Genomic DNA, 57,671 nt, shown 5'->3' on the forward strand with positions numbered 1-57,671 from the left:
GGCTTTTTTGGAGATATTAAGCTGATGTTTTCTTGCCTTTTTTAATGATTGTGCCGTCTTTCAACACTAATTTAGGTGCTTTGTTAGCCGCAATTGTTTCAGCTGTGATGATACATTTGTCGATATCGTCACGTGAAGGCAGGTCGAACATAACCTCCAGCATAATTCCTTCGATAATTGAGCGTAGACCACGGGCACCCGTTTTACGTTCAATTGCTTTTTTAGCAATCTCAGTAAGTGCACCATCTTCAAACTCTAGCTCAACATCATCAAGTTCAAGCAGTTTTTGATATTGTTTGACTAACGCATTTTTTGGTTTGATTAGGATTTCGATCAACGCAGCCTCGTCTAATTGCTCCAATGTAGCAATAACCGGGATACGGCCGATGAATTCTGGAATTAAACCAAAACGCAGTAAATCTTCTGGAAGTACTTTTGACAGTAATTCCTTTTCTTTTACATCCTCTTTTTTAACATCTGAACCAAAACCAATCACTTTTTGGCCTAAACGACGCTTGATAATCGGTTCGATTCCATCAAATGCACCACCGCAAATGAAGAGAATATTGGTTGTGTCAATTTGGATGAATTCTTGATGAGGGTGTTTACGTCCGCCTTGTGGTGGAACGCTCGCAACTGTACCTTCAAGAATTTTCAAGAGTGCTTGCTGAACACCTTCACCAGAAACATCACGAGTAATAGACGGATTTTCTGATTTACGAGCTACCTTATCGATTTCATCGATATAGATAATGCCTTTTTCAGCTTTTTCTACATCATAATCTGCTGCTTGGATTAGTTTCAGAAGGATGTTTTCAACATCTTCCCCAACATAACCAGCTTCTGTCAATGAAGTTGCATCGGCAATAGCAAATGGAACATTCAGCAGACGAGCAAGAGTTTGTGCAAGCAAGGTTTTCCCGCTTCCTGTTGGTCCAATTAGAGCAATATTTGACTTAGAAAGTTCAACTTCGTCAGATTTCGAACTGGAATTAATACGTTTATAATGATTATAAACCGCTACAGCCAAAGATTTCTTAGCTTGGTCTTGACCAATTACGTATTCATCAAGGATGGTCCGAATTTCACGTGGTTTCGGTACATCTTTAAATTCTACTTCTTCGTCAGTACCTAGTTCTTCCTCAACAATTTCTGTACAGAGTTCAATACATTCGTCACAAATATATACACCCGGTCCTGCTACAAGTTTACGTACTTGTTCTTGAGTTTTACCGCAAAAAGAACATTTTAATTGTCCTTTTTCATCATTAAATTTAAACATATTCACTCACCCCTTTAAATACTTTTGCAACATCTATACGTGGTAAAGTCCAGTCCTTAAAACCGGTACTCCCCTTGAACATTTAATAGGTCTTGTACATCTGTACATTCTTGCCTTTAATACCAAGCATATTTAGTGATATGCTTCAGCTTTTATTAAACATTGGGAGTAGTGCCGAAAACTCCAATGAATACTTGTATGCTTTGCATTTTATCATGTTCCTGACAGGAATGTAATTAAAATGCTTCATCCAAGTAGTTCATCTGGTATTAACCTAAAATAATTCTCTATGTATTTGCCCTTTACCATCATTCCCAAACCTTTAGCTTTTTATAAAAATGAGAATGTAATTATTTATGTATATGCGGCTTAGCATTTAATCTACACTTAAATGGAAAAAAAATCAATCTATACTTGTCAGAAAAATTAATTTTTATCTTCCCTGCTTAAATAATGCTTTTATGTATAAAACAAGGCACGATTGCTCGCGCCTTGTCTCTTTTCTATTGTATATGGAATTATTCAGCTGAAGCTTCAACGATCTTGCTGTTTTCAACAAGGAAGTCGATTGCTTTACCAATTTTCAAATCACCTTTAACGCCTTCAAGGCTTCCAAGTGCTTGTTTGATTGCTTCTGTTTCCATTTTGTACATTTCAGCCATTTTTGCAATTTCAGCATCAACATCAGCATCAGATGCTTCAATGTTTTCTGCAGTAGCAATTGCATCAAGAGTCAAGCTAGTTTTAACTTGTGTTTCAGCTTCTTCTTGCATTTGTGCTTTCAAAGCTTCTTCATCTTGACCTGAGAATTGGAAGTAAAGCTCTAGGTTTAATCCTTGAGATTGTAAACGTTGATCGAAATCTTTCATCATACGTTCTACTTCTTTTTCAACCATAACTGCAGGAATATCTACTTCTGCATTAGCTGTCGCTTTTTCAACAACTGTGTCACGGACTTGGTGTTCTGCTTGGTGCTTTTTATCATGCTCAAGCGTTTTTCTAGTTTTTTCTTTCAATTCTGCTAATGTTTCTACTTCTTCATCGACATCTTTTGCGAACTCATCATCAAGCTCAGGAAGCTGCTTTGATTTGATTTCGTGAATTTTCACTTTGAATACTGCAGGCTTACCAGCAAGTTCAGCTGCATGATATTCTTCAGGGAAGTTCACTTCGATATCTTTTTCTGCTCCTGTTTCAAGACCAACAACTTGTTCTTCGAAACCAGGAATGAAAGAGTTAGATCCAAGTTCTAGAGAATAGTTTTCAGACGCTCCGCCTTCAAAAAGTTCTCCGTCAACACTGCCTTCAAAATCAAGAACGACTGTATCGCCCATTGCTGCTTGTCCTTCTTCTTTAACAACAAGCTCTGCTTGACGCTCTTGCAATGTTTTGATTTCGTTATCGATATCTTCGTCAGTTACTTCAGTGTTAACTTTTTCTACTTCAAGACCTTTATATTCACCTAATTTAACCTCAGGCATAACAGTCACAGTAGCTTTGAAAATAAGGTTTTTGCCTTTTTCCATTTGGTCAACGTCGATTTCTGGACGATCAACAGGATTGATTCCTGCTTCTTCGATAGCAGTTGCATATGCGTCTGGAAGAATGATATCCAATGCATCTTGGTATAATGATTCTACGCCGAATTTTTTGTCGAACATTTGGCGAGGCATTTTACCTTTACGGAAGCCAGGTACGTTAATTTGTTTTACGACTTTTTTAAAGGCAGCGTCGATACCTTCGTTAACTTTAGCAGCGTCTACTTCTACAGTTAGAACGCCTTGATTACCTTCTAATTTTTCCCAATTTACAGACATTTGTTTCCCTCCAAAAAAATCTATGATATTTCATGAATAAGCAACGGATGAATCTGCCTTGCTATTCGTAACAAGTCATCCCCGGTATTCCCAATTTACAAGGAACCCGTCGTTTTTCCTAAAATCGTTACATTACAACCACTACATTATAACACAGGTCCCCTTAGTTTCAATAACAATAGGCTAAATAATCGGGGAAGAAAAATCTTCAATTTCCTTTAAAACCTTTAACTTTTCTGCTGCTTGATCCTGATCTACCTGGTATAGTTCAGCGATTCTCTCTATTGAAGATTCCCCATACAGGTACTCCTCTGCTAACAGATGATACCCTGCCGCATACCCGCTGTATTCTGCCTTCTCAGGTACAAAGGGGTACATCACGAGGTGCTGTCTCTCTATTAAACTGACCGCCATATCAAATAGAGTCGGATCACGGTCACCCAAGTGTTCTTCTAACAACTTAACAGAATGCTGATAAAAGTCTGTTTCATTTGGGGCAGAAAGAGTAGACGGGATGACCTTCATTTGTTGAGAAAATTTTGAGATGGTAAGCTCTTTATCGTATTCCTGTTCCTGCAAAATATTAAGCAGCAATGTTTTCACAAACGGACTGATTTGGCTATTCTCAAGAACCAGCTTGATTTGATTCATATGCGGCCTAATATTCACCTTCGATAACCGAGATACAACGGCAAGCAGCTCATTATCTGTCTTATTTTCAAAAAGTCCTTCGTCTTCAGCCAACTCTTCCTGGATTTTTTCTTCAATACGTACTTCCTGATCTTTTTGTTCATCAATTGCTCGTCTGCTGAAATGAAGCATATTCTCAAAGTGATCTTTCTTATCAGATGGAACATGTCCCTCTTCAAGCAACGCTTCTATCGTTGTGACCATCTCTTGATGCTCATTTAAATGCAGGAGGACCATTAAATAAATCGTCACTACTTGGAAGTAGTCACCAATCCCTTTAAAGAGCAGTTCCTTACATAAATCTCGAGCTTCCTCATAATCGTTCAGCTCTACAAGTGCTACAACCAACCCAATATTCAGATCTGGATTTTCTGGTTCTAACTCTCGTGCTTGGCTAAATAATTCAGCTGCCTTTTTAAAATCTCTAACCTCTAATCGCTCCAACCCTTTGTCGACAAGTCTTTTGCAGAGGTTTGGAAAAGCAATGATGTTTGAATTATCCTCGTTTCTTCCGCCCATTAGCAACTCCGTCCTGTCCTTTGTCTTTACTGACAAACAGTTTAGCATGGAAAACCTCCAAACACAAAATTTTACCAATATAAACTTTCCACATAAAAATACCTGCTCAATAAGCAGGTATTTCAGACTGTAGACAAACTCGGATGAGATTTAAAATCGAGATGTTGATTTCCATTCCAGGCGCTTCGCTTTCCGCGGGCGGTGAGCCGCATCAACGCTTACGCTCCTGCGGGGTCTCACCTGTCCCGCTGTTCCCGCAGGAGTCTTCACGCCAACACTCCCATCAACTGACTTTCTAAACTTAAAAGTAAAAGACCTATTTTTTGAGGTGATAAGGAGTATTTTCGAAAACTAACTTGAAATGGTAACACTAAACCTGCTTGTTCCCGCGTTCCTATTTGGTCCAAAAAATGCAAAAGAGGTACGGAATGAAATCATTCCGTACCTCTTTTGTCTACTAACTGATACCTGCTCAATAAGCAGGTATTTTTCTTCTATTATATAGAGAGTCTTTGTTTACTATTTTCGTATTCAGTGATTTTCTCATCGTATTGAAGTGTGATTGAGATTTCATCCCAGCCGTTGACAAGCATCTTCTTCCAATATGGATGGATGTCGAAATGCGTTTCAAACCCATCTTGTCCAGAAACCTTCTGATTCGGTAAATCGACGGACAGTTCATACTTACCACCTGCAGCCGCTGTCATTAAATAGTCTACTTCAGCTTCAGTCAAAGCGATTGGAAGCATCCCATTTTTCATACAATTACTTTTAAAAATGTCCGCAAAGGATGGTGCAATGACAATTGGAAAGCCAAAGTCGAGCAGCGACCACGGGGCGTGCTCTCTTGACGATCCACATCCGAAGTTTTCCCCAGCCAATAAAATACTTGTTCCTTTATTTTCCGGCTGATTTAATTCAAAGTCAGGCCGCTCATTTCCTTGTTCATCATAGCGCCAGTTGTAAAATAGATATTGACCGAATCCACTTCGTTCGATTCGTTTTAAAAATTGCTTCGGTATAATTTGATCTGTATCCACATTTTTTCTGTCCATGACAGCCATTCGTCCTGTATAGATAGTTATTGGTTCCATATGGCACCTCCTTCTTGATTTTCTAACTTAGCGCACTAGTTCCGCAATCCGTTCATTTTTTCTAATATCGACAAAACGACCGTATAAAGCAGCTGTTGCCGCCATTGCGGGACTGACTAAGTGTGTGCGTGCTCCTGCACCTTGCCGTCCTTCGAAGTTACGGTTTGAGGTAGATGCACAGTGCTCGCCTGCTGGAACGACATCTGGGTTCATACTTAAGCACATGCTGCAGCCCGATTCGCGCCATTCAAAGCCGGCTGCTTTGAATAGTACATCCAGACCTTCTTCCTCTGCTTGTTTCTTGACACTTTGTGATCCTGGAACAACCATTGCCCGGACTCCAGGATGAACGTGTTGACCGGATAGTACTGCCGCTGCTTTTCGAAGATCTTCAATTCGAGAATTCGTGCATGATCCGATGAAAACATGTTGTACTGGAATATCCGTAATGGCCATCCCTTCATTTAAGCCCATATATTCTAACGCACGGCCAAGCTCACGAGAATCCATCACACCATCCGTAATGGACGGAACAAACCCATCGACTCCAGTAGCCATACCAGGATTAGTACCCCAGCTAACCATTGGCGGAATCTCACTTCCATCAAGAACTATTTCACGATCATAAACTGCATCCACATCACTAGCAAGCTGACTCCACTCTTCTACACAGCGATCAAATTCGCTGCTTTCCGGAGCATACTTCCGTCCTTTCATGTATGAATATGTCGTATCATCTGGACTGACAAGCCCTGCTCTTGCTCCACCTTCAATCGACATATTACATACCGTCATCCGCTCTTCCATCGACATATTTCTGAACACTTCACCACAATATTCGATAATATGCCCGGTCCCGAAATCCACACCAAAACGCGAAATCACATAAAGAATGACGTCTTTTGATGTGACACCATAGCCGAGTTCACCGTTCACTTCAAGCTTTAATGTTTTTGGCTTAGTCTGCCAAATGGTTTGAGTAGCTAAGACGTGCTCGACCTCACTTGTACCTATACCGAATGCAATCGAACCAAAAGCACCATGTGTCGAAGTATGACTATCACCACAAACAATTGTCATTCCAGGCTGGGTAAGTCCAAGTTCAGGTCCAATTACATGAACAATTCCCTGCTCGCTGCTAGTTAAATCAGCTAGGTGGATGCCGAATTCCTGACAATTCGCAGCCAGTGCATCAAGCTGTTTCTTCGCAATCTCATCTTGAATGAAATAACGGTTCACCGTAGGAACATTGTGATCCATAGTGGCAAAAGTCCGTTCTGGTCTTCTTACCGAACGTCCTTTCATTCTAATTCCTTCAAATGCCTGTGGTGATGTTACCTCATGAATATAATGTAAATCTACATATAATAAATCTGGCTTATCTTGTTCTTCTGAAACAATATGACGATCCCATATTTTTTCAATGATTGATTTCCCCATCTTCCATCCTCCTACTCGCTCGTTCAGTTTAGAAAAAAAGCTGACGCGCAGTCAGCCTTTTCAGAAGTCTTATTTACGCATATGCTCCCATGATATTTAAAATGGCTTCCTGGTCCAGCAATGCCGCTTTGATTTCTGCTATCATTTGACTGGTCGATACTCCTCTGATTGGGCTATTTGCCAGATCACCGGTTCGCAGCCCAGCATCAAGGACTTTCTGAACGGCTTTTTCAACGGCGTCTGCTTCTTTTTCTAATCCAAACGATAATCGAAGCATGGAGGCAGCTGATAAAATCATCCCCATTGGATTCGCCACGTTTTTCCCTGCAATATCTGGAGCTGACCCATGAATTGGTTCGTAAAGGTTGCATCCATCCACCGAAACAGAGGCCGAAGGGAGCATACCAAGCGAGCCAGTCAATACAGAAGCCTCATCACTTAAAATATCGCCAAACATATTTTCCGTCACCATAACATCGAACTGTCTTGGATTACGAATTAGCTGCATAGCAGCGTTGTCCACCAACATATGTTCAAGCTCTACCTCAGGATAATTCTTAGCTACTTCTTCTGCCGTTTCCCGCCACATTCGACTGGATTCAAGGACATTTGCTTTATCAACAGATGTGACCTTATTCCTTCTTGTGGAAGCCAGTTTAAAAGCTAGTTCGATAATTCGTTTAATTTCTGACTTCTGGTAAAACAATGTGTCCACAACTGCTTCTTTGCCGTCTAACGTTGTACGTTCACTTGGCTTTCCAAAATATAAGCCACCGGTTAATTCCCGGACAATTAATAAATCTACGCCTTCAATTATTTCTTTTTTTAAGGGAGAAGATTCCGATAAACTCGAATAATAACTAATTGGTCGAAGATTGGCATAAAGGTGCAAGTCCTTGCGGATTTTAAGTAAGCCGCGTTCAGGCCTCAAATGCAACGGCTGTTGATCCCATTTCGGTCCTCCTACAGCACCTAATAGAACCGCATCGCTGCTCTTGCACATTTCGACTGTTTCATCTGGAAGCGGTGAACCAGTTCGGTCAATGGCACTCCCGCCTATTTCGCCAAAATGAAACTCAAAGTCATGACCAAATTGTTGTCCAACAGCTTCGAGGATTTCGACGGCACCTCGTGTTACTTCTCTACCTATTCCATCTCCCGGCAATACTGCTATTTTCCGTTTCATCGAAATCTCCCCTTCCCTTGCTTTTTTATTGTAAAATTGGTTCTTTCTCAGTTAAGTAAATTACACGGTTTACTGCATTCAAGTAAGCTTTAGCTGAAGCTTCCAATACATCTTGGTCTAATCCTCTGCCTCTTGTTTCAGTTCCTTGGTAACGAATCGTGACAAATACTTGAGCTAAAGCGTCTCTGCCTGCACCCACTGATTGGATTCGGTAATCGAGTAAGTTCACTTCGCTTCCAATACACCGTTCAAGCGTATTATAAAGCGCCTCAACACTCCCAGCGCCAGTAGCTGCTTCACTAATGGTATCCTCTTCGCCTTTTTTCAGCCGGACCGTCGCTGTCGGAACTTGGTTTGTGCCATAGCTGATTTGCATGGAATCAAGTTCGAAGAATCGATCATCCTTCGACGTTTTCTCTTCAAGTACTAGGGCAACCAAATCTTCGTCGGTCATTTCTTTTTTCTTATCAGCCAATTCTTTAAATTGAATGAATAAACGATTGCTTTCTTCATCTGAAACAGAAAGCTTCAACGTTTTCAAGCGATCTTTAAATGCATGACGCCCAGAGTGCTTACCAAGGACAAGTGCATTCGACGATACACCGACAAGTTCTGGAGAAATGATTTCATACGTTGTTTTTTCCTTTAAAACGCCGTCCTGATGGATACCTGATTCATGTGCATAGGCATTTCGGCCAATAATCGCTTTGTTTGGCGGAACTGCAAATCCGGTTAACTTACTAACTAAATCGCTGGTCCGTTTAATTTCATTTAGTGTTAAACCTGTTTTTGCTTGATAGAAATCAGAGCGAATTCGCAACGCTACGGCTAATTCTTCAAGAGCAGCATTTCCTGCACGTTCACCAATTCCGTTTATCGTGCCTTCAATTTGATTGGCTCCGCCTTCAATGGCTGCCAGTGAATTTGCAATTGCCATTCCTAAATCATCATGACAGTGCGCAGATAAATTTACTTTATCTATAGAAGGAACATGTTCACGAAGGTGCTTAAATATAGCTCCATATTCTTGTGGTGCCGCATAGCCGACTGTATCTGGAATGTTAATCACGCGTGCACCAGCTTGAATGACGGCTTCAACAATTTCAACCAAGTAATCAAGTTCTGTTCTGCTTGCGTCTTCAGCTGACCATTGGACAATTGGAAAACGCTCTGCCGCATACTTCACAGTCTGAACGGCCGTTTCAATCACTTGTTCTTTAGAAAGCTTCAATTTATAATCACGATGAATCGGTGAAGTAGCAATGAACACATGCAATCTTGGTTCTGCACCGCCCTTTAATGACTCCCAGGCTGCATCAATATCCCCTTGAACAGAACGCGCAAGTCCTGTTACGGATGCATGACGGATTTTATTCGCAATTTCTTGAACGGAACCAAAGTCACCTTTTGAAGCAGCTGGGAAGCCAGCTTCAATGATATCAACACCTAAGCGTTCTAACTGAAAGGCGATCTCTAATTTTTCCGAGTAATTTAGATTAATGCCAGCGGATTGCTCGCCATCTCTAAGTGTCGTATCGAAAATATTAATTTTTCGCAACAGTCACCACTTCTTTCTTAGTTTGTTGTTGTTTGACAAATGGCATCATTTTACGTAGTTCACGACCTACCACTTCGATTGGATGTTGATTTTCTCTTTGGTTCACAGCATTAAAGACAGGTCGGTTAGCTTGGTTTTCAAGGATCCAGCCTTTTGCAAATTCCCCATCTTGGATATCTTTCAATACTTTCTTCATTTCACCCTTAACCGTTTCATTTACAATACGAGGTCCGGATACAAAATCGCCCCACTGTGCTGTATCAGAAATAGAATAGCGCATGTTTTCTAAGCCGCCTTCGTACATTAAGTCAACAATTAGTTTTAATTCATGCAAACATTCAAAGTAGGCAACTTCCGGCTGATAACCAGCTTCTGTTAATGTTTCAAAACCAGCTTTTACGAGTGATGTCACTCCCCCGCATAGTACGGCTTGTTCACCGAATAAGTCAGTTTCTGTTTCTTCTTTAAAGGTTGTTTCAAGAACACCTGCACGTAAGGCTCCGATGCCTTTTGCATACGCAAGAGCTAATTCTTTTGCTTCACCTGTTACGTCCTGATGGATAGCGAACAGAGCTGGTACACCTGCTTCTTGTTCATATGTACGGCGAACAAGGTGCCCAGGTCCTTTTGGTGCTACTAGTAACACATCAACATCTGCAGGCGGAACGATTTGACTGAAATGTACATTGAAACCATGAGCGAAAAGCAAGGCATTTCCTGCTTGTAGTCCAGCTTTGATATCTTGTTCATAGACTTTCGGCTGAGTTTCGTCTGGAAGAAGAATCATGATTACATCAGCTTGGGCCGCTGCATCTTCTACTGTATAAACGTTAAAGCCATCTGCTTTTGCTTGATCAAATGATTTCCCTTGTCTGATTCCGATAATAACGTCAACACCGCTGTCGCGTAAATTTTGGGCGTGAGCATGACCTTGTGAACCATAGCCGATTACCGCTACCTGTTTGTTAGTGAAATAATTTTGATTTGCATCTGAATTGTAATATACTTTTGCCATTATAAAATCTCTCCCTTTTTTATCATCATTTTAGTTTTATTTTTAATATTTAGTATTTTCAAACTATAGTTAAGCTTTTATTGCTAGTTCGCTGGGTTCCCCGCGGAAAAGCAGTGGTGCCGGTACGGGCTAATTCTTTAATGCCGTATGGCTTCATTAACTCTATAAAGGCACCGATTTTTTCGGATTCACCCGTAATTTGAATAGTCAATGAGTCCTTACTAATGTCAATAACAGCGGCTCGAAACGGTTCAATTAAACTATTAATCTCCGCTCTATTCTGGCTTGTCGCCATTACCTTGATTAAGGCGAGCTCTCTCGATACAATGGATTGGTTTGAAATATCATTCACTTTTAAAATATCAATCTGTTTATTTAATTGTTTGGTCATCTGTTCAATCACATGCTCATTTTCCACATGAACTACAACAGTCATACGTGATATTCCTTCTTGCTCGGATGGTCCTACTGTCATACTCTCAATGTTATAGTTCCTTTTTGTAAATAGATTAGTAATCCGGTTCAGCACACCCGGACGATTGTTTACCGTTAGGGTTATAATTCCTTTCATTGCTTGACTCCTTCCATTTCATGCAGACCTTTTCCTGGCGAAACCATCGGATAGACGTTTTCTTCAGGCTCCACGTGAAGATCGAGAAGAACCGGCCCATTCATCGTCACTGCTTTTTCTATTAAGACAATTGCTTCAGCCTCTGTTGTAGCTTTAAAGCCCGGAATTCCATATGCATCAGCAAGTTTTACAAAATCCGGCTGGGTCTGGAATGTGCTGTGAGAATATCGTTTCTCATGGAAAATTTCCTGCCACTGTCGAACCATTCCCAACGCATGATTATTAATAATCACAATTTTGATTGGCAGGTTCATTTCAGCAATGACTGCCAGCTCTTGGTTTGTCATTTGGAATCCACCATCCCCAGATATGGAGATTACTATATTTTCTGGTTCTGCAATTTGGGCGCCAATTGCTGCTGGCAATCCAAATCCCATTGTACCAAGTCCACCCGATGTTACCCAGGCATGCGGTTTATTGAAGGGATAGTATTGTGCAGCCCACATTTGATGCTGCCCGACATCAGTGACCACAATGGCTTCTCCATTTGTGTATTGATGTAAAAGTTCGATTACTTTTTGCGGTTTTAAAGCCCCTGTATCATTTCGATAACATAATGGAAAGTCTTTTTTCCAAGCGTTAATGGTTTCAATCCACTTCGTTACTTCCGGTTTTTTCCCGTCTTGTGCAATCAAGTCTGTAAGTGCTTCTTTTGCATTGCCGACGACTGGAATCTTCGTTGGTATATTCTTACCAATTTCAGCAGGATCGATATCGATATGTGCAACCGTCGCATACGGAGCAAAATACTTTAAGTTTCCTGTCAGCCGGTCATCAAATCTCGCCCCAATATTAATCAGTAAATCACAGGTTGATAAAGCCATGTTTGCTGCATATGAACCATGCATGCCGCCCATCCCAATAAATAAGGAATGATCTGCTGGATATCCACCCAGTCCGAGTAAGGTATGCACGACCGGAATTCCCTGTTGCTGGGCATAGGTCTTTAATTCATCAGCACCCTTAGAATGGAGGACTCCCGCACCTGCAAGAATGACTGGCTTTTCCGAAGAGCTCACAGCTTCAACCAATTTTCTGATTTGAAGATGATTTGGCTGAACGGTTGGCTGATAGCCCGGTAAATCCATTTCTGGATCTTCATCTGCAAAGCCTGACAGGATGGCAATATCCTTTGGTATGTCAATTAAGACTGGGCCCGGCCGGCCACTGGACGCAATATGAAAGGCTTCTTTAACAATTCTAGGAATATCTTCTGTCTTCCTGACCTGATAATTATGTTTCGTTATAGGTGTAGTAATCCCGAGTACGTCCGCTTCTTGAAAAGCATCCGTACCAATTACACTTGTAGCAACTTGCCCAGTGAAAATGACGAGGGGAAGTGAATCAATCATTGCATCGGTAATCCCCGTTACAACATTCGTTGCTCCTGGTCCTGATGTTGCAATAACTACACCAGGTTTACCAGTTACTCTCGCATAGCCTTCAGCTGCATGAATGGAACCTTGTTCATGTCTGGTAAGAATATGAAAGAGACCTGAGCTATAAAGCTTGTCGTAGATTGGCAATACAGCTCCACCAGGATAACCAAATATAACGTCTACATTTTGCTTCTTGAGAGCATCCATTAAAAAGTCTGCTCCGCTTTTTTCTACTTTTACTTTCTCCCTGTTAGTCAGGAGTGCTTTCTCAGTCATTTAAAGACCTCCTCTACATCATTTCACCGGTTAAGCGATTTTTTTCATATAAAAAAGCCCCCCACCCTAATAGACTTGCTTTCGCAAGGTTCAAGGGGTGAAAAGGCTTCATAACCAGTCCACGGTACCACCCTAATTCGTACACATATGTACGCTCTTCATCATTTTTGGTAACGGGTGCCGGTATGCACCCGTTCAGCTTTACTTGCAAAGTGCTTTCAAGCTGAAACTCAGAGGTGAGTTCATCTTTTGTAACACTACCGGTTTCCAGCAATCCCGGCTCTCTGCGAATGTTGTATCAAAAGATTACTTTTCCTCTTCATTGCTTTTCTTTATAAAAGCCAGCGGCGATTTTATGTTAAAACGTTTTTAGAACCTTCAATCATTCTTTCAACCTGATTACTATGTCCTCGTACTCATTGGCTGTTGATGATTATATTACGACGATATGTTAGGTACGTCAATATGTTTTTTTGTAATTATTAGATTATTCTTAAAGTTCAAACTAATTTGTATCCGCTTTCATCCTTGAAGTGATAGAGTTTACAACGTCTATAATTTTTTGAATATTCTTTCTGATTTTTTTCAATAAAAAATCCCTGCTGCGTGCCAGCAGGTTAAAACATTTTATCCCAAGTTTCCTTTTCAACAGTACCTGTAACTTTAAGTTTGTTTTTTTTCTGATAAGCTTTCACAGCTGTCTCCGTTTTCTTGCCATACTTCCCATCTACTTCACTTTTTTTCATACCCGCTTCCTTTTGAATTTTTTCCACGTTTTTACCACTCATAAGTGGAGATTTCACTTTATAAACAATCCCTGGATATGAACTTGCAGCAGGAACCTTCGAAGTGAGTACCGGACGTTTTCCACTCAACAGTTCTTTCATGGTCAAGCCCTTCGTCATTTGCAAATGGGGATAGTCTTTAAACGATGACCATTCTCCTCCCCACTCAAATCCTAGTGATTTAGCAATACTAGCCACTCTGCGCCATTTATCAGTTACTGTCCAAATCGCCCTCCTGCCATCATCACTTACAATTACGAAGTCAATCGCTAATCCATAATTATGGGCTGAATACCCTCCGCGTGCATTCGTCACAATTGGTTTCGATTTATTGGTTCTTCCCTGAGCATACAACTTATCTTGCTCCTCGAAGCTCCTAAACCCATTGGAAATGAGGACATATATTTTTTCTTTATAGGCTCGCTTTATCACTTCAATAGCTGTTTGTTTCACTACAGGATTGATATTTTTCCCCATATTCGTTTCTGCTTTTTTGATTAATGAATCTACACTTACTGCCATAAATACCGCCTCCTTAAATTAGTAAATGCAAACAAGCCACCCCATGTAAGGGCAGCTAGTCTGCTTCATCTACCTATTTTTCAGGAAGCATAAATTAAATCCTTTCGACGGTAAACGCTGAGGATGGTTCCGAAAATCACTGAGTTTATTAAAACCGGCATTACACCGTAGCTGATGAATGGTAACGAGATAGAAATAATAGGAACTATCCCAAGAGACATCCCAAGATTAGCAATTACTTGGACCGCAAAAACCGTCAGCCCTCCGACAATCAATAACTTTCCAAAGTGATCATCCACTTTTTTTAAAATCCAAAACATTCTATAAATAACTAATAGGAGAACGCTGGCCAAGATACATGCAAACAACCACCCTAGCGAATAGGTAAGACCCACAAAAACAAAATCCGTGTTATTAAACAGAAACCCATATATATCCTCAGGCAATGGCTGGCCAAACCAGCCTGCATTCTGCATATGATTTTTTACCGTTACATACATGTAGCCCATTCCGTTAGGATCCCGTTCTGGGGATAAAAAAGACAATAACCTTTCAAATTGATACTCGTTAATTACATGTGTTACAACACCCAAAACAACTGTTAGACCAGTTATAACTAGAAATCCAGCATAACACTTGATTATTTTCATTCTTTCAAAATGACTCCACCAAAGCATAGCCATAACCATTACTATGTAGATTCCGGTAATTACTAAATCTACTGCTAAGAGGAACAATAGTAAGGTAAATAAAAATAGACTAATAACACCAAATAACTTCACTTTCTTTTCCCGCATGATACCTGCCCAGCCAAAGAAAAAGAAAGGCAAGGTAATCATCATGTTCGTAGTAAATGGTCCAAACTCTATATATGGTACGCCATTAATCGTCCTAGTTGAGAATAATAGTGTATACAGTAAAATAAGACTTCCAAGTCCATAACACAACCAGCCATACCGTTTTAAATGGGTATAGTTGAAAAACATCCCTACAAAAGTAACCATTAAACCTGCAATAACGGTAATGAGTCTCCTACTGAATAGACCGCCTATTTCACCATTTAGCACAAGTTGGGGAACCAGACCGAGACCTGCACAGCTAAGAAAAAGAACAATTAGCATCCAGTCTACTTTTGGCCGATGAAGTTTATTCATTTTTTTCCCTAGCCTTGCTGGACTGCCCATTTGTTTAATTGCCTGTTCTACCGCTTCCTCATCATTGCATCCCTGCTTTTTTAACTCTTCAGTGGATTGTTTTAAATGAAACGAAAGTTCTTTAGAAACAAAATGACGAGCTTCCTTAGAACGGATTTGCTGACAAACTTGATTTAAAAACACTTCTTTCTTTTTCATCTCAGCTGCCACCCAAAATTGATTGTGAAATAAATGAACCGGAATGTTGTTTTTTCTCTGCCTGTTTGATCATCTTTCGACCTTTGTCACCCAAAACATACACTTTTTTCTCTGATTCCAGCCAGACTGCGCGAACATATTCCTTTTGTTCAAGCTCATGAAGCAGCATATATAAGCTGCCTTCTTTTTCCGCAAATCTAGTTATCCCTCTACTTCTTAACCTAGATTGTAATTCAAAACCGCTGTGTTCCTCACGAAGTATCTGGAAAATAGCATAGTAAAGGTCTTCATTATTATCTTCCACTTCATTAATGGCTTTATGAATCTTATTTCTACTGACTTCATTGAACTCTAAATCGGGAAAAACATTCTTTTTCATCGTATTTTTTAAATTTCGTAATCTATTTTCCATCTTTCATTCCCTCCAATCTATCTTTCAGAATACTCTTTGCCCGACGCATCCTTGTTTTGATTGTCCCCTGACTCAGTCCTGCAATATCAGATATATCCTTGATAGACAACTCTTGAAAATAATAAAGATAGATAACTTCACGATATTTTACAGGCAGTTCCATCACCGCTGCCGCTAATTCCTGATCTTCATCACGTTGAATCATCGTGTCTTCAATGTTTTCACTAGCTGCGAACTCCTGTTGCTCATCTCCTGCAGCCTGTACGGACCGAAAATACCAGCTTTTTAGATAATCCTTACAATGATTGGTGGCAATTCTCCATAGCCATGTCCTAACTTTCGCCTGTTTTTTATATGAAGGAAGTGCTTGATAGCATTTCACGAATATCTCCTGAGTCAGATCCTCTGCCACTGTCTTGTTCTTCACATAAGAAAACACTAGTTGGAGAATATCCTGGCCATAAATCTGCATAATCTCGTCGAGTAAAGCTGATTCATCCCCCGCCTCAAACACCTCTGCCAAAAATTCCTCCAAATTCCTCACCTCTTCTCCTATTACACTAACGAATCAATATGTATAAAAGTTTTATTTTCTATGTAGTTTTAATTTTTTCCTCAAGTAAAAAAGCTTTTATCCGCATCGGTTACTTGCTTATGATATCTTTCAGCCTCCGTTCTGTCACTAATCGGCGACAGATAAAAGAAGGACTTTTTCATGAAATGGAAGAAGTATTCTTAATAAAAAGAGGGAGGCGGCATTAGTGAGTGAATGTTCAACCTGTGGTAGTGAAATGAAGAAAGGATTTATACAGAGCGGCACTAGACTTGCGTGGGTACCAAAACCGGCTAAGTTTAGCGTAGAACCTAGTTTAAATAAAGAATCGGTTTTATTGTCGAATCAAAATCGATTTTCCATTAATATTGTGGATGCTTTTCTTTGTGAAGGTTGTAAAAGAGTCCTTATCGACTTTTCCGATAAAGGGGTGTAGCGGGACAATTTAAACAGCTATAATGAAAGAGCCTTGCATTAGTTCAGCAAGGCTCTTTCATTTTATTCAGCTAGTACATCTTGGTACTCCTGATTTTTCTCAAATTCTTTTCGTGCAAATGAACAGGCCGGGATTATTTTTTTATTTTCCTCCCGAGCAAGTTCAACTACTTTTTTCACTAACTTATTACCCATCTTCTGCCCCCGAAGTTCTTCAGATACCACTGTATGGTCGATGGTCATTTCCTTTTCTCCAGTTTCGGTATACGTTATTTCCGCCACTACTTCACCGGAATGTTCCACATAAAAACGCTGCTTTCCGCGTTGAATATCCATCTACTAAAACCTCCCTGTTTTTTTATCCCTTACTCTTAACTAGCCGGAGAACACGATGTCTAAACGTTACTTCAGTTACTAATCTCCATAAGTAATTCAAAAAAACACCCTCAACTCATATTCTATTGTTCAGCATATCTTTTACTAGTTCGAAGAAAATATATATGACTCATATTAGAGTGCATCTTTTTCTCTAATTTTATCATTGGAAGAGAATTCTCTTTACAAATGAATGGAAAACCTGTTTAATTAATTAGGCTAACTAACTAATTTTAGAGGAGGCCATCATTATGAATTCTATGTTTTCCGCATTTAAATTTTTTAATCGTCCTTATACAGTTAGATTACAGCAGCTTATCGCTCCTTATCATGTAACGGAAATACAGTGGGCAATGGTCCGCTATCTATATGAAATGGGTCCTGCAACAAATTCTGACATCGCTTCGGACTGGCTTGTCGAAAAGCCATCTGTAACAGCCATTGCACAGAAACTAATCGATCAGAAATTAATCTATGTAGTTCCTGGAGTGGATAAACGAAAAAAGTCATGCATTTAACAGAGGAGGGAATTTCTATTTATCAGCAGTTAAAAGGGAAAATTGATATCTTCCATGCTTCTCTTTTAGATGGGGTAACTGAAGAAGAGAGTCAAATTGTTAAGAACGTTTTTACAAAACTGCATCAAAATATTGAAAGGTGAGATAGGATATATGAACAAAGAAAAATTATGGACGAAGGAATTTATTGTCGTTTCAACGATCAACTTTTTAGCCATTTTAGTCTTTTTTTACTTATGGTAACCATCGCTTCTTATGCGAAAACTGAATTTGGTGCTGCTACTAGTACAGCGGGGTTAGTATCCAGTATCTTTATAATTGGGTCCTTATTCGGAAGACTTGGTGCTGGACGTCTAATCGGCAAAATGGGGCCAATCAAAATTCTTTGGATTGGGCTAACTGCGTTTACCCTTACATCAGCCCTTTATTTTATCGCCATTAACATACCACTATTATTAACTATCAGATTTATTCAAGGTGTTGCCGTAGGCGTCATCGGTACGGCCACAGGAACCATCGTGGCACATATTTTACCGAATACACGCAAAGGTGAAGGCATTGGCTACTTTAGTTTAAGTAACATACTTGCAACTGCCATTGGTCCGTTTATCGGAATTTTACTTATGAAAATGGAAAATGGTTTTACCATCATGTTCACAATGAACGTCATTTTATCGATGATTTGTCTGGTATTCCTTGCGGTCGTTAAATTACAATTACCTGCACCGAAAGTTTCCACAATAGCAGAAGAAAAAGGCTCTTTTTTCTCAAAATTTGTCGAACCAAAAGCTGTACCTATTTCTTTAATTGCCTTAATTATCGGATTTAGTTATTCTGGTGTAATGTCCTATTTATCCTTTTATGCAGAGACAATAAATCTAGTAGATGCTGCCAGTTATTTCTTCTTAGTTTATGCAGCTATTATCATCGTCTCGCGGCCTTTTACAGGGAAATTGATGGATACAAAGGGGGCAAACCTCATTGTTTATCCATGTTTCATTGTTTTTGCGGTGGGGATGTATTTCTTCAGTCAAGCAACCGCTGGATGGATGTTACTGCTTGCTGCAGCATTAATCGGATTTGGCTACGGAAACTTTAATTCCATTGCCCAAACTGTTGCAGTCAAAGTAACTCCTCCCCACCGCTTCGGCTTAGCTACAGCTACTTACTTTATTTTTTACGATATGGGCTTAGGATTCGGACCATACTTATTAGGCTTTATCGTCCCAATCACTGGATACCGTTCTATATTCTTAATCATGGTAGCAGTGATTATAATCTGTATTCCACTCTACTATTTACTACACGGCCGAAAAGACAAAGAGCTATTGAAAATTTTGTAAACTCAAAACACCCGACGAAAAATTTTCGTCGGGTGTTTTTTTATTTCTATTTATTTCCCATCCACAACTTCTTTTAAAATTTCGTACGATCGTTTTTGTTTTGCTGGATCGAAAATATACGAAACACCCATCAGTTCATCCACATTATATTTTTCTTGGAAGCGTGTCAGTTGTTCCTTAATGGATTCTTTAGATCCAAGTAAAGCCATACTGGACATCGACGTAGCCATTGCTTTTTCAGAAGGACTCCATAATTCATCCATACTTTCAACAGGAGGACTTAATAGATTTTTTGTCCCACGGACCACATTTAAGAAAAATTGCTGCATGGTGGTTAATTCAAACTGTGCTTCCTCATCGCTTTCTGTTGCAATCACATTAAGACAAACTGTCATGTGTGGTGATTTTAGGTATTTAGACGGTTGGAATCTATCTCGGTAAATTGCTATCGCTTCTTCCATATAGCGCGGTGCAAAATGAGAAGCAAACACATATGGCAGTCCTAATTTAGCGGCTAATACCGCAGAATCGGTAGACGAACCAAGAATATAAATAGGGATATTTGTTCCCACCCCAGGATATGCTTTTACATAACTTTGTTCTTCCTCAGATCCAAAATAAGTCAACAATGATTGAACATCGTGTGGAAATGTATAGACAGAATCCTTATCAGATCGTCTTAACGCACTCGCTGTCATCATGTCAGTACCAGGAGCTCTTCCAAGTCCTAAATCCACACGATTTGGATAGATGGTTGCCATTGTTCCAAATTGTTCTGCTACGACTAACGGTGAATGGTTAGGCAGCATAATCCCGCCTGATCCTACTTTTATATGATTTGTATGTTCTAGAATATGTTTAATTAAAATTGCTGTTGCTGAGCTGACCATTGTCGGCGTATTATGATGCTCGGCAACCCAATATCGAGTATAGCCCATTTTTTCGGTCGCTTGCGCCAAGTCAACCATTGAATTAATCGCTTCTTTAGCATCCTGACCTTCTCTAATTGGTGCTAAGTTTAAAACGGAAACAGGGATTTGTATAGTTGACATGTTAGAAAGATCCTCTCCTCGTTAAGTTAACTTCATACTAACAAAAAGTAACTGATAAACAAACTTTATTGCTTGACCATTCACTTAGAAAAGATTCGGCTCATAAATCTCAGCAATTGCTGAAGATGAAAATATAATGTTATATTACCCTTCAAGTTCAGCCTTTATTTTCTGTGTTAAGATTTTATTATGTTCGTTTTCTAGTTCAATTCCATTAGGAAGCAATTCTTCAATCACCATACATGTTGACCCATTTCTTCAATTCTCTTATTAATTCAATGGGAATAGGAATGGCCTCTATATCAAGGTTACACCCACATCGATTACACCATATAGGAGCCGTACCAACAGCCCCTGCAACTTTTAACTCATAGGATTTTTGTTCACATATATATTCCATATGATTTACAGCCTCCCCGTCTATAACATAAACTATCGTTTATGCAACTAACTAAAAAGGAACTGTTCAGCGTCTCTTTTTAACAAATGTAAGAATATGTTAGATGAAAAGAAATCTATAGTATTTTACAACTAAGTCTTGAATCCATAAAAATATCAACCAACCACATACCCCTAAACTAATAGATATAAATAAATGAAGGGAATGTTGTAAGGATATATATACGATCACTAACAAAACAGCAGTTGCCGGAAAACCCCAAAGTACACCTAATGCAAACTTACTTAACGTGGCTGTTTGTTCTCCTTGAAAATACAGCCAAATGATGCTAAGTAAACTTACCAAAGGAAGTGCAGCTATTATTCCTCCATATGACGGAAATCTTCTGGATATCTCCGTAACCACACCAATTACAATGGCTGAAGCAAAAATTTTCGTTATTAAGTACATTGTTTTGCTCGTTCACTTAATATTTTTAGAGCGTTTTCTACTAAGTTCTTTTCATTATCATCTAGTTCGCTTAACACTCGTTCTAGTTTTTCTTCATCAAGACTTGTATTTCTATGTAAAACTTCTTTCCCCAAATCCGTTAAACAAAGATTTACTTTTCTCTCATCTAGAGGATCTCTCCCTTTTATTAAATAGTTCTTTTCAATCAATCTTTTAATGTGTTCTGACGCAGTATTATGAGAAACTTGTAGGTATGAAGCAATTTCATTTACGCCTATTTCTTCCTGTTTATCGACAAGCTGAAGAATACGAACCACTTGATGGGAAATTTTTTCTTTATGGAGATAATGTAAATGAAAATAAATATCGGTCCAATATTGGTTTAATAGCGAAACTTTACTGCTCAAAAATACCCCTCCTTTACATCGTTATCTACGATTATATCGTATAATACGATATAAATGAACACGTTGATTGTTTTCCAATGTAAAAGTGTATAAATAATCTTTGATAACTGACTCTTTATAGATATTTAAAAATATTTATATCTACAGAATCTATAAGATCTATTTTTTCTTTTAAATCCCAAAGTTTTATCTCTGATGTTTCATCATTTTCTTTAAACGGTCGTAATTCATCAATTTTTGTTATATTTAATAGTTCCTGCCAGTATATTTTTTACTATTAGTAACCCCTTAAATTCTAAATCTGTAACTACTTGGCCAGTTTCCTCAAATAGTTCTCTTATTGCACATTACTACTGCATATGAACCCGCTATAGGGTAATAGTTCTTGTTCGCTGATATTTATAAGGTCTATAAACTCAAAATCATTACCCATAGGTAAGTCTCCCCTCTTTTTTTGTACCGTTCTGCATATGTTTCAATATTCCTGCTATATTGCATGTGCTTCTTACACGATCTAACTCTGTATCCCGTTTTTTCTGTAATCCTCTATAAACAAAAAAATGCCCCAAACCCTTAAAAGGATTTGAAGCATTTTTCTGGTTCGAACTTAATGTTCTGAACACTTGGATGTCCCAGGAGAGATTCGAACTCCCGACCCACGCCTTAGAAGGGCGTTGCTCTATCCAGCTGAGCTACTGGGACATTATGATATTTTTGGCGGTTCGTTATGTAATTCCTTACATTGTACTCTCCGTCAGGACATTTATTATTATAGTACGATACCGACTTAAAGTCAACACTTTTTCTCACTCTTTTTTAGAAGAGAGAGGAGAAGTTATTTCCACTTCTCCATTATACATAAATTCAGCCCAAATTGTAAGCCCTATTTAAATCTTTTACTTCTGCTCCTTCGTGATCATAAAAAGTAACGGCAGCGTCTTTGTCGGTTACTTCAACAATCACATAGGTTTTTTCTTCTCTTCCCCGCGGCAAACGGATACTCCCTGGATTTATATAGAGCCGACCGTCAATAAGCTCAGAACCAGCATGGTGAGAATGACCGAAACAGATGATAGACGCATTCTCTTCTTCAGCTTTATAGGATAAATTCATTAACGTCATTTTGATATTATATAAATGACCATGAGTAACTAAAAAACGTGTCCCATCTATTTCTTCGACGATCGCATTTGGGTATCCTGTATCGTAATCACAATTACCACGAACGCCGATAAAATCAGCCATAACCGGACTTTCTTTCTGCAGTTCTGAATCTCCACAATGTATCATTGCGTCTACGTCTTTCTGATGACGATTTTTTATGACTTGTACCTCTTCCGTAAGACCATGACTGTCACTGATGATCAAGGTTTTCATCGGCTGCCCCCTTCTCTCGTTAAAAATAAATCAAGCTCTTTTTCCAGCTCTTTCAACGCATTTGCCCGGTGACTAATCGCATTTTTCTCTGCTGATTCAAGTTCAGCCATTGTTTTTCCTTTTTCCGGGACATAAAATACAGGATCATACCCGAAACCATTTGTACCAGCGGGTGATTCGGCAATACGCCCTTCCACATAACCAGAAACTGTAATCGTTTCCTGATTCGGCGATGCTAATGCAAGTACGCAATAAAAACGCGCCGTTCTTTTCTCAGCAGGAATATCTTTTAATTCTTTCAGTAATTTTTGTGTATTAGCTTCATCATTTTTATCTTCACCTGCATATCGAGCCGAGTAAACACCAGGACGGCCATCCAATGCATCAACAACCAAGCCAGAATCATCTGCCATGACAACTTGATTTAATTCCTTCGCAATTGTTTCTGCTTTTAAAATAGCATTTTCAGCAAAGGTCGTTCCTGTTTCTTCAACGTCTGTCGCGTTTTCATAATCAAGAAGCGTATGAACTTCATAACCTCTAGGTGAAAAGAGACTTTCAAATTCCTTTGCTTTTCCTTTATTTTTCGTCGCAATAAGAACATTTTTCATCGTTACACTCTCCTGAATAGCTGCATAGTTTGTTTCTTTAGTCTACCACAATCAGGATATTTGCCCAAAAGAAATAGGAGCCGCTTTTCGCGTGCCCCCGAATAACTAGTATTAGAAACTACCCGTATTAACCTTTGCCGGACGGCTTACTGGTTCTGAAAGAGGCTTGCCATCTTCTTTCAGTAAATCGGCATTTCCGTCCACTTTTAGCTCTACCCGTTCAATACCCTTCTGTTCTGTTAAAGAGAGAACAAGTGCATCAAGTACTTGCTGGGAAACCTTTTTCTCTTTAAAGCTATTTAGAATCGATTCATTAAAATTCAAGGTAACCATGCCATCCGCTAATTGAGGCTCATCCAACAGTTCTACATCAGACATCACGATTGATTGTAAACCGGAGAAATGTGATGGTCCTTTAGCTAGTTCTTGAACAACCGCTGTGACGTTATCCACATCGGTCTCGTTTACCCGCTTCGTAATAGGCACGTAATAGTAATTGCCTTCCTCTCCGCCGATATAATAAACCGTCAATGCTTTCGATTGGCTAATATCATTGACACCACTTGTATCTAGATTAATACCGCTTGCCCGAGACAGGCCTTCCTGCACCGGTGTACCGTTAACCGGCATCTGCTTCAGTTCTGTTCCATTCAATTTAAGCTTGACTGTCTGTACTGAATCAAACTGTGTCAACGTCCATGTCACAGCCTGAAGAATTTTCAGCTCATCTTCTTTCTTATAATTCTTAAATTCTTTTGAAAAATCAACCACTGCTGTCCCATCTTTAATATCCACACTTACCTCAGTACCTGCTGGCAGAACCGCTCTAAAACCAGAAGGAAGGACATTCGATATCGGACCATCCTCCACCAGATATTTCAGCGACTGCGCAGCAACACCTCCGCCTTGTGTAGATGGCAACTCCAAGGTTTGCGGAACCACATACCCGCTGCTATCAATCAAGTACAGTTCCGTCTTTACACTTGCTTCTTCAGATTCCTTGTTTTCTTCAGCCGTAGTTTCAACTGGATCTCCTTCTAATTTAGAAGGACTGTCAACAAGTGATACATCCGGCGGATCAATTTTATTTTTTTCTTCGCCGGTAAACAAGCCACAGCCTGATAAAAGAACAGCCGAGGCCAGAATAGTCGTGGCAACTGTTGCCTTTGTTACATTGGACATATATATCCCTCCCAGGACGGTTTGTACTACTATTTATACGAGCCCTGGGAAGTTTTAGACCGAAATCTTTTTATTTTATAAAAAAACTCCCATCAAGGGAGCCTTAATCAAGCTTAATTGTTTGTACCATACCAACCTGTTCACCAATCCAGGAATGAGCAATATCCTGAAAAATATCTTTGGATCCTGTCGTGAAAAATTGATGCTTCGGTTCCTCTGATGAGACATTCATCAGCCCTTTATGTTCAAGAATAACACTTACTTCACGGGCTGTTTCATCTCCTGAAGAAATCACCTGAACTCCTTTGCCCATGTAATCTCTAATTACTGAACCAAGCAAAGGGTAATGTGTACAGCCAAGTATCAGTGTATCAATACCCGTACGTTTCATTGGCTTTAACGTTTCAGCAATAACCTTTTCAACGATTCTGCCTTCAAATTCCCCACTCTCAACAATCGGTACGAATTTCGGGCAGGCCAAACTATCAACGGTTACCTTCTTATTAATGGAAAGAAGCGCCTGATTATAGGCCTCACTCTTCACCGTTCCTTCGGTGCCAATAACACCAATATGTAGATTGGTAGAGACCTTCAAGGCGGCACGTGCACCTGGATTAATGACGCCTATTACAGGAATAGACAGCTCCGCGTTAATCTCATCAAGCGCTGCTGCGGTTGCCGTATTACAGGCAATAATCAGCATTTTAATTTGTCGTTTTAATAGGAAACGCGTTAGTTCCCATGTGAAGTCTTTCACTTCTTCCTTCGTTCTCGGTCCATAGGGACATCTTGCTGTATCACCGACATACATTATATGTTCATGAGGAAGTTGACGCATCACTTCTTTTGCAACCGTCAATCCGCCAACCCCCGAATCAATAATTCCAATTGGTCGTTTCAATTATATCGCCTCAATCTTCTCGCATTTCTTGATGTAGTTTTGTTAGATTCTTAGTGAGGGAAGCTATGTCTGTATCTGAAAAATCGCTTAAAATATCCTGCAAATAAAGCTGCCGTTTCTTAATTACTTCATTAATGATCCGTTCACCCTCAGAAAGAAGGTTAATGCGAACAACTCGGCGATCTTTATCATCTTTCACCCGGCTTACTAGTTCATTCTTTTCCATACGATCGATTAAATCTGTTGTCGTACTGAACGCTAAAAACATCTTTGAAGAAAGTTCACCTATCGTCATATCGCCTTCTTCAAAAAGCCATTGCAATGCGACAAACTGCGGGGGGGTAATTTTATAGACATTCAATATTTCCCGGCCCTTTTGTTTAATCAGACTGGAAATATACCGTAATTCCTTCTCGATTTTTGCAACTTGGTCCATTTTCAATTCAGTCATTCACGTTTCTCCCCCTAAAACTTCCTGCTCTTTATTGTCTCTGAAAATCATAAAAAATTCAAGGTTGAGGTTATAAGTTAAATTATGCTAAAAAAAAGGCACCAGAGACAGCAGCCGAAAGGTTTCTCGATCTAGCTGTCTTTGCTGCATAGTAATCAGGGAAAATCTATTATTCTGCCATAAGCCTCTTCTTCTACTGCTCGTTATACTGAAAGTTAAACAATCTATAATTTAAGCTCCCCCATGCGTAGAAGTTCGATAACTGCTTGTGAACGGCCTTTTACTCCAAGCTTTTGCATCGCATTTGAAATATGGTTTCGAACTGTTTTTTCGCTGATAAACAATTCGCCTGCGATTTCTTTCGTTGTTTTGTCCTGAACTAATAATTCGAATACTTCTTTTTCTCTTTTGGTGAGAAGTGGCTTATGAGTGAACTCGTTCTCTTTCAAGTATGGTAACCCTCCCTGCCTTCACCAGCATAAAACCCGGAGTGGGTGTCTATTTAGTCAAGATATAGTATGTCAGGGAGACGAAGGAAGTGACTGCTGTATATGGGATTATGTGTTTTAAATAACGAGCAGCCGCTTTTATTTTCTTACTGGATTTTGCTTATCCATTAATTGTTTCATTTCTTCTGTCCATACTAACGGCTTACCTGTCGCTTTATTGATTTGGACGACCGTTCCTCTGCCTGTCAAACAGATGGACCCATCTTCTTTTTTGCCCAAATAATGAATATCAGCGGATGAGTTGCCAATCTTCGCCGCCTTAACCTGAATAAGTACTTTATCGTTAAAAAACATTTGCTGAAGAAAATCACACTGCAAATCAGCTACTACCGGTATCGCTCCACTCTCATCATGGACCCAATCCTGCATAAACCCTAGACTTTTAAAATACTCAATTCTCGCTTCTTCGAAATAAGTAAAAGGTACCGTATTATTCAGATGTCCGAACATATCCGTTTCTGAAAACCGAACTTTCACTTCATGTGTAAAAGTAAAAGAAGCAGCCCAATCCTCCATGTTTTCGATATATGAAATTCTACTCATTATGACAACCCCTTTTTCGAATAAAATGAATGGTTATTCATTCATTTTATTCGAAAAGGAACATAAAGGAAAGTACTTTGGTAAGAAAAACCACTAAGATATCCTATTAGAAGACTAGTTTCTTCCTAATTTAAACTCTCGAACCCAACATTCGGCCCATTCTGTGATAGATTCGGCCCAAAAGTCGATTTATTCGGCCCGTTTTCACGTTTATTCGGACCAAAGTCAACTTGATTCGGCCGTTTTTAAAAGATAAAAAGCTGTCGAGGGTTTCTCGACAGCCAGTCATTCTTTTATACTTGGTCGCTTCCGAAGAAGTTACGGAACATTTGAATGGATGTATCACGGTTTAATGAAGCAATTGATGTTGTCAAAGGAATACCTTTAGGACAAGACTGCACACAGTTTTGTGAATTACCACAATTAGCTAGTCCGCCGTCTCCCATAATGGTATTTAAGCGTTCTGCTTTATTCATTGCACCTGTTGGGTGATTGTTAAATAAGCGAACTTGTGAAAGTGCTTGCGGCCCAATGAAGTCTGAGTTAGAGTTCACGTTCGGGCATGCCTCTAAGCACACACCACATGTCATACATTTCGATAATTCATATGCCCATTGGCGTTTCTTTTCTGGCATACGCGGACCAGGTCCGAGGTTATAGGTACCATCGATTGGGATCCATGCTTTTACTTTTTTCAATGTGTCAAACATCCGGCTGCGATCAACCTGAAGGTCGCGAACAACAGGGAATGTGCGCATTGGTTCTAAACGTACCGGCTGTTCAAGTTGATCGATAAGCGCTGTACAAGATTGGCGCGGCTTGCCGTTGATTACCATTGAACATGCTCCGCAGACCTCTTCTAGACAGTTCATATCCCAAGCTATTGGAGCTGTTTTTTTCCCCTCAATTGTTACTGGGTTCCGTCTGATTTCCATCAGTGCAGATATAACATTCATATTCGGACGATAGTCCAAATCGAATTTCTCCGTGTAAGGGGCTGAATCCGGTGTATCCTGTCGAACGACTTCAAAACGAATTTTTTTTGTCTCAGCCATTACTTACTCCCCCTTTATTTAATGTTGTGTTGTATAGTCACGTTTCCGTGGTTCTATTAGCGATACATCGATATCTTCATAATGGAAGGCAGGAGCTGTTTTTGGACCAGTGAAGTTAGCCATGGTTGTTTTCATAAACTCTTCATCATTACGTTCTGGGAAGTCAGGCTTATAATGCGCTCCACGACTTTCATCACGATTTAAGGCACCAATTGTAATTACACGTGCCAGCTGCATCATGTTTTTCAATTGTCTTGTAAAGGTTGCCCCTTGATTGCTCCATTTTGCCGTATCATTGATATTGATATTTTCGTAACGTTGTAACAACTCTTGAATTCTTTCATCTGTTTCTTTAAGTTTATCGTTGTAACGGACAACGGTAACATGCTGTGTCATCATTTCCCCTAGTTCTTTATGAAGGACATATGCATTTTCTGTTCCATTTAAGGACATGATGTTATTCCATTTCTCTTCTTGTTCTTTAACCGCATTCGTAAACACTGAAGGAGAAACAGAGTCTGCACCTTTTTCAAGACCTTGGATATATTTAACTGCATTTGGACCTGCGACACTACCACCATAAATAGCAGATAATAATGAGTTCGCTCCAAGACGGTTTCCGCCATGCTGTGAATAATCACATTCCCCAGCTGCAAATAGCCCTTGAATGTTTGTCATTTGGTCGTAATCTACCCATAATCCACCCATTGAATAGTGAACAGCTGGGAAGATTTTCATTGGTACTTTACGTGGATCTTCACCCATGAATTTCTCATAGATTTCTATAATTCCACCAAGTTTAATGTCCAGCTCTTTCGGATCTTTGTGTGAAAGATCTAGGTATACCATGTTTTCTCCATTAATACCAAGCTTCATATTCATACATACGTCAAAAATCTCACGTGTTGCAATGTCACGTGGTACTAGATTTCCGTATGCAGGATATTTTTCTTCTAAGAAGTACCATGGTTTACCATCTTTATATGTCCAGATCCGGCCGCCCTCACCACGAGCAGATTCACTCATTAGACGCAGTTTATCATCACCAGGTAATGCTGTTGGATGGATTTGGATAAACTCTCCATTAGCATATGTTGCCCCTTGTTGATAAACAATTGAAGCTGCTGAACCTGTGTTAATAATAGAGTTGGTTGATTTACCGAAAATAATCCCAGGACCTCCGGATGCCATAATGACAGCATCACCCGCAAAGGATTTAATTTCCATACTGGTTAAGTTTTGAGCAACGATGCCTCGGCAAATTTGTTCCTCGTCAACTATAGCTCCAAGGAATTCCCAGCCTTCGTATTTTGTGATCAGTCCTGCCACTTCATAGCGGCGAACTTGCTCGTCTAAGGCATAAAGAAGCTGCTGGCCTGTTGTAGCGCCGGCAAAGGCCGTACGACTATACTGTGTACCGCCAAAACGACGGAAATCCAATAAACCTTCTGGAGTACGGCTGAACATAACACCCATACGGTCAAACATATGGATAATTGATGGTGCCGCTTCACACATTGCTTTTACCGGCGGTTGGTTAGCCAAGAAATCTCCGCCATAGATGGTATCATCAAAGTGAATATATGGGGAATCCCCTTCACCCTTTGTATTAACTGCGCCATTAATTCCGCCCTGGGCACAAACTGAGTGGGAACGCTTAACAGGAACTAGTGAAAACAACTCTACCTGCTGGCCTTCTTCAGCTGCTTTAATCGCAGCCATAAGTCCTGCTAATCCGCCGCCTACGATAATGATTTTACCTTTACTCACTCTTGCTCACTCCCTTATATCCATTATCAAAGCACGTGCTTTGACTAGTATTCTCATACAAAAGCAAAAATTGCTCTAACACCTACATAGGACAGAAGGACAAATACGACCAACGTAACATATGTAGAAATCTGTTGTGATTTTGGTGATACAGTAAGCCCCCAGCTTACGGCAAACGACCATAAACCATTAGCGAAGTGGAATGTAGTTGATAGAATACCAACAACATAGAAAGCAATCATAAATGGACTAGACAAAATATCTGCCATCATGTCAAAGTTTACTTCTGCACCAAGTGCTGCTTGAATTCTCGTTGACCATACATGCCAAACGACGAAAATTAACGTAACAATCCCTGTAACACGCTGTAATACGAACATCCAGTTACGGAAAAAGCCATATCTTCCTGCATTGTTTTTAGCCGTAAAAGCAATATAAATGCCATAAACAGCATGATAAATCAATGGTAAGAAAATGATAAATACCTCAAGAAAAATTCTGAATGGCAGACTTTCTAGTAGATGCGCTGCTGAATTGAATGCTTCCTCGCCTTTTGTAGCCATATAGTTGGTAATTAAATGTTCCAACAAAAATAAACCAACTGGAATAACTCCCAGAAGCGAGTGCAGTCTGCGGTTTCCAAACTCACGATTCTTTGCCAATTAGTGCCCCCCCTTAATTTGTGAAAATTCATGCAAAGATAAGTATAAGTTCCCCTTTATCCCAACATTTCTAATCTATTGCTATCTTTCTAACAATTATGTGACATGTTTATTTTACTCCTGACTGGTAAAAGCGTCAAGAAAACGGATACAAGATTTCTTTTTTAAAATAGAATTATTGTTCTGAATCGTTCAAACAAATGAGGAATAAATACTCCAAATCCAAAAATGGATTAATTTATCAGCAAAATTTTTTTTCGAAGAAGAAAATTACTCATAAAAGGATAATAATTGTACGAATTTAGTATCACTTCCGTTTATAATAGAATTATATAGAAAGTGGGGAAATGCCTTGAAAAAAGAAAAGCAAACACTACTTGATTCCAAGGATGATGGTGAATTATCAGTCCCCGTCTTTGGCCATGAACTCATAAGAGAAATATTATTAAATGATCTTCTAGGACCGAACTCTCGCCAGGTGCTATATTGGGCAGGAAAACGTATGGCTCGAAAATTCCCACTTGGAAGCATGGAAGAAATTATTGAGTTTTTCAACAGTGCTGGATGGGGAAACTTAGAATCTGTAAAATCCATTAAAAATGAATTTTCACTAATGCTGTCCGGCGAAATGGTAGAACGCCGTTTTGCCATAGACAGTGACTGTCACTTTCAACTAGAGGCAGGATTTCTTGCCGAACAAATCAGCTTACAAAAAGGATTTAATGCGGAAGCTCTTGAGGAACCCAAACGAAGAGCCGCTAGAGTTTCCTTCTTAGTTAAATTGGATTTAAAAGATCCAATACAATAAACATGGTCCGATTGCCATCAATTCATCTAGTTGGATTGATGGCATTTTTTTAAATTGAAGTACGAATAGGCTGCCAAGAAATTCTTGACAGCCTAAAGGGCAAAAAAAGTTATTTTACAATACTTCTACCGGTTTGCGTTCATCCAGTTTAAACGCTTCATGCAAGGCTTCAACAGCTGTAACCATTTCTTTCTCATTAATTACAGTCGACACTTTGATTTCAGAAGTACTGACCATTTTTATCTGAATTTTTGCTTCAGCCAGGACAGCAAACATTTCTGCTGCTACACCCGGATTTGAAATCATTCCTGAACCGACGATTGAAACTTTAGCCAGATTAGTTTCTGTTTCAACTCTTTGGAACGGCATCATTTCTTTATTCGCTTCAAGCACCTCAAGCAGGTTTGAGACATCTTCGCTTTTAATAGAAAATGATAAATTATTCATGTCTTGCTCTGTCATACTCTGAATTATGATATCAACATTTATCTGGTTCTTTGCGAGTGTAGTGAAGATTGTAGATAATGTTCCTAGACTTCCAGCTAATCCATAAATCGTGACTCGGGTAATTCGATCCTCAAATGCAATTCCTCTAACAATTAAATTCTGCTCCATCGTTGCTTCCTCCTCTATCAATGTTCCTTTTTCTTGTGCTGTACTTGAGCGGACTTCAAGCGGTATATGATGATTCTTCGCAAATTCAACGGCTCTAGGATGTAAAACACCTGCGCCTAGGTTAGCTAGTTCCAGCATTTCATCGTATGAAATGGAATAAAGTTTTCTCGCGTTTTTCACATACCGAGGATCAGTAGTAAATACCCCCGTAACATCTGTATAGATGTCACACCGATCTGCTTTTAATGCTGCTGCAAGAGCTACTGCAGTTGTGTCAGATCCACCTCGTCCTAGCGTGGTTATTCCCCCATCTTCTGCCAGCCCTTGGAATCCGGCAACAACGACAACTTTCCCCTCGTTCAAACTACTCTGTACTTTTTCTGTATCTATATCTAAAATCCGTGCATTTCCATACACCGCTTCACATTTAATCCCTGCCTGCCAGCCTGTTAATGAAATAGCTTCCTGTCCTTTTTCTATCAACGCCATTGTAAGAAATGCAATCGTTACTTGCTCTCCTGTAGTGAGTAACATATCCATTTCCCGCTTTGATGGTCGTTCGGTTATATCGTATGACATAGAAACGAGCTCATCTGTTGTTTTGCCCATTGCTGACACAACGACGACTACGTCATTTCCATTTGCAGCTTCTTCAATTACTCGATCCGCTACTTTTTTGATTTTTTCTATACTTCCTACTGAAGTCCCGCCGAATTTTTGAACAATCAAACCCATATCATGCTGCACCCTCTCTTATTTTAGTACTGTTATTTTCAAAAATAGTCACAAAAAAACAGCAATGAGAAGAGTCTCATTGCTGTGATATCGTAAAAAGAATACGGCTAACACAGTGAGATAGCTCTCCAGAATTTTTCATTCTGACAATCTGCCATCTCTTAAATGTACAGACCAGCACTTTGAGTGGATGAGCACCCAACTGCTTCGGCGATTTTCCCTTTCCAGACTTTTCACGGAAGCTCATACTTCTCCAAGTCTGTACTAATGAATCTCGCACCTCTATCAACACGTTAAATTGTTAAATACTTTAAATTCATACTGAATTATAGCATAGGGATATGATTGGTTCAACACTATTCTTGCAATTTTCTTGCAATTTCTTCAGCTACGCTCTGCGGCATTCCTGCCTCTAAAAACTCTGCAACCCCAGCCTCACGCATTTTTTTAACCGATCCAAAATGCTTTAACAGCTGCTTTTTACGTTTTTCTCCGACACCCGGGATCTCATCAAGTAATGATTGAAAGGCGCTTTTCCCGCGAAGTTGTCGATGGAATGTAATCGCAAATCGGTGGACCTCATCTTGTATTCTTTGCAGCAGATAAAACTCCTGACTGCTACGATCCAGCGGTACGATTTCAAGCGGATTGCCAATCATCAGTGAGGACGTACGATGCTTTTCGTCCTTTACAAGACCAGCGAGAGGAACTTCAAGCCCTAGTTCATTCTCTAAAATATCTCGAACACCATCCACATGGCCTTTTCCTCCGTCAATAATGATTAAGTCTGGAAGCGGTAAGCCTTCTTTTAATACTCGAGTATATCTTCGTCTGACGACCTCACGCATTGTTTCATAATCATCTGGACCCGATACCGTTTTAATTTTATATTTCCGATACTCACGCTTTTCAGGCTTTCCATCAATAAATACTACCAGAGCAGAAACTGGATCAGTTCCTTGTATATTTGAATTATCGAAAGCCTCGATACGATGAGGTGTATATATGCCTAATCTTTCACCAAGGTTCTCCACTGCTTTAATCGTTCGTTCTTCGTCCCGGTCAATTAAAGAGAACTTCTCTTGAAGTGCAATCGAAGCATTTTTATTTGCCAGCTGCAGCATATCCTTCTTTTGACCGCGTTTCGGGTGAATAACCTTTACTTGAAGTAACTTTTCAGCCATCTCACCATCGACCGCTTCTGACAAAAGAATTTCCTTTGGTTTAAAATGGTTAGGTTTCGTATAAAATTGGCCTAGATAGGTCAAAATTTCTTCTTCCGGCTCATCATAAATAGGAAATAAAGAAACATCTCGTTCAATTAACTTTCCTTGCCGAACAAAAAACACCTGAACGCACATCCAGCCCTTATCAAAGGCATAACCGAAAATATCACGATCGGTAAAATCCGTAGACATCATCTTTTGCTTTTCCATTGTAATCTCAATATGGGCGATTTTATCGCGGTACTCTTTAGCCCGCTCAAAATCAAGAGCTTCTGCCGCAGCATGCATTTTCTCTGTCAGCTCAGCTTTAATCTCTTTATAGCCCCCGTTTAAGAAACGCGTAATATCCGTCACAATCTCTTTATATTCTTGCTGCGGCACATCAAAGACACAAGGTGCCAGACATTGCCCCAAATGATAATAGAGACACACTCTATCTGGTAGCGTGTTGCATTTTCGCAACGGATAAATTCGATCAAGCAGCTTCTTTGTTTCATTAGCAGCTATTACATTAGGATAAGGTCCAAAATATTTTCCTGAATCTTTTTTCACTTTCCTAGTAATAATTAACTTTGGATGTTTTTCAGCAGTCAGCTTAATAAACGGGTACGTTTTATCATCTTTCAACATCACATTATATTTTGGATCATGCTTTTTAATTAACGTCAGTTCCAAAATCAACGCTTCAATATTCGATGAGGTAACGATATATTCAAAATCCTCAATTTCATTAACAAGCCTCAGGGTTTTCCCATCATGCGACCCATTGAAATAAGAACGAACTCTATTTTTTAAAACTTTTGCTTTCCCGACATAGATAATCGTACCTTGCCTGTCTTTCATCAAATAGCAGCCAGGCTGGTCAGGAAGAATTGCAAGCTTATCCTTAATTCTTTGATTCATTGGCTGCCTCCTTCTTCACTCTTAGATAGTACATATGTTTCCCACTAATCTAACTATACTACAAAATGGCATAAGGTAAACCTAAGAGGTATTTATTACCTCATTCTCTTATCTGGCGTGAAAGGCAGGGGGAGGAATAGGGGTGATTATGCTTTGCACACTAATTGGCTAATTTTGCACAGAAAAGGCTGGCAATTGCATAGAAATCCGCCGGTTTTGCACAGAAAATCGCTCCAAGTGCACAGCTTTTTTCATTTTTTGCACAGAAACAGCTGCAACTTAATCCACCATATCAAAAAAAACTTCAAGCACGTAGCTTGAAGTTTTTTTGTCATTCACTTATTAAGAGTGTTTTGCAAGAAGCTCTGAAAGGGCTTCTTTCGGTTGGAAACCAACCACTTTGTCTACAACTTCGCCGTCTTTAAGAACGATTAAAGTTGGGATACTCATAACCCCAAATTTACCAGCTGTTTCTTGGTTTTCGTCAACATCGACTTTAACGATTTTAACTGTTTCGCCTAGTTCTGAATCTAGTTCTTCAAGAACAGGAGCGATCATTTTACAAGGTCCGCACCATGGTGCCCAGAAATCTACAAGTACGAGGCCTTTTTCAGTATCTGTAGTGAATGATTGGTCAGTTGAATGTACAATAGCCATAATAGTTAGCCTCCCGATAGTTACAATTAATTACTAATATCAGTATAACACCGTCGTTACAATAGATGCTATTATTTTGCTTCCTTGCTAGCTTTCCCTTGCAAAGCCAATTTATACTGGCTGAACAGCGTCATCTATACATTTAAAGTACACGGTCTTCAAACGTAAATCAAGGCATCTGCTTGAGGCAGACACCTTGATTCACAAGCCTTAAAGATGGAAGTCCTCAAAAGGCAAAGACGCCTTTTGGTCCATAGGCCCACAGGATGTGGGTCATGCCGACGTTGCCACAGGACGTGGCGCACTTTTAGTCGGCCTTCCTTTTTGATTCCTTCACAAGCAGTACAGGCACTTTCGCTTTTCTTGATCCAGCTGCAGTGCCTTGCTTGCTGTGGAAAAGATGGAAGTCCTCAAAAGGCAAAGAACGCCTTTTGGTCCATCCCCTATTTCCTTCACAAGCAGTACAGGCACTTTCGCTTTTCTTGTTATGCGTTGACTTTTAGTTTCTTGAATTCTTCAGTTAGTAATGGAACGATTTCAAATAGGTCGCCTACAATGCCGTAGTCGGCTACTTTGAAGATGTTTGCTTCTGGATCTTTGTTAATGGCAACGATTACTTTTGAGTTGGACATTCCGGCTAAATGCTGAATGGCTCCGGAAATACCGCATGCAATGTAAAGGTCAGGTGTAACGACTTTGCCTGTTTGGCCAATTTGCAGTGAGTAGTCACAGTAGTCTGCGTCACATGCTCCACGTGAAGCACCAATTGCTCCGCCTAGGACGTCCGCTAGTTCTTTAAGTGGTTCGAATCCTTCTTCACTCTTGACTCCGCGTCCGCCGGAAATGACAACCTTGGCTTCTGAAAGGTCAACGCCCTCTGTTGCTTTTCTTACTACATCTTTAATGATGGCACGCAGATCTTTAATTTCAACATTTAGAGAAGATGTGTCCCCAGTGCGGGTTTCATCCTTCTGTACTGGATCGATATTGTTAGGACGGATTGTTGCAAAGATGATTCCATCAGTCACAATTTTCTTTTCGAATGCTTTACCGGAATAAATAGGACGTGTAAAGACTAAGTTGCCGCCCGTTTCTTCGATAGAAGTTACATCAGAAATTAATCCAGAGTTTAGTTTACTTGCAATACGGGGTGCAAGGTCTTTTCCTAGCGCCGTATGACCGAAAATAATGCCTTCTGGTTTTTCCTCTTCTATCACTGCAAGGATTGCTTGTGCATATCCGTCAGACGTATATTGGCTAAGCTTTTCATCTTCAACGGTCACAACGCGGTCTGCTCCGTATTGAATAAGTTCTGCTCCAAGAGATTGGATGCCTTCACCAATTAATACCCCTACGATTTCCCCGCCGTCTGCAGCTAGTTTAGCCGCTCCAATTGCTTCAAACGATACGTTTCTGAGAGAACCTTCACGTGTCTCCCCTAAAATGAGAACTTTTCTTGCCATTATAAAAACCTCCTGTGCTCTATTTTTTATGTTTGCTCGAGCTTACACCTATTAGTCAGAGTTAGATTACTTTAGCTTCTGAACGAAGTAATTGGACCAATTCAGTTACTTGATCTTTAATTTCACCACTAAGTACTTTCCCTGCTTCTTTTTTCGGCGGGAGGTAAATTTCTAGTGTTTTCGTTTTTGCTTCTACATCTTCTTCTTCAAGATCTAGATCATCCAGTTCTAATTCTTCAAGCGGTTTTTTCTTCGCTTTCATAATCCCTGGAAGAGATGGATAACGCGGCTCATTTAATCCTTGTTGTGCTGTTACGAGCAATGGAAGAGATGTTTCGATAATTTCAGAATCACCTTCAACATCTCGGGTAACGCTTACATTTCCATCGCTGATTTCCAGCTTAGTGATTGTCGTAATATACGGAATTTCCAAAAGCTCCGCCACACGCGGCCCCACTTGGCCTGATCCTCCGTCAATGGCTACGTTCCCAGCTATAATTAAATCTGCTTCTTTATCTTTAAGGTATTCAGCTATAATTTTAGATGTAGTGAATTGATCCCCGTTTTCAATCTCATCTTCTATATTGATTAATACCGCTTTATCAGCACCCATTGCTAATGCCGTACGAAGTTGTTTTTCTGCTTCTTCTGTTCCTACAGATATAACGGTTACTTCGCCGCCTTGTGCATCGCGGACCTGGATAGCTTCTTCTACTGCATATTCATCGTATGGATTAATAATAAATTCCGCTCCATCTTCATTAATTTTGCCGCCGGTAAGCGAAATTTTTTCTTCTGTATCAAACGTTCTTTTTAATAGTACATAAATATTCAAGATAATCCCTCCCAGTTATGTTATGTCTGAAGATTATGATATCCACCACATATAAAACTTCTACATATAATGCTCATTTCCTCTTAAACTCGTAAATTTATTATTTACCCTTGAAAACAGGTTCTCTTTTTTCGATAAAAGCACGGATACCTTCTTGGGCATCTTCCGAAACAAAGATCGTACCAAATGCTTCAGCTTCCTTTTCAACACCCTTATAAAAATTATCTGATTTAGAATAGTTTAATAATTCAATCGCTGTTTTTAATGCAAGCGGTCCCTTTTTAGCTATTTTTTGAGCCATTTTAATTGCGTTTGGCATAAGTTCATCCTCTGGATATGCATGATTGGCTAGACCATATTGTGCCGCCTCTATCCCTGTAATTGGGTCTGAGGTGAACATCATTTCTGCAGCCTTCGCTGGACCTACGAATCTAGGTAATCGCTGTGTACCGGCAAATCCTGGTACAAGACCGAGCTGAAGTTCAGGTAAACCAAGTTTTGCATGTTCCGTTACGAGACGAATATGACAGGACATTGCTAATTCAAGTCCACCGCCTAATGCTGCTCCATGAATAGCCGCAATAACTGGCTTCGGGTACGTTTCTATTTTCTCAAAGATTTTTTGTCCATCTTCTGAAAGATTTGAAAAACCTTCTCCACTCTTAATCGTGGTAAATTCCTTAATATCTGCACCAGCTGAGAAAAATCGGCCATCACCATGGATAAGGACTACACGGACATCTTCACTTTCCTTCATTTCATCAAACAGAGCTGACAGCTCCTGAATAATGCCTGAAGAAAGAGCGTTTGCTGGAGCACGTTGAATGGTGACTACAGCTACATGATTTTCAATCGAATGCCTTAAAAATTCCATTCCATTGCCCTCCTTCTAAGGGATAACTATGTACTTTATATCTGAAGGGCTGGCAGAATCACCAGCCCGTACAGCCATTAATTCTTGCAGGCACATCCGCCTAGTAATAATTGATGAACCGCTTCAGCTTGTTTCGGTAAAGAATATTTTTGATCATTCATTACCCATGTTGTCGCCGTTTCATCAATTGTACCAAAGATCATTTGCCTTGCTAGTTTCACACTCAAGTCAGGAAGAAATGCCCCGGTTTCTTTACCTTCGATAATGATACTGTCAATCAGGTTTAAATACCCTCTTAAGACATCATTGATTCGAAGCCGCAATTCCTTGTTTGATTGTCTTAGCTCAAGCTGAGTAACAACAGCAAGATGAACATCATCGGACAAGATTTGAAAGTGTTTTTTTATCAAGACAAGTAGTTTGTCCTGTGCACTTTCCTTGCCGCTGATTTCTAACTCAATTTGTTCAACAAAGTAGCCCATTTTCTCTTGAAATAAAGAGATTAAGATATCTTCTTTGTTTTTAAAATAAAGATAGATGGTTCCATCTGCTACCTTAGCTTGCTTAGCGATTTTGGAAACTTGAGCTTGATGATAGCCATTTTCTGCAATGATTACGACGGCTGCATCAATAATCTGTTTGTACTTCGGTCTGTTGCTTTTCACAATGGTTCCCCTTTCAGAGAAAATGAATGAATCATCATTCATATTCCTATAATAGAATGTTGCTCTCCTGCTGTCAAGGAAATTGCTGCCTAACTTTTCTATTTAAGGGTACTATAAAGTTTGTCCAATAACCATCTAAAAAAACAGGAGCAAGTTTTGCCACTCCAACTCAGTTTATGCGTTTTTTAAATCTGCTTCTGCTAATTTTTTTACTTCTTCATCCACCAATGTTCTTCTCAAAATCTTACCAACGGCTGTTTTAGGTAATTCATTACGGAACTCATAAATTCTTGGTACTTTGTATGCCGCCAGATGTTTTCTAGCGAATTGATTCAATTCTTGCTCTGTTGCACTTGCTCCTTCTTTCAAAACAATATAAGCTTTCACGGTTTCACCACGATATGGATCTGGTATCCCTGCTACCACAAGCTCTTGCACAGCTTCGTGTTCATAGAGAACTTCTTCAATCTCGCGTGGATAGATGTTATACCCGCCGGCAATTATGATATCCTTTTTCCGATCAACAATATAGAAGTAGCCCTTTTCATCCATATACCCTAAATCTCCAGTTAATAGCCAACCGTTTTTAAAGGTCGCTTCTGTTTCTTCTGGACGATTCCAGTAGCCTTGCATAACCTGTGGTCCTTTAATGGCAATTTCTCCGATTTCTGATGTTTCCACCGGCTCACCTGTTTCCAGAGATAAAATAGCTGCTTCTGTATCAGGCCACGGCAGACCAATGCTTCCTTTAACACGGGGCTCATCCCAAATCAAGTTGGCATGCGTAACCGGTGACGTTTCTGACAAACCATAGCCTTCAACTAATTTACCACCCGTGATTCGTTCAAATTGTTCTTGAACCTCGACCGGCAGAGCAGCTGAACCACTAATGCAGGCATTTATGGAAGATAGATCATATTTCTTAATGTCAGGGTGATTCAACAAGCCAATATAGATGGTTGGTGCACCTGGAAACATAGTTGGACGCTGTTTCTGTATGGTTTTTAATGTATCTTCGACATTAAATTTAGGTACGATAATCATGGTATTCCCCTGCATAATTGAGAGTACTAAAACAGTTGTCATTCCGTAAACATGGAAGAAAGGCAGCAAAGCCATTACTCGTTCTTCACCTGGCTTTGTTTGATAGAGCCACGCTTCACACATTTTTGCATTAGCAATTAAATTCTTATGGGTGAGCATGACGCCCTTCGGATGTCCCGTAGTGCCCCCTGTGTATTGAATCAGTGCAAGGTCTTCATTGATATTTACTGGTATGTTCAGTTCTTCTGGCACCGGTTTTTTCATAATCTCTGTATACAAATGATGATTCCCTGCATGGGCAACCTTAACGACCATGCCATATTCCTTTTTCTGAATAAATGGGTACACAAGATTTTTAGGGAATGGCAGGGCATCTTTGATAGCGGTTACAATTATATGTTTAATTTCTGTCCTTGGGGTGATAGCCGTAACACGTGGAAATAGAATATCCATTGTAATAATAATTTTGGTTCCTGAATCCTTCATTTGGTATTCCAGCTCACGCTCTGTGTACAGCGGATTCGTTGGGACCACGGTACCTCCGGCCATTAATATCCCGAAATAGCTGACCACACATTGGGGCGTATTAGGAAGCAGAATAGCTACTCGATCCCCTTTTTCAAGGCCGATTTGTTTTAAATAAGCAGCAAACTTCAGTGAAGATTCATAGATTTCCTTAAACGTCATTTCTTTTCCCATAAAGTGTGTAGAAACTTTATTAGGAAATTTAAGCGCGATTTCCTTTAAAAATGATTGCAAAGGTTTTTCTTCATATTCCAATACAGCTGGTATATCGGCTGGATACATATCCAACCATGGCTTTTTACCCATCAGACCCCTCCTTGACAGTTATTATTAAAAATTCAAACTATTCCCTTTTATTATAGTATAACGAAGACCTAGTGACAATTACATCTCATCCAAAGGAATACAAAAATTAAGGAAAAAGACTCATGAAACTGTACGATTAGGTGAGAAAAACTTTTTTATAAAATAAAAAGGATTGAGCCCGGGACAATCCCGAACTCAATCCTTGAAAGAAGATTTGGTTCACTTAGGCAATGAACCCCATATAGATGATTCCAAGTAAAAAGAATACCCCACAGATAACTAGAAGGATTTTTGCAAGCCGTTCCACTTCTTTTCCCCCTTACTAAGCTTACGATATTCCGGCACCGATGACATAGGACAAACCAATTGAAATAATCATCGCAATTAACCCAACCGCTCGATTATCAGCTTGAATTTCATCGTCTATTTTAAATGCAGGCGTTAAAAACTCAAAGATAAAGTAACCAATGAGAAGCAGAGCAAATCCATAGACACCCCAGCCAATCATGGTCAGTAATGAATCATTGTGAAGAATCGATTGGTGAAAAATATTAGAAATCCCAAAAATCTTACCGCCAGTTGCCATAGCTACGGAAAGATTTCCGTTCTTTATCTCTTGCCAATTTTTATATTTTGTCACCAATTCAAAAACCGCTAAAAAGACCACGATACATAAAATTACAACACTATAATAGGCAGCGATGAACACATATTCATTTCCCCAGATTTTCTCCATGCGGTTCCCCCGAATTTATGAAGATTATTTAAATTCTACAATCGTAACACCCGTGCCGCCTTCTCCAGCTTCACCAAAACGGGCTCGTTTTACAGAACGGTGGTTTTTCAAGTATTCCTGTACACCTTGACGAAGTGCTCCGGTTCCCTTTCCATGGATAATTGAAACCCTTGGATAGCTTGCCAATAAGGCATCATCAATATATTTTTCCACTCGTGAAATGGCACTTTCAAAGCGCTCGCCTCGTAAATCAAGTTCCAGGCTGACATGATAGTCTCTGCCTTTAATTGTCGCCATCGGCTTAGGTTCTTTTTGTTTTTGTGTCTGAGTATACTGGAGGTCTGTTTCAGCTACCTTCATTTTCATGATGCCGATTTGTACTTGCCACTCATTTGACGAAACCTTTTCTATTAGATGACCTTTTTGATTAAAGCTAATGACCTTCACTTCATCACCTGGCTTTAACTCTTGCTTCAAAGGCTGCTTCGGTTTTGATTTAGCTTTCTTAATAACAGGTGCCGCTTCGTCGAGACGTTTACGAGCATTAATTAGTTCATGTTCTTTTATATTCGCATTCTCAAAGCGCATTTTCCTTAACTCTGAGATAATATCTTCCGCTTCCGCACGAGCTTTCTCCACTAAGTCAGCCGCTTTACGAGCAGCCTTTTCCATCATGGCATCTTTATCGTCTTGATAGTGTTGGAATTCCTCTTCCAGTTCCCGCTGCAGCTTTTCGGCATTCTTTAAATAGGTTTCTGCTTCTTCTTGATCAATTTCCGCTTGGCGGCGACTGCTTTCAAGTGAGGCAATCATCTTCTCAACTTTATTTGTATCTTCGCCAATATGGCTGCGGGCATTTTGGATGACAGAGTCATTCAGACCCAATCGTTTGGAGATTTCAAATGCATTACTTCGTCCTGGAACTCCAATTAATAACTTATAGGTAGGGCTTAGTGATTCAACATCAAATTCAACGCTGGCATTAACCACACCATCTCTATCATAGCCATAAGCCTTCAACTCAGGATAATGGGTAGTGGCAATAACCCGTGCACCTCGTTTATGCACTTCGTCGAGAATCGAGATGGCCAGTGCCGCACCTTCCTGTGGATCCGTTCCTGCTCCAAGCTCATCAAACAATGCGAGACTTTCATGATCCACATGTTTTAGGATTTCAACAATATTAACCATATGAGAAGAGAAGGTACTCAGACTTTGTTCAATCGACTGTTCATCACCAATATCTGCGAAGACATCCTTAAAAACAGCAATTTCTGAACCATCAAGTGCTGGAATCTGCAGACCTGATTGTCCCATCAATGTACAAAGGCCAATCGTTTTAAGTGTAACGGTTTTACCGCCAGTATTCGGTCCGGTAATTACAATTGTCGAAAAAGTATCTCCGAGAAAAATATCATTCGCGACAACGACATCTGCAGGTATTAACGGATGCTTTGCCTTGAATAGACGGACTCTGCCTTCATCATTTATTTTCGGCTTAGAACCACGAATAGCTTTTGAATACCGAGCCTTTGCAAAAATAAAGTCGATTTGAGCGAGAATCTTTACATTCTGCAATAATTCATGCGTATGTTCTCCAACCGCAGCCGAAAGTTCAATCAAAATTCGTTCTACTTCAACATGTTCCTTAATACGTGTTTCCTGTAGGACATTATTTAACTCCACAATCACTTGAGGTTCAATAAATAACGTTTGACCTGATGAAGATTGATCATGAATAATCCCGCCATACACACTACGGTATTCCTGCTTAACAGGAATAACAAAGCGATCATTACGAATCGTGACCAGAGCATCTGAAAGCATTTTTTGTGCATTAGAAGAACGAATCATGCTTTCTAATTTTTCACGGACTCTGCTTTCATTTGTCCTTAGCTGATTACGCAGTGTCCGCAGCTTATCACTTGCTGAATCTAGGACTTCACCATGTTCTCCAATCGCGAAACCGATCGTTTCTTGCAGTTCCTGATGAGGGTTTAGCGTCTCCATATATTCCAAAATCAGTGGAATTTCATGTTCATCTTCTGCCACATCTTGAAAAAATCGAGAAAGAATCCGTCCAGCGCGGATCGTGCTGGCAACTTCCATCAGTTCATGTGGACTAAGCACACCGCCTATTTGAGCACGTTTGGCTGGTCCCCTAATGTCAAAAATACCACCAAGCGGGACATTTCCTTTTAATCGGAGTACATTTGCACCTTCATCTGTTTCGTCATGCCATTTAATTACCTCTGTAAGATCTGTGGACGGAGCTAATTGCAAAGCACGTTCCTTCCCAATGCTTGAAGAAGCATAGGTTAACAGTTGTTCTTTAATTTTGTCGAATTCCAATGTTTTCAAAACTTTCGAATGCATGGAGTAAAAATCCTCCCTCTTGCGTAGGTATAGTAGTTTATATTATTTCTTTAAAAAGGTAAGTAAGTCTTCAGTTGTGCCTGCATTAAGTACAGTAGACTGCTTTAGCCAGCCTTTAATTGCAGACGATACACCAACAGTCATATGTTCGAGCATATCTATACTGTGGGCATCTGTATTAATCACGATTTTCACTCCTGCATCCTGTGCCTTACGAACATTAGCTGGAGATAAATCTAAGCGGTTTGGATTAGCATTTAATTCTAATGCTGTATTCGTTGAAGCGGCCAGCTCAATCAGCATGTCCATATCTACTTCATAACCTGAACGTTTTCCAATCAGTCTTCCCGTTGGATGGGCTATAATATCCACATGTGGACTATTTAAAGCTGTTTTTAATCGGTCCATAATTTTATCGCGAGGTTGTGAAAAGCTTGAATGAATGGAGGCAATTACAAGGTCCATTTCAGCCAAAAGCTCATCATCATAATCTAATGTACCATCCGGCAGAATGTCCATTTCGATTCCTGAAAGAATGGTAATATCATCATATTTTTCATTTAAGTCATGGATGATTTTCTTTTGTTCCCGCAGTCTTTCAGCTGTCAGTCCATTCGCTACCTTAAGGTATTGGGAGTGATCGGTTATCGCCATATACTTATACCCTTTAGCTCGGCAGGCTTGAATCATTTCGTCAATTGTATGTGCTCCGTCGCTCCAGGTCGTGTGCATGTGCAGATCCCCTTGAATACCTTCCAAAGAAATGAGCGGAGAATCATCCGAGTACTTGTCTACCTCCGTTCCGTCCTCACGGAGTTCTGGCGGAATAAACGGTAATCCAAAATGATGGTAAAACTCTTCTTCACTATCAAAGGTCTTTATATCTCCGGTCTCTGCCTGCTCGACACCATATTCACTAATCTTCTCGCCACGATCCTTGGCCAGTTGACGCATCCGTACATTATGATCCTTCGAACCGGTGAAATGATGCAGTGTGGTAATAAATTCATGGTCTTTTACCATGCGAAAATCTACAGATACCTCATATTTATAATCTAAGTTTATCGAAACCTTTGTATCTCCTGCAGCAATGACCGATTTTATTCCTGGTAGTGATAACAACTGGTCCTTCACTTGTTCTGGGTTGTCCGTTGACAGAATAAAATCGAGGTCCTTGATTGTTTCTCTCATTCTGCGGATACTGCCTGCTCTCGAATACCGAATAATACCTTCCATATTTCCAAGCGACGCCTCAATATCAGTGGCAATGGGGAGCATGAAAGCGAGTGGAAGCCGGTCAGGACGTGAGCCTGCATCTTTAATCGCATCAAGGATTTTTTCTTCTGTTTTTTACCAAATCCCGCTAGATCACGAACCCTGCCTTCCTCGCAAACACGTTTTAAGTCTTCCACATCACAGACAGCAAGTTCTTTATGAAGCTTAGCAATTTTTTTGCCACCGAGACCTTGAAGCTGTAATAATGGGATTAAACCTTTAGGCACTTCTTCCTGCAGCTCTTCTAAAACCGTTGATTTATTATGTTCGATATATTCAACAATAACAGCAGCAGTTCCTTTACCTATTCCGCTTAACGCTGTGAAATCCTCAATTTCGGTAAGACTTCTATCATCTGTTTCTAAAGCAGCAGCGGCTTTTCTGAAAGCAGATACCTTAAAAGGATTTTCACCTTTCAATTCCATATAAACAGCAATCGTTTCTAATAGTTTTATTATATCTTTCTTATTAATCGTCATCCGTTACACCTGCTTTTTTAAAGAGTCTTGTTAAACCAAAGTTCCTTCACCAAATTCGAGAAATATGGCGTTTTCGTGATGATTGCCTCGGAAAGGAAAGACTGGTTAATTGGCGTCTGTACCGCCTCTATTGGCAGTAAAACAGCTATGTATAATAGAATAAACATAATAAGATAAACTTCGGCAAAACCTAAAATACCGCCGCCCCACCTATTCAGGTGCTTTAGGATAGGCAAATGTGCGATAAAATCAAGCATTGAACCAAACAGCTGCCAAATAATTTTGGCACCGAAGAAAATAATAGCAAAAGCAATAGCATTATAATAAGCTGTGTCCAGTCCTACACTGTCAGGTATCATTTCTAAACCTGATAGATTTCCAAGTGATGGATATGGAATCCATAACTTTAACCTTGGTGCAAGGTCGCCATAATATACATAAGCAGCAATAAAGGCAACAATAAATCCTGTTAAATGGATCAGCTGCAGAATAAACCCACGTCTTAAACCAATTAAAAAGCCAATCAAGAGGATGGCTAAAATTGCCAAGTCAAGCATGTACTCAGTCCCTTTTTTTCAGTAATTCCAGTTCTAGCTGGTTAATTTGTTCTTTTAATTTCATATAATCGTGTACGGTATTAACGGCTGTCAATACTGCGAGCTTAGCCGTATCCAGCGAAGGATTCATGGCACTAATTTCCCGCATCTTATCATCGACCATGGATGCAACAATTCGAATGTGACTTGAACTTTCTTCACCGACGATTGTATATTGCTGGCCATATATATCAACTGTTATTTTTCTTTTTTTTCGTCTAACAAAATGATGCCTCCATTCTGAAGAATCCTAGTCTATATCATATCATGAAGCTTTTCCTCTTGAAAGAGTGAGGACTGGCAATTCACCAGCCTCCGCCTATTTTTTTGTAAATTAACGGAAAATATTAATGTATAAGGAGCATATTTGATGTCTCATGTCGTTATCCTTCTCTCACCCGACCAAATTTCAAATGTTAAACGCTATTATTCTGCTCATTTGCTAGAGAAATTGCCCCCTGGCAGTCTGTTTGCTGCCCGGTTACAATCCTGCACGATCACAGCTTACAAATCTGGAAAAGTATTATTTCAAGGTGATGAGGCAGACGCAGAAGCGAGCAGATGGGGAACAGCTGCCCCTTCAGAATCTTTGCCTTCTATCAAACAACACCGCTACTCCCCTCCTCCGGAAATTGGGAGAATGTCGGTAATTGGCTCCGATGAAGTCGGAACAGGTGACTTCTTTGGCCCGATTACCGTTGTTGCGGTATATGCAGATAAGGAGCATCTGTCGCTGTTAAGGGAGATTGGCGTAAAGGATTCCAAACATTTAAAGGACCCGCAAATCCTTGAAATTGGCGAGCAATTGAAAGAGTTAGTACCCTATAGCTTACTCGTTTGCGCTAATCCTAAATACAATTCGCTGCAAGCACAAGGTATGTCACAAGGAAAGATGAAGGCACTGCTTCATAATCAAGCTATCAAACATGTAATCAAAAAAATCGATCCCGTTCAAGCTGAGGGAATTCTAATCGATCAATTTGCTCAGCCTGACGTATTCTTTAATTACTTAAAGGGACAAGAAGTATTTTCATCCAAATCTGTTTATTTAAGCACTAAAGCTGAAGGCATTCATCTTGGAGTAGCTGCCGCTTCGATATTAGCCCGCTATGCATTCGTCAAGCATTTTGACATTTTAAGTGAACGTGCAGGCTTCAAGATTCCAAAAGGGGCAGGCCCGGCAGTGGATCAAGCAGCTGCCAGGCTCATCCATGAAAAAGGATTCGAAGCGCTCAACAGCTTCACGAAAGTCCATTTCGCCAATACAGAAAAAGCTAAAGTAATCTACCAAAATACCTATCAATAAACGGAAACAGGCTGTCGAGAGATCGACAGCCTGTTTAAGATTAGCAAAATACCTTTTGCACACTTTTTTCCTAGTTTTGCACACAAATCCCCCTGATGTGCACACTTTTAGAATAGTTCTGCACAATAGCCACCTTGTGCATTAAAACTATGCTTTTCACACAATCAACTAAAAAAAATAGGTGAGATCTTTAAAATCGAGATGTTGATTTACATTCCAGACGCTTCGCTTTCCGCGGGCGGGCGGTGAGCCGCATCAATGCTTACGCTCCTGCGGGGTCTCACCTGTCCCGCTGTTCCCGCAGGAGTCTTCACGCCAACACTCCCATCAACTGACTTTCTAAACTTAAAAAAGTAAGGCTATGTTAAAGTTACGGATTGATTCTTAGTAAATTTGGCTTTGTTTATAAAGGTTACAACTTAACCTAACTGGGCAATTAGTTGAGCAAGGAGTAAGTGGTAAAATAACAGGAAAGATATTTTGTTAATAGGATTAGGAGTGTTTCTCATGAATAAAAGAGAGTTTGAAGCAGTAATTAAACAACCACCAAATATTAGATACGAGTATTTCATAAAAAAAGTTATAGATTATGAAGAGGTTAGGGCTTTGTATAATGATGGATGGGTCACAACACAAGATGAGAAAGGTAATACACTGATTCCATTCTTTCCTAAAGAGGATTTGCAGAATCCTGTGCTAAAAGTGAATGGATAGATTTTAAAGCTAAATTAATTAACCTGGATGATTTTATTGATAAATGGCTTAGTGGAATGAAAAACGATGGAATAAAACTGTCTATTTTTCCAACTGATGATGATACAGCAGTGGTAAATATAGATGTTATCCTAAAAGATTTAGAAACTGAATTTGAAAATTATTGAACTAAAGGGGTCTTTAGTAAAAAAGGGTAGAATAGTAAAATGAGCGTGGAAAAATTTTCCATACTCATTTTTTGGTGAATCTTGAAATCAACCTTTTCCTTTAACATAGCCAAAAGAAAAGAGGTTCGGAATGAAACCATTCCGAACCTCTACTTATTGGTTATCCTCTTAATTCAGCGCCTGATTTTTCTTTAACGGCTGTTAGTACCTTTTCATGTGCTTTGGTTACTTCTTCGTCTGTCAACGTCCGTTCTGGATCGAAGTATTTCAGCGAGTAGGCTAGTGATTTTTTACCAGCTTCCATGTGCTCTCCTTCATATAAGTCAAAAATACTGACTTCCTTCAGAAGGGAACCGCCTGCTTCAATAATGACCTTTTTAATATCGCCTGCTACCGTATTCGTATCAACGACTAACGCGATATCACGAGAGATGGACGGGAAGCGCGGGATTACTTGGTAAGCAATCGGCGCAACGTTAGCTTGAGCTGCATCTTTAAAGGAAAGTTCAAAGATAAACGTTTCTTTCAAATCAAGTTCCTTTTGAAGCGTTGGGTGAATCTGACCAATAAAGCCAATGACACGGCCATTCAGTAAGATCTCTGCTGTACGCCCAGGGTGCATGTCGGCAATGGTTTCAGCTTGACGATATTCAACTTGGCTATTCAAGCCTAGTTCAGTGAATAAAGCTTCCAAAATTCCCTTGGCCACGAAGAAATCAACTGGTTTCTTCTCACCTTGCCATAAATGTGATTCCCATAGGCCCGTCATCGCTGCAGCGATATGCTCGCGTTCTTCAGGAAGTTCTTCACCATCTTGCTTAAGGAAGACCGCTCCTATTTCATAAAGAGCAAGTGAATCGATTGAACGGGCATTATTATATTTAAGTACTTCAAGCAGCTGTGGAACGATGCTCAATCGAAGCTGGCTGCGTTCCTCACTCATTGGCATGGCAAGTGTTATGGATTCACGATTTTCGATGGCAAATTGTGCGGCTTTTTCCTTGCTCGTTAATGAATAAGTTATCGCTTGGTTCAAGCCTGCCCCCTCAAGAACAGAACGTGTTTTGCGGCGTTTTAATTGATAGTCAGTTAGACGGCCCGGAGCTGTTTCGCCGATTGGCAATGTTGCTGGAATATTATCATATCCATATAACCGAGCTGCTTCTTCAACTAGATCGGCTTCAATGGTAATATCTCCACGGCGAGTCGGCACGGTAACGATAAACGTTTCATTATCTAATTCAACACCAAACTGAAGACGGGTAAAGATGGATTCAACCTCTGATACAGTCATCGATGTACCAAGAAGGGTATTGATCTTGTCTAACGTAATCGAAATTACCTGAGGCTCCATCTTCATTTCATCAAATTCTGCTGTACCAGCGAGAACAGTTCCGCCAGCATATTCACAAATCAACTGTGCAGCTCGTTCTCCTGCAGCACGAACACGAGCAGGATCTACACCCTTTTCAAAGCGGGCACTTGCTTCACTGCGTAGACCATGATCCTTCGAAGCTTTGCGGACAACTGTTCCTGCAAAATAAGCTGATTCAATAATAACGGTCGTTGTATCCTGTCTTACTTCAGAATTTGCTCCACCCATAACACCTGCAATCGCAACAGGCTCCGTACCATTTGTAATCACAAGATGTTCAGCTGTTAATGTGCGTTCTGCTTCATCTAAAGTGATTATTTTTTCAGCATCCTTTGCTCTTCTTACCACAATCTCCTTTGAACCAAGACGATCGTAATCAAATGCATGAAGCGGTTGACCATATTCCAGCAGAATGTAGTTGGTAATATCAACGACGTTGTTATGAGGACGGATACCGCTTGCCATTAAACGAGTCTGCATCCATAACGGCGAAGGTCCAATTTTCACATCTTTAATCACTTTCGCAATATAAAGCGGGTTATCCTCAGCATTGTCTACTTTAATATTGATGAAATCAGATGCTTTTTCAGCAGCTTCTTCCGTTGAAATTCCCGGCCATTTCACTTCACGTCCTAAAATCGCTCCAACTTCATAAGCCACACCAAGCATACTTAGCGCATCCGAACGATTCGGAGTTAATCCTAGTTCAAGAATCTCATCGTCAAGACCCAGCGCTAGTAAGGCGTCTGTACCTACTTCAACATCACTTGGAAAAACAAAGATTCCAGTCGCATATTCCTTGGCAACCAACTTAGAATCGATACCAAGCTCTTTTAGTGAACAAATCATTCCGTGTGATGCTTCTCCGCGAAGTTTCGCTTTTTTAATTTTGAAGTTACCAGGTAATACAGCTCCAACAGTAGCTACAGCTACTTTTTGACCTTTATCCACGTTTGGCGCTCCGCAAACGATTTGAACGGTTTCACTTCCAAGGTCAACTTGGCAGACATTTAATTTATCAGCGTTTGGATGCGGTTCACGTTCAACAACATGACCGATCACAATACCTTTTAATCCTTCACTCTTCTTTTCTACTCCTTCAACCTCTATGCCGCTTTTTGTAATTTTTTCTGCCAGCTCATCAGCGCTGATGCCTGAAAGATCTACATACTCCTGCAGCCATTTATAAGATACAAACATGATAGGTCCTCCTTTTAAATTTATTCTGATTCATGGGTGTGAAATTGCTTTAAGAAACGCAGATCATTTGTATAGAAATGGCGGATATCATCAACGCCGTATTTAAGCATGGCAATACGCTCTACACCGATTCCGAATGCAAATCCAGAATATGTTTTCGAATCGAAACCAGCCATTTCTAGTACGTTTGGATGGACCATACCACCGCCAAGTACTTCAATCCAGCCAGTGTGCTTACAAACACTGCAGCCTTTGCCGCTGCAAATTTTACACGAGATATCAATTTCAACGGATGGTTCAGTGAATGGGAAGAAACTTGGACGAAGACGAATTTCCCGATCTTGACCGAATACTTTCTTCGCAAATACTTCAAGGGTTCCTTTCAAATCGCTCATGCTGATGTTTTCATCAATCACAAGACCTTCGATTTGCATGAATTGATGTGAGTGCGTTGCATCATCATTATCTCGACGATACACTTTACCAGGACAAATGATTTTAACCGGACCTATCCCTTTATGCATCTCCATGGTACGTGCTTGAACAGGAGATGTATGTGTACGCATAAGAATTTCATCAGTAATATAGAAAGAATCCTGCATATCACGTGCTGGATGACTTTTCGGCAGATTTAACGCTTCAAAGTTATAATAATCGCTTTCCACTTCAGGACCTTCAGCAACTGTATAACCCATCCCAATGAACAAGTCTTCAATATCTTCAACAATGCGAGTTAATGGATGTTGGTTTCCCTTATTAACTGGACGTCCTGGAAGGGTTACATCGATTTTCTCAGAGGCTAGTTGTGCGTTAACAGCTGCTGTTTCAAAAGCATGCTGTTTTTCTTCGATTTTTGAAGCAATCGCAGCACGAACATCATTAGCCAATGCACCAATTTTCGGACGTTCCTCAGCAGATAATTTCCCCATGCCTCGTAATACCTCAGTAATCGGTCCTTTTTTCCCTAAATATGCAACACGAATATCATTTAATTCCTTTAATTCGGTCGCTTCGGTTGCCTTTTGCAGCGCTTCCTGCTGCAGTTCAAGCAGACGTTCTTGCATGATGTTTCCTCCTTATAAAAAAAGATTTTTGGAACACAAAAAAACCCCATCCCAGAAAGGGACGAGGTTTATGTATCGCGGTACCACCCTTATTAGCACCAAAATCACCAAGGGTGCTCACTTAATTTAGATAACGGCTTTTCGCCGGGGCATCTTTCGATCACATAAAGAGACCATCCCGATGCCGACTCAAGAGTTGAATTCACAAAAAGCGCGCCATAAAATGCTCTCAGTCTCGGCATTTTTTCCCTGAATGGTTGAGTTTTGCTACTGGTCTCCGTCACAGTCGATTAACTTTATACAATTGTGTTTTATTATAGTATAAATCAGGATGGGTAGCAAATCGATTATGAATTTTTTCTCAGGTAATACATTAAAATTCCTGCTGCAATCCCCACATTGAGTGACTCACTTCTACCGTGAATGGGAATATACAGGTTCTGAGACGTTTTAGCGAGCAATTCCTTACTCACTCCCTGCCCCTCATTACCAACTAAAAGCGCAAATTTCTCTGTTTTTTCAACTTGTTCAAACGGTACAGCTCCTTCAAGCGCAGTACCGTAAACTGGTACTTCCTGACCCATCAATGAATCAATTACCTCTGAAAGATTAGCCTTGATAACCGGCATATGAAATATACTACCTTGTGTTGAACGAATGACCTTCGAGTTATACACATCTGCACAGCCTTCGCCTAAAATAACAGCATCCATTCCTGCTGCATCAGCTGTCCGAATTATGGTCCCGATATTGCCTGGATCCTGAACGGCATCAACCAGGAGTAGTCTTTGGGGATTAATCTCACTTAAATTCTGCGTCTTCTGCTCACATACCGCAGCAATTCCCTGTGGTGTTTCTGTATCACAAATTACTTTCATCACTTCTTTTGCCACATAAATAATTTCAGTATCTTCTATTGTAAAGCCCGCAGGTAATTCCGTATCTTGGCTAATAATCACTTCTTGGACATTATTCTTTTCTTTTAACGCTTCCTCAACAAGATGAAATCCTTCAATTAAATAGCGGCCGGATTTATCTCTTTCTTTCTTGGTTAATAGCTTCTTCCATTGCTTTACTTTAGTGTTTTTAACTGATTCGATATAGTTCAAGGCTGAACTCTCCTTTTATGCTGACTGATTTTCCTATTATAACGTAATTTGCATACATAATGCATGCCGATCTGTGCAAGCTATCAATGTGAGTACTGAATGAGGAGGATAAAAAAATGAACCTGAATTTACGTAATGCCATTATTCACAACGTTACAGGGAATACCCAAGAACAATTACAGGACACAATTGTAGATGCCATTCAGAACGGAGAAGAAAAAATGCTTCCAGGCCTTGGCGTTTTGTTCGAAGTCATTTGGCAAAATGCAAGTGAATCAGAAAAGGCAGAAATGCTCCAGCTTCTCGAAACAGGATTAAAAACACAATAGCCTTAGGCTATTGTGTTTTTAAATTTCGAGCCATATGTGTACGACCAACCCTGTATATCTCTCATCAAACAAAAAAGCCATCGAGGTTTTCTCGACAGCCTAATACATTTACTGATTACAAATGATCGGTGTTGATTCGATTTTTCAGTTGCTCATCATGAATGAGTGCATTTCCATCATTATCGAGTTGAACATCGTCCGCCTCATTAGTTAATTCCCGTCCAATTATATTCGATTCTTTTGTCTTAGATGAAACAGGATCAGCATTGGGATCACTTACGGGCTGTCTAGACTCAAAGTCTTTTACTTGCTCCGCTTCACTTGGTGATTGTTCATTGGTTTGATACGTTGTCTTTTCACCATCAGGGATTGATGTTTTCGTCACAGGCAGCGTATCCTTTTTATTTTGCTGTTTATGTGGTTTTACTTGCTCCATATAGCCTGCTTTTGTCCCTTCAACAAGGTGTGAACCTTCGTTTACCAAAACGACTACTTTTCCTTCATTAATTTCTTTCATATATGCATGCGCCTCTGTGTCAGATAAACCTGCACCGGCAAGTTTGTCTGTTAAATCTTCTTTTCCAATATTCATAAAAATCCTAGCTACCTTATCTACCAGTGATTCGTCATCTTCATCTGAAAACGTTTTTACATGTTCGAGCCCTTTTTCATCCAATCTTTCTAGTTCCTCTTCACTGCTTGCTAACACCGTTATTTCTTTTCCTTTGTATCCTTTGGCTTGAAGTGCTTGTATTTCTTGAATCACTTCATTTTGATGAAATACTCCATATACCTTCGTTTCCATAATCATTCCTCCCTAGTTTTTTCCATATACCTATTAATACCCATAGGAAGGATTACTAAACGATTTTTCTCCCCCTCCAGCCTCGTAACAAATGAAAAAGCTATCGAGAATTTCTCGACAGCTTCCACATTTCATTAATAAGTTTTTCTTGATGATTTAGTCTCTTCATCATTTGGATTTAAGGTACGGCTGATGACTTTGTATCCTTTTTCATCCATTTGTTCATCGCGCATAGTGGGCTCATTTTTTTCTTCTTTTTTGGTTTCTGAATCTAAATCAAAGCGACTGTGACTGTTTGCAGCATAGCCAACTGTATTTAAATTGTCTTCATCTTTGACCAATTCATCCGTTGTCGGATGGTTGACCTGGCGAGATGCTCCTTTTGTTGTCACAGGAGTGTTATGATTTGGATTCCCTTCACTATTTCCTTGTGTTGGCGGGAAAACCGCTGTATTTGGATCATTCTCTTCCCCATCAAAACGGTCTCGGCTGCTTTCTGCATACCCCACATCATTCAGCTTTTTTTCGTTGTCTACTCTATCTTCTGTTAACGCCTTTTCATCTAAATCAAAATTATGGTGCTTTATATCACCTGTTGTTGAATCACTTGGTTGACCATTAAAGCGACCTCGGCTTCGTTCTTCATAGCCAACTTCATTCATTTTTTCATCAGTAACCAAATCATCACTTGGATCGTATATTGGACGCTCTGCTACATTTCCTGTTACAACAGTATGATCTTCTTCTTGTGGAAGAGCATTGCTTGTAGTAGAAGGGAAAATATTAGGATCAGGATTGTTCGTTATACCTGATGAAATTGAATTTTTTTCTCTTAAATCAATTTCTTCTTGTTTGCTGGTTAAAGCAACACCTGGTTCATTAGTCACAGTTCCTTCTCCAACGTTGCCCGTTCCTTCGACAAGAACTAATACCCTGCCATCTTTCACATCTTCTGTATAAGCTTCTGCTTCTCTAGTTGATAAGCCTACATTCGAAAGACGTTCTGATAAACTATCCCGGTTGTCGTCTACGAAAAAGTGGACAATTTTATCAAAAAATGAATCGTCTTCAGTAACTACCGTATTCACATCCACAGTACGGTTAAGATTGTCTAAATTCATTGTTTCTTCATTCTTAGCTACGACTGTAATATCGTCGCTTGCATAACCTTTTGCTTTAAGTGTATTAATCGCTCTAATTGTTTCTGCATTTGAATCAAATACTCCATATACGGATTTAGTCATTATCTATATTCCTCCTTAAGATGCTTTCGTTGTCATATCTACTATGTACCCGGTACAAAAGATCTTAAACGAAAAGATTATCCTTCAGAAAAGTAAAAAAATAAAAAGGGTGCCCTTTAGCACCCTTTCGTTTGTTAAGTAAATGTTAATGTATCAACTGTTTCACGGTCTAATTTTTTAATAACTTCCACAAGTAATTTAACCGTATGTTCATAATCATCACGATTAAGCATAGCGGCATGTGAATGGATATAACGAGTAGAAATCGTAATCGCAAGCGCCGGTACACCGTTAGCAGTTAAGTGAATCGCCCCTGCGTCTGTTCCGCCTCCTGGAATCGATTCATATTGATAAGGAATATTGAATTCTTCCGCTGTATGAACGACTAAATCACGGAGTCCTTTATGAGAGATCATCGAGGCATCATACAGAATTATTTGAGGACCGCTCCCCAATTTCCCCTGTGATTCTTTATCACTGATTCCCGGTGTATCCCCCGCCGTTCCTACATCAACAGCAAAGCCGATATCTGGTTTAATCATAGACGTTGACGTTTTCGCTCCACGGAAACCGACTTCCTCCTGAACTGCCCCCACACCATATACGATATTCGGATGGTTCATACCATCAAGCTGCTTAAGTACATCAATGGCAATCGCACAGCCAATGCGGTTATCCCAAGCCTTAGCAAGCAATAACTTTTCATTATTCATTACTGTAAATTCAAAGTATGGTACGACCATATCTCCTGGTCTTACTCCCCAATCCTTAGCTTCCTTAGCACTTGAAGCACCAATATCAATGAACATGTCCTTTAAGTCGACAGGTTTTTTTCGTGCTTCGGGAGTCAGGATATGGGGTGGCTTAGAACCAATAATCCCCGTCAAATCTCCACTTTTCGTAACAACGGTTACCCGTTGAGCAAGAAGGACCTGAGACCACCATCCTCCAAGAGGCTGAAACCAGAGAAAACCTTTTGAGTCGATTCTAGTAACCATAAATCCAACCTCATCTAAATGCCCTGAGATGACAATTTTTGGTCCACCCTCTTTTCCGATTTTCTTTGCTATCAGACTACCAATACCATCAATGACGACTTCATCCGCGTAGGGAGTAATATATTCACGCATCAATTCTCTAACTTCCCCTTCGTTCCCTGGTACCCCTTTTGCATCGGTAAGACGTTTGAGCATCCTTACAGTTTCATCTAATTCTGCCACCAAGTACTCCCCCTCAAAACTTATGTATATCCATTATTATACAACATCTTTATGCTTAGTACCCTTGTTTCTGCCGATCATAGTTAATTTGGTTTTTATCCACGTAAGCCCGCTCTATGTCTTCACCGGAAAAACCAAGCAGGTTCCCTAGCGCTAGATAGTTCTTAAATACTTGTCGATACGCAGACTTTGTTCTTTCTTGATCAAACAATACAATATCTCTATACAATGTGATAAACATAGCCGTAGGTTCTTGTCCCTTATCTAAACCATCAGTCATATCTTTAACTGTATCTCTGAACTCACAGGCGATGCCCAGTGACAAAATAAAGTGAACACCATCAACATATTCAGCTAGGATAGTTTCTTTAGCTGCTGGTCCTTTTAGGCTCCAAAATTTGAAGCATCTCGTTTCATTTGCTAGCTCACCTAACTCCACCAGCAGAGCTAGAATTTTGTTCTCAATTA

General features: G+C 39.9%; 52 protein-coding genes, 1 tRNA gene, 4 pseudogenes, 1 riboswitch and 2 other annotated features (1 of these 60 running past the window's edge). Of the genes and pseudogenes, 7 read left to right on the forward strand and 50 right to left on the reverse strand.

From position 1 onward, the window contains the following. Positions 1-16: 16 nt before the first annotated feature. From clpX to WYK_RS11070, 14 genes are all read right to left on the reverse strand, one after another. Entirely contained in the window at positions 17-1,282 is a 1,266-nt protein-coding gene (gene clpX, locus WYK_RS11000; protein WP_040374549.1) for an ATP-dependent protease ATP-binding subunit ClpX, read from the reverse strand. 518 nt (positions 1,283-1,800) lie between these two features. Then, entirely contained in the window at positions 1,801-3,099 is a 1,299-nt protein-coding gene (tig, locus tag WYK_RS11005; RefSeq protein ID WP_040374550.1) for a trigger factor, read from the reverse strand. Positions 3,100-3,282: 183 nt separating this feature from the next. Further along, complete coding sequence (locus WYK_RS11010) at positions 3,283-4,356, reverse strand: tetratricopeptide repeat protein (protein WP_051387449.1); 1,074 nt, start codon at positions 4,354-4,356, stop codon at positions 3,283-3,285. A gap of 449 nt (positions 4,357-4,805) precedes the next feature. Further along, entirely contained in the window at positions 4,806-5,402 is a 597-nt protein-coding gene (gene leuD / locus WYK_RS11015; protein WP_040374551.1) for a 3-isopropylmalate dehydratase small subunit, read from the reverse strand. Between the two features lie 27 nt (positions 5,403-5,429). After that, complete coding sequence (leuC, locus tag WYK_RS11020) at positions 5,430-6,842, reverse strand: 3-isopropylmalate dehydratase large subunit (protein WP_040374552.1); 1,413 nt, start codon at positions 6,840-6,842, stop codon at positions 5,430-5,432. A 73-nt stretch (positions 6,843-6,915) separates the two neighbouring features. Further along, complete coding sequence (gene leuB, locus WYK_RS11025) at positions 6,916-8,028, reverse strand: 3-isopropylmalate dehydrogenase (protein WP_040374553.1); 1,113 nt, start codon at positions 8,026-8,028, stop codon at positions 6,916-6,918. Between the two features lie 25 nt (positions 8,029-8,053). Continuing rightward, the gene (locus tag WYK_RS11030; protein WP_040374554.1) at positions 8,054-9,586 is read right to left on the reverse strand and encodes a 2-isopropylmalate synthase; all 1,533 of its coding nucleotides are present in this window, start codon (positions 9,584-9,586) and stop codon (positions 8,054-8,056) included. Then, positions 9,573-10,601, reverse strand: a complete 1,029-nt coding sequence (gene ilvC / locus WYK_RS11035; RefSeq protein ID WP_040374555.1) for a ketol-acid reductoisomerase — start codon at positions 10,599-10,601, stop codon at positions 9,573-9,575. The genes WYK_RS11030 and ilvC overlap by 14 nt, the downstream gene beginning before the upstream one ends. Positions 10,602-10,659: 58 nt before the next feature. Continuing rightward, positions 10,660-11,172 carry an acetolactate synthase small subunit gene (ilvN, locus tag WYK_RS11040; protein ID WP_040374556.1) on the reverse strand — a complete coding sequence of 171 codons (513 nt, stop codon included), beginning with the start codon at positions 11,170-11,172 and terminating at the stop codon, positions 10,660-10,662. Further along, positions 11,169-12,887, reverse strand: coding sequence for an acetolactate synthase large subunit (ilvB, locus tag WYK_RS11045; RefSeq protein WP_051387450.1), 1,719 nt, complete (start codon positions 12,885-12,887; stop codon positions 11,169-11,171). The genes ilvN and ilvB overlap by 4 nt, the downstream gene beginning before the upstream one ends. 90 nt (positions 12,888-12,977) lie before the next feature. Further along, positions 12,978-13,219, reverse strand: a binding site (T-box leader). Positions 13,220-13,504: 285 nt separating this feature from the next. Continuing rightward, positions 13,505-14,194, reverse strand: coding sequence for a M15 family metallopeptidase (locus WYK_RS11055; RefSeq protein WP_040374558.1), 690 nt, complete (start codon positions 14,192-14,194; stop codon positions 13,505-13,507). 80 nt (positions 14,195-14,274) lie between these two features. Next, the gene (locus WYK_RS11060; protein WP_040374559.1) at positions 14,275-15,546 is read right to left on the reverse strand and encodes an FtsW/RodA/SpoVE family cell cycle protein; all 1,272 of its coding nucleotides are present in this window, start codon (positions 15,544-15,546) and stop codon (positions 14,275-14,277) included. A gap of 1 nt (position 15,547) precedes the next feature. Then, positions 15,548-15,958, reverse strand: a complete 411-nt coding sequence (locus tag WYK_RS11065) for a PadR family transcriptional regulator (RefSeq protein WP_051387451.1) — start codon at positions 15,956-15,958, stop codon at positions 15,548-15,550. Continuing rightward, on the reverse strand, positions 15,948-16,493 hold the full coding sequence (locus tag WYK_RS11070) for a sigma-70 family RNA polymerase sigma factor (protein ID WP_040374560.1): 546 nt from the start codon (positions 16,491-16,493) through the stop codon (positions 15,948-15,950). Before WYK_RS11070 ends, WYK_RS11065 begins: the two co-directional genes overlap by 11 nt. A gap of 226 nt (positions 16,494-16,719) precedes the next feature. On the opposite strand from WYK_RS11070, the gene WYK_RS11075 reads away from it, so the two are divergent. Next, entirely contained in the window at positions 16,720-16,947 is a 228-nt protein-coding gene (locus WYK_RS11075) for a PF20097 family protein (protein WP_040374561.1), read from the forward strand. A gap of 62 nt (positions 16,948-17,009) precedes the next feature. On the opposite strand, the gene WYK_RS11080 is transcribed toward WYK_RS11075, so the two are convergent. Beyond that, a complete protein-coding gene (locus WYK_RS11080) occupies positions 17,010-17,282 on the reverse strand; it encodes a GNAT family N-acetyltransferase (protein WP_040374562.1) in 273 nt (90 codons plus the stop codon). Between the two features lie 290 nt (positions 17,283-17,572). Between WYK_RS11080 and WYK_RS11085 the strand changes: the two genes are divergently transcribed. Together WYK_RS11085 and WYK_RS11090 are read left to right on the forward strand one after the other, a co-directional pair. Next, the gene (locus WYK_RS11085) at positions 17,573-17,839 is read left to right on the forward strand and encodes a MarR family winged helix-turn-helix transcriptional regulator (protein WP_051387452.1); all 267 of its coding nucleotides are present in this window, start codon (positions 17,573-17,575) and stop codon (positions 17,837-17,839) included. 153 nt (positions 17,840-17,992) lie between these two features. Continuing rightward, positions 17,993-19,182, forward strand: a pseudogene (locus WYK_RS11090) (MFS transporter). A gap of 50 nt (positions 19,183-19,232) precedes the next feature. On the opposite strand, the gene WYK_RS11095 reads toward WYK_RS11090, so the two are convergent. From WYK_RS11095 to WYK_RS11170, 15 genes are all read right to left on the reverse strand, one after another. Next, complete coding sequence (locus WYK_RS11095) at positions 19,233-20,234, reverse strand: LLM class flavin-dependent oxidoreductase (protein WP_040374563.1); 1,002 nt, start codon at positions 20,232-20,234, stop codon at positions 19,233-19,235. 229 nt (positions 20,235-20,463) lie between these two features. Beyond that, positions 20,464-20,634, reverse strand: coding sequence for a hypothetical protein (locus tag WYK_RS11100; RefSeq protein WP_235782488.1), 171 nt, complete (start codon positions 20,632-20,634; stop codon positions 20,464-20,466). Between the two features lie 99 nt (positions 20,635-20,733). Further along, complete coding sequence (locus WYK_RS11105) at positions 20,734-21,084, reverse strand: DUF3147 family protein (protein ID WP_040374564.1); 351 nt, start codon at positions 21,082-21,084, stop codon at positions 20,734-20,736. Then, complete coding sequence (locus tag WYK_RS11110) at positions 21,075-21,491, reverse strand: MarR family winged helix-turn-helix transcriptional regulator (protein ID WP_040374565.1); 417 nt, start codon at positions 21,489-21,491, stop codon at positions 21,075-21,077. Before WYK_RS11110 ends, WYK_RS11105 begins: the two co-directional genes overlap by 10 nt. A gap of 628 nt (positions 21,492-22,119) precedes the next feature. Next, a tRNA-Arg gene (locus WYK_RS11120) sits at positions 22,120-22,193 on the reverse strand. Positions 22,194-22,355: 162 nt separating this feature from the next. Next, the gene (locus tag WYK_RS11125; protein ID WP_040374567.1) at positions 22,356-22,868 is read right to left on the reverse strand and encodes a metallophosphoesterase; all 513 of its coding nucleotides are present in this window, start codon (positions 22,866-22,868) and stop codon (positions 22,356-22,358) included. Then, a complete protein-coding gene (locus WYK_RS11130) occupies positions 22,865-23,479 on the reverse strand; it encodes an XTP/dITP diphosphatase (protein ID WP_040374568.1) in 615 nt (204 codons plus the stop codon). Before WYK_RS11130 ends, WYK_RS11125 begins: the two co-directional genes overlap by 4 nt. A 111-nt stretch (positions 23,480-23,590) precedes the next feature. Beyond that, positions 23,591-24,661: a GerMN domain-containing protein gene (locus tag WYK_RS11135; RefSeq protein WP_040374569.1), complete on the reverse strand. Its 1,071-nt coding sequence runs from the start codon at positions 24,659-24,661 to the stop codon at positions 23,591-23,593. Positions 24,662-24,764: 103 nt separating this feature from the next. Beyond that, on the reverse strand, positions 24,765-25,562 hold the full coding sequence (gene racE / locus WYK_RS11140) for a glutamate racemase (RefSeq protein WP_040374570.1): 798 nt from the start codon (positions 25,560-25,562) through the stop codon (positions 24,765-24,767). Between the two features lie 10 nt (positions 25,563-25,572). Then, entirely contained in the window at positions 25,573-26,013 is a 441-nt protein-coding gene (locus WYK_RS11145; RefSeq protein ID WP_040374571.1) for a MarR family winged helix-turn-helix transcriptional regulator, read from the reverse strand. Between the two features lie 224 nt (positions 26,014-26,237). Next, positions 26,238-26,462, reverse strand: a complete 225-nt coding sequence (locus WYK_RS11150) for a helix-turn-helix domain-containing protein (protein ID WP_028392149.1) — start codon at positions 26,460-26,462, stop codon at positions 26,238-26,240. A gap of 138 nt (positions 26,463-26,600) precedes the next feature. Beyond that, positions 26,601-27,065, reverse strand: coding sequence for an acyl-CoA thioesterase (locus WYK_RS11155; protein WP_040374572.1), 465 nt, complete (start codon positions 27,063-27,065; stop codon positions 26,601-26,603). A 293-nt stretch (positions 27,066-27,358) separates the two neighbouring features. Further along, complete coding sequence (sdhB, locus tag WYK_RS11160) at positions 27,359-28,120, reverse strand: succinate dehydrogenase iron-sulfur subunit (RefSeq protein ID WP_040374573.1); 762 nt, start codon at positions 28,118-28,120, stop codon at positions 27,359-27,361. A gap of 18 nt (positions 28,121-28,138) precedes the next feature. Beyond that, entirely contained in the window at positions 28,139-29,890 is a 1,752-nt protein-coding gene (gene sdhA / locus WYK_RS11165; protein ID WP_040374574.1) for a succinate dehydrogenase flavoprotein subunit, read from the reverse strand. A 53-nt stretch (positions 29,891-29,943) separates the two neighbouring features. Beyond that, a complete protein-coding gene (locus tag WYK_RS11170) occupies positions 29,944-30,552 on the reverse strand; it encodes a succinate dehydrogenase cytochrome b558 subunit (protein WP_040374575.1) in 609 nt (202 codons plus the stop codon). Between the two features lie 352 nt (positions 30,553-30,904). Between WYK_RS11170 and WYK_RS11175 the strand changes: the two genes are divergently transcribed. Then, positions 30,905-31,360, forward strand: coding sequence for a YslB family protein (locus tag WYK_RS11175; RefSeq protein WP_040374576.1), 456 nt, complete (start codon positions 30,905-30,907; stop codon positions 31,358-31,360). Between the two features lie 114 nt (positions 31,361-31,474). Here the strand turns inward: WYK_RS11175 and WYK_RS11180 are convergent, their stop codons facing one another. The 13 genes and pseudogenes from WYK_RS11180 to zapA all read right to left on the reverse strand — a co-directional run. Further along, positions 31,475-32,710, reverse strand: coding sequence for an aspartate kinase (locus tag WYK_RS11180; RefSeq protein ID WP_040374577.1), 1,236 nt, complete (start codon positions 32,708-32,710; stop codon positions 31,475-31,477). Between the two features lie 113 nt (positions 32,711-32,823). Beyond that, a riboswitch (Lysine riboswitch) is annotated at positions 32,824-33,003 on the reverse strand. 63 nt (positions 33,004-33,066) lie between these two features. After that, on the reverse strand, positions 33,067-34,839 hold the full coding sequence (uvrC, locus tag WYK_RS11185) for an excinuclease ABC subunit UvrC (protein WP_040374578.1): 1,773 nt from the start codon (positions 34,837-34,839) through the stop codon (positions 33,067-33,069). A gap of 342 nt (positions 34,840-35,181) precedes the next feature. Beyond that, a complete protein-coding gene (gene trxA / locus WYK_RS11190; RefSeq protein WP_040374579.1) occupies positions 35,182-35,496 on the reverse strand; it encodes a thioredoxin in 315 nt (104 codons plus the stop codon). Positions 35,497-35,981: 485 nt separating this feature from the next. Continuing rightward, the gene (locus WYK_RS11195) at positions 35,982-36,959 is read right to left on the reverse strand and encodes an electron transfer flavoprotein subunit alpha/FixB family protein (RefSeq protein ID WP_040374580.1); all 978 of its coding nucleotides are present in this window, start codon (positions 36,957-36,959) and stop codon (positions 35,982-35,984) included. Positions 36,960-37,020: 61 nt separating this feature from the next. Next, complete coding sequence (locus WYK_RS11200; RefSeq protein ID WP_040374581.1) at positions 37,021-37,794, reverse strand: electron transfer flavoprotein subunit beta/FixA family protein; 774 nt, start codon at positions 37,792-37,794, stop codon at positions 37,021-37,023. A 100-nt stretch (positions 37,795-37,894) separates the two neighbouring features. Beyond that, positions 37,895-38,668, reverse strand: a complete 774-nt coding sequence (locus WYK_RS11205; RefSeq protein ID WP_040374582.1) for an enoyl-CoA hydratase — start codon at positions 38,666-38,668, stop codon at positions 37,895-37,897. Between the two features lie 77 nt (positions 38,669-38,745). Continuing rightward, positions 38,746-39,333, reverse strand: a complete 588-nt coding sequence (locus tag WYK_RS11210) for a TetR/AcrR family transcriptional regulator (RefSeq protein WP_040374601.1) — start codon at positions 39,331-39,333, stop codon at positions 38,746-38,748. Between the two features lie 174 nt (positions 39,334-39,507). Beyond that, on the reverse strand, positions 39,508-41,211 hold the full coding sequence (locus tag WYK_RS11215) for a long-chain-fatty-acid--CoA ligase (RefSeq protein WP_152526458.1): 1,704 nt from the start codon (positions 41,209-41,211) through the stop codon (positions 39,508-39,510). Positions 41,212-41,536: 325 nt separating this feature from the next. Next, complete coding sequence (locus tag WYK_RS11220; RefSeq protein ID WP_040374584.1) at positions 41,537-41,944, reverse strand: DUF350 domain-containing protein; 408 nt, start codon at positions 41,942-41,944, stop codon at positions 41,537-41,539. A gap of 24 nt (positions 41,945-41,968) precedes the next feature. Beyond that, on the reverse strand, positions 41,969-44,320 hold the full coding sequence (locus WYK_RS11225; protein ID WP_040374585.1) for an endonuclease MutS2: 2,352 nt from the start codon (positions 44,318-44,320) through the stop codon (positions 41,969-41,971). Positions 44,321-44,362: 42 nt separating this feature from the next. Then, positions 44,363-46,074 (reverse strand): annotated as a pseudogene (gene polX / locus WYK_RS11230) (DNA polymerase/3'-5' exonuclease PolX). A gap of 17 nt (positions 46,075-46,091) precedes the next feature. Next, on the reverse strand, positions 46,092-46,631 hold the full coding sequence (locus tag WYK_RS11235; RefSeq protein WP_040374586.1) for a CvpA family protein: 540 nt from the start codon (positions 46,629-46,631) through the stop codon (positions 46,092-46,094). A 4-nt stretch (positions 46,632-46,635) separates the two neighbouring features. After that, positions 46,636-46,887: pseudogene (gene zapA / locus WYK_RS11240) on the reverse strand (cell division protein ZapA); the annotation flags it as partial. A 153-nt stretch (positions 46,888-47,040) separates the two neighbouring features. Here zapA and rnhC point away from each other — a divergent pair. Then, positions 47,041-47,976 carry a ribonuclease HIII gene (rnhC, locus tag WYK_RS11245; RefSeq protein ID WP_040374588.1) on the forward strand — a complete coding sequence of 312 codons (936 nt, stop codon included), beginning with the start codon at positions 47,041-47,043 and terminating at the stop codon, positions 47,974-47,976. 507 nt (positions 47,977-48,483) lie between these two features. Then, a pseudogene (locus WYK_RS11250) lies at positions 48,484-48,857 on the forward strand (DUF2750 domain-containing protein). 160 nt (positions 48,858-49,017) lie between these two features. Here WYK_RS11250 and pheT read toward each other — a convergent pair. From pheT to WYK_RS11265, 3 genes are all read right to left on the reverse strand, one after another. Continuing rightward, positions 49,018-51,432 carry a phenylalanine--tRNA ligase subunit beta gene (pheT, locus tag WYK_RS11255; protein WP_040374589.1) on the reverse strand — a complete coding sequence of 805 codons (2,415 nt, stop codon included), beginning with the start codon at positions 51,430-51,432 and terminating at the stop codon, positions 49,018-49,020. A gap of 20 nt (positions 51,433-51,452) precedes the next feature. Beyond that, positions 51,453-52,496, reverse strand: coding sequence for a phenylalanine--tRNA ligase subunit alpha (gene pheS, locus WYK_RS11260; RefSeq protein WP_040374590.1), 1,044 nt, complete (start codon positions 52,494-52,496; stop codon positions 51,453-51,455). 54 nt (positions 52,497-52,550) lie between these two features. Next, positions 52,551-52,789, reverse strand: a binding site (T-box leader). 54 nt (positions 52,790-52,843) lie between these two features. After that, on the reverse strand, positions 52,844-53,605 hold the full coding sequence (locus tag WYK_RS11265) for a TrmH family RNA methyltransferase (protein WP_040374591.1): 762 nt from the start codon (positions 53,603-53,605) through the stop codon (positions 52,844-52,846). A 116-nt stretch (positions 53,606-53,721) separates the two neighbouring features. Between WYK_RS11265 and sspI the strand changes: the two genes are divergently transcribed. After that, on the forward strand, positions 53,722-53,934 hold the full coding sequence (gene sspI / locus WYK_RS11270) for a small acid-soluble spore protein SspI (RefSeq protein WP_040374592.1): 213 nt from the start codon (positions 53,722-53,724) through the stop codon (positions 53,932-53,934). A gap of 115 nt (positions 53,935-54,049) precedes the next feature. Here sspI and WYK_RS11275 read toward each other — a convergent pair whose 3' ends face one another. From WYK_RS11275 to WYK_RS11290, 4 genes are all read right to left on the reverse strand, one after another. Then, the gene (locus tag WYK_RS11275) at positions 54,050-54,739 is read right to left on the reverse strand and encodes a YflT domain-containing protein (protein WP_040374593.1); all 690 of its coding nucleotides are present in this window, start codon (positions 54,737-54,739) and stop codon (positions 54,050-54,052) included. Positions 54,740-54,873: 134 nt separating this feature from the next. Then, on the reverse strand, positions 54,874-55,983 hold the full coding sequence (locus WYK_RS23320; RefSeq protein WP_051387453.1) for a YflT domain-containing protein: 1,110 nt from the start codon (positions 55,981-55,983) through the stop codon (positions 54,874-54,876). A 134-nt stretch (positions 55,984-56,117) separates the two neighbouring features. After that, positions 56,118-57,203, reverse strand: coding sequence for a M42 family metallopeptidase (locus tag WYK_RS11285; RefSeq protein ID WP_040374594.1), 1,086 nt, complete (start codon positions 57,201-57,203; stop codon positions 56,118-56,120). Between the two features lie 55 nt (positions 57,204-57,258). Beyond that, on the reverse strand, positions 57,259-57,671 hold the 3' portion of the coding sequence (locus WYK_RS11290; protein ID WP_040374595.1) for a dUTP diphosphatase. It continues 82 nt past the right edge of the window; 413 of the gene's 495 nt are visible here — the last part of the coding sequence; its start codon lies off the right edge, out of view; it ends in the stop codon at positions 57,259-57,261.

Source organism: Peribacillus psychrosaccharolyticus ATCC 23296 (assembly GCF_000305495.1).
GTDB lineage: Bacteria > Bacillota > Bacilli > Bacillales > DSM-1321 > Peribacillus > Peribacillus psychrosaccharolyticus.

Coding starts and splice junctions, on each gene's coding strand:
- clpX (WP_040374549.1), bottom strand. CDS start 1,282: ATGTTTAAATTTAATGATGAAAAAGGACAATTAAAATGTTCTTTTTGC.
- tig (WP_040374550.1), bottom strand. CDS start 3,099: ATGTCTGTAAATTGGGAAAAATTAGAAGGTAATCAAGGCGTTCTAACT.
- WYK_RS11010 (WP_051387449.1), bottom strand. CDS start 4,356: ATGCTAAACTGTTTGTCAGTAAAGACAAAGGACAGGACGGAGTTGCTA.
- leuD (WP_040374551.1), bottom strand. CDS start 5,402: ATGGAACCAATAACTATCTATACAGGACGAATGGCTGTCATGGACAGA.
- leuC (WP_040374552.1), bottom strand. CDS start 6,842: ATGGGGAAATCAATCATTGAAAAAATATGGGATCGTCATATTGTTTCA.
- leuB (WP_040374553.1), bottom strand. CDS start 8,028: ATGAAACGGAAAATAGCAGTATTGCCGGGAGATGGAATAGGTAGAGAA.
- ilvC (WP_040374555.1), bottom strand. CDS start 10,601: ATGGCAAAAGTATATTACAATTCAGATGCAAATCAAAATTATTTCACT.
- ilvN (WP_040374556.1), bottom strand. CDS start 11,172: ATGAAAGGAATTATAACCCTAACGGTAAACAATCGTCCGGGTGTGCTG.
- ilvB (WP_051387450.1), bottom strand. CDS start 12,887: ATGACTGAGAAAGCACTCCTGACTAACAGGGAGAAAGTAAAAGTAGAA.
- WYK_RS11055 (WP_040374558.1), bottom strand. CDS start 14,194: ATGGCAGTAAGTGTAGATTCATTAATCAAAAAAGCAGAAACGAATATG.
- WYK_RS11060 (WP_040374559.1), bottom strand. CDS start 15,546: ATGAAAAAGAAAGAAGTGTTTTTAAATCAAGTTTGTCAGCAAATCCGT.
- WYK_RS11065 (WP_051387451.1), bottom strand. CDS start 15,958: ATGGAAAATAGATTACGAAATTTAAAAAATACGATGAAAAAGAATGTT.
- WYK_RS11080 (WP_040374562.1), bottom strand. CDS start 17,282: ATGGATATTCAACGCGGAAAGCAGCGTTTTTATGTGGAACATTCCGGT.
- WYK_RS11085 (WP_051387452.1), top strand. CDS start 17,573: ATGAATTCTATGTTTTCCGCATTTAAATTTTTTAATCGTCCTTATACA.
- WYK_RS11095 (WP_040374563.1), bottom strand. CDS start 20,234: ATGTCAACTATACAAATCCCTGTTTCCGTTTTAAACTTAGCACCAATT.
- WYK_RS11100 (WP_235782488.1), bottom strand. CDS start 20,634: ATGGAATATATATGTGAACAAAAATCCTATGAGTTAAAAGTTGCAGGG.
- WYK_RS11105 (WP_040374564.1), bottom strand. CDS start 21,084: ATGTACTTAATAACGAAAATTTTTGCTTCAGCCATTGTAATTGGTGTG.
- WYK_RS11125 (WP_040374567.1), bottom strand. CDS start 22,868: ATGAAAACCTTGATCATCAGTGACAGTCATGGTCTTACGGAAGAGGTA.
- WYK_RS11130 (WP_040374568.1), bottom strand. CDS start 23,479: ATGAAAAATGTTCTTATTGCGACGAAAAATAAAGGAAAAGCAAAGGAA.
- WYK_RS11135 (WP_040374569.1), bottom strand. CDS start 24,661: ATGTCCAATGTAACAAAGGCAACAGTTGCCACGACTATTCTGGCCTCG.
- WYK_RS11145 (WP_040374571.1), bottom strand. CDS start 26,013: ATGACTGAATTGAAAATGGACCAAGTTGCAAAAATCGAGAAGGAATTA.
- WYK_RS11155 (WP_040374572.1), bottom strand. CDS start 27,065: ATGAGTAGAATTTCATATATCGAAAACATGGAGGATTGGGCTGCTTCT.
- sdhB (WP_040374573.1), bottom strand. CDS start 28,120: ATGGCTGAGACAAAAAAAATTCGTTTTGAAGTCGTTCGACAGGATACA.
- WYK_RS11180 (WP_040374577.1), bottom strand. CDS start 32,710: ATGGGTTTGATTGTTCAAAAATTCGGCGGGACTTCAGTAGGAAGTATA.
- uvrC (WP_040374578.1), bottom strand. CDS start 34,839: ATGAATCAAAGAATTAAGGATAAGCTTGCAATTCTTCCTGACCAGCCT.
- trxA (WP_040374579.1), bottom strand. CDS start 35,496: ATGGCTATTGTACATTCAACTGACCAATCATTCACTACAGATACTGAA.
- WYK_RS11195 (WP_040374580.1), bottom strand. CDS start 36,959: ATGGCAAGAAAAGTTCTCATTTTAGGGGAGACACGTGAAGGTTCTCTC.
- WYK_RS11205 (WP_040374582.1), bottom strand. CDS start 38,668: ATGGAATTTTTAAGGCATTCGATTGAAAATCATGTAGCTGTAGTCACC.
- WYK_RS11220 (WP_040374584.1), bottom strand. CDS start 41,944: ATGGAGAAAATCTGGGGAAATGAATATGTGTTCATCGCTGCCTATTAT.
- WYK_RS11225 (WP_040374585.1), bottom strand. CDS start 44,320: ATGCATTCGAAAGTTTTGAAAACATTGGAATTCGACAAAATTAAAGAA.
- WYK_RS11235 (WP_040374586.1), bottom strand. CDS start 46,631: ATGCTTGACTTGGCAATTTTAGCCATCCTCTTGATTGGCTTTTTAATT.
- rnhC (WP_040374588.1), top strand. CDS start 47,041: ATGTCTCATGTCGTTATCCTTCTCTCACCCGACCAAATTTCAAATGTT.
- pheT (WP_040374589.1), bottom strand. CDS start 51,432: ATGTTTGTATCTTATAAATGGCTGCAGGAGTATGTAGATCTTTCAGGC.
- pheS (WP_040374590.1), bottom strand. CDS start 52,496: ATGCAAGAACGTCTGCTTGAACTGCAGCAGGAAGCGCTGCAAAAGGCA.
- sspI (WP_040374592.1), top strand. CDS start 53,722: ATGAACCTGAATTTACGTAATGCCATTATTCACAACGTTACAGGGAAT.
- WYK_RS11275 (WP_040374593.1), bottom strand. CDS start 54,739: ATGGAAACGAAGGTATATGGAGTATTTCATCAAAATGAAGTGATTCAA.
- WYK_RS23320 (WP_051387453.1), bottom strand. CDS start 55,983: ATGACTAAATCCGTATATGGAGTATTTGATTCAAATGCAGAAACAATT.